This is a genomic window from Streptomyces sp. NPDC057474 (assembly GCF_042802555.1).
Lineage (GTDB): Bacteria > Actinomycetota > Actinomycetes > Streptomycetales > Streptomycetaceae > Streptomyces.
Map to the genome: position 1 here is coordinate 1 of NZ_JBHVDX010000079.1, position 40,509 is coordinate 40,509.

Consider the following 40,509-nt stretch of genomic DNA (forward strand, 5'->3'; position numbering starts at 1 on the left):
AAGAGCCCGATCGACTACGAACACGACTACTGGGCCAGCTTCACCGAGGAGCTGGCTGCATAGGAAGGTCTCCACAGTTCGAGGGGATTGACACATGCAGGTTCCCTCGTGGGGAGATGTGAAGCCGGACTGGCGGTCGGAGAGCCTGGGCTGGTTCGACGAGAGTAACCGTCTCGTCGGCGTGGGCCTGGTTTTGCTGCGGCCGTTGCCGAAGCTGAAGCGGTACCTCGCCTACCTGCCCGAGGGGCCGGTCATCGACTGGGTTGCGCCGGATCTTCAGCGGTGGCTTGAGCCGATGCTCGCGTACTTGAAGGAGCGGGGGGCGTTCTCGGTGAAGATGGGGCCGCCTGTGGTGGCCCGCCGCTGGAGTGCCGAGGCGGTCAAGGTGGCGATCGCCGACCCGCAGGCGGGGCGGCTGCGGGATGTGGAGGCGACCGTGCACGAGCCGCGGGCCTTCGACATCGCCGACCGGCTGCGCCGGATGGGCTGGCAGCAGACCGAGCCCGGCGGCGAGGACGGCTTCGCCGCGGGCCAGCCGCGCTACGTCTTCCAAGTGCCCTTCGCCGGGCGGTCCCTGGACGAGATCCAGCGGGGCCTCAACCAGCAGTGGCGCCGCAACATCAAGAAGGCGGAGAAGGCTGGCGTCAAGGTCGTCCAGGGCGAGTACGAAGACCTGCCCGCCTTCTACGAGATCTACGTGGAGACCGCCGAGCGGGACCGGTTCATTCCCCGCCCGCTGGCCTACTTCCAGCGGATGTGGACTGCGCTGACAGCTGAGGACCCCGACCGCATGCGCCTCTACCTCGCCCACCATGAGGGCGAGGTGCTCGCGGCGGCCACGATGCTGACCGTCGGCGAGCACGTCTGGTACTCCTCCGGCGCCTCCACCAGCCGCAAGCGCGAGGTCCAGCCGAACAACGCCATCCAGTGGCGGATGATGACCGATGCCCACGCGCTCGGCACCGGTGTCTACGACTTCCGCGGCATCACCGACACCTTGGAGGAGAGCAACCACCTGCTGGGACTGCTGCGGTTCAAGTCCGGCACCGGCGGCGAGGCCGTCGAATACCTCGGCGAGTGGGACTTTCCGCTCAACAAGGCGCTGCACAAGGCCCTCCACCTCACCTGTCCCGACGCTGAGCCTGCGGCCTCCCCGTGCTGATCGTCGACACCGATCCGGTGAGCGTGGAACGCCAGCTACAGACCGGCCGGTTGACCTGCCCGGCCTGCAGTGCGGTCCTCACACCCTGGGGGCACGGGCGGCCGCGGGAAAGCCGCAGCCATGCCGGGGGGCCGACGGCGGTGCGGGCCGGGGCTCCCAGGGTGCGCCCGGCCCACCCCCAGAACTCCCCGCCCGGCTCGGTCTGGACGTCCAGGGCCTTCGCGGCGCGGGCGTGGTGGGCGCGCATGCGCTGTTCGGTACCGGGGTCAGGGGGAGGCGAGTACACCGGTGATCTCCCGCAACTTGGCGGCGGTCAGGGAGGGTTGAGCAACGGCGTCAACCGCCTGACTCCAGTGTGGCGCACCAGAGGCGGCCAGAAGGACGTCGTCACTCCTGGGCATGACGCGACGCTAAGGACGCACGCCTGTGCGGGGGTCAGGCCCGGCCGGATGAGGTCGGCGAGCTCCTGGCCGACCATGCCGGGCAGTTCGCCGCCGTGCAGCGGAGCCGAGGCCATCACCCGCAGGCCCGCGCCGGCGGCGGCCGGGAGCGGGCCCCGGCCGCGAAGGGCCTGGACGATCGGCGTCATCATCACCAGGCTGACCGGCATCTGGACCGCGACCAGGTGGTGGTACTGCTGTCCCCCGGCGACTTCACCGGCCAGGGCGAGCAGGCCCTCCACCGTGAACGCTTCCTCTTCCAGGCCCGCCCACGGGCGATGCCGTACCCGGCCACGTGCCCGGCCGCCACGGCTTCCTCCAGGACGACGAACGCGTCCCGGATTGCGCGGTGCAGAGCGTGACGGTCTCCGGGGTGGGCCCGCTCGGGGTTGTGCAGCAGGACCAGGTCCAGCCGCTCGCGACCGAGCTGCTCGCGGTTGCGGTGTATCTGCCAGCGCACGTAGTCCGGGGCGAGGCTGTGCCCGGCGACGGCCTGGTCCTCGGTGAGGACACCGTCGTTGACGGCGTCGGCGCCGGTGACCGCGGTGAAGTAGCCGGTCTTCGTCGCGATCCGCAGGGACGGGTGTGCGGCCAAGGCCGGAGCCAGCAAGTCGTGGGCGCGGCCGGTGGCGTAGTTGGGGGCGGCGGTGTCGATCCACTGCGCGCCGGAGGCGGCCGCACGGGCAGCCGCCTCCGAGATGAACAGCCGTTGCCTGGCGGCAACGTAAGTGATGGTGTCGTTCGCGTCGGAGACACCGTTCGCCGTCCAGCCGGTCCGTGGACTCCCTCCGTGCATGCCCTGCTTGCCCACCTGAACGAGGTGGGATTCAGCGCGGCGCCTCGCCCACTCGGCATTGACGATCAAGGACGTGAGGTCCTGACCTTCATGCCGGGACATGTGGTCTGGCCCGACCGGTTTTCGCTGATGGACCCCGCTCGACAACTGGCTCGCGTTGCACGCCTCATCCGCGACTTCCACGATGCCGTGCAGGACTTCACGCCCCCGTCCGACGCGCACTGGCAGACACTGATCCCTTCCGAGGGCAGCGACATCATCGCCCATAACGACCTGGCCCCCTGGAACCTCGTGGTCGCAGACGAGACGCGGTGGGCCCTCATCGACTGGGACGCAGCAGGTCCCGGCTCCGTCCTGTGGGATGTCGCATACGCCATTCACGGGTTCATCCCGCTGTCCGCACATCCAGACTGGCAGCGCCCGGACGCGGCGGAACGACTGCGAGTCTTCGCCGACGCGTACGGTCTCGATGAGTCCGAACGCCGTCGGTTGGCCCCTCTGCTGGGGCGGCGTACGCGTTCCATGCACGACTTCCTGCGAGACGAGGCAGCCCAAGGTGTCCAACCCTGGGCGGGGCTGTGGGCTGAAGGCCACGGTGACGCCTGGCGAAACGACGCCGAATACATCGAGCAACGCGAAGACCAGTGGGTGCACGCCCTGCTCGCCGGATGAGCTTGTCCTTCATGGTCTGACCTGGTCACGTTCGACGATGGTGCCGGGGCGTCTGGTCGTCTTGCCCACGTCGTAGCGGGTGGCAGGGCGCTGATGCTTCGAGCCGAGCGGGCGTCCGGGGCCGGGCCGGTTGGGTTTCGGCGCACGGGCCGGGCAGAGCGGTATCTGACGCCGAAGCCGTGGCTGGGTTCGTGAGTTGTGAAAGCGCGTTTGCAGGCACGCGATAGGTTGCCCGCCATGACTGAATTAGGGTCCGTCACCTGGCCACCTGCCCCGATCAAGACTGAGCGGCTCGTGCTTCGCGAGCCCGAAGCTTGGGACCGTGCAGCGTTCGTCGAGCTGCTGGCGTCGCCAGAGGTGCACACCTACCTCGGCGGCCCCCGGCCGCGTGACGAGCTTGAGCGCGAGATGCCCGGGGTACCCGAGCGGTGGCCCGGGAGTTTCGTCGTTGATCTCGACGGGGCGATGATCGGTCAGATCCTGCTCAGGAGAGCGACGGGGCACAGTCGCCCGGCTGCCGCGGGGAAGGCCGATCTCGGCTATCTGTTCCTGCCGCGGGCATGGGGATTCGGATACGCCGCCGAGGCGTGCACGGCGGCACTCGACTGGTTCGACGGCGTCCTTCCCGGCGAGCCGATAGTGCTCACCACCCAGACCGCCAACGTCGGCTCGATGCGCCTCGCGGCAAAGCTGGGGTTCACCGAGGTGGAGCGGTTCCATGCCTGGGATGCCGAGCAGTGGCTCGGCCTGCGGTCTCCGGTCACGCCGTCCGCTTGAGCCCGTGCCCGAAAGGGGTGGTGTGCCGGCCGTCAGTTCTCGTCGTCCTCGACGGCGTCCGTGGGCTGCCGTACGAGGCGGTAGACGGTCGATGTCGCGACCTTGAGCATGGCGGCGATGCTGGGGGCGGGGTGGCCTGCGGCGTGCATCTGGCGTGCAAGATCAGCTTGTTCAGGGGTGAGCTTGGGGGGTGACCCAACACGTTGTCCGCGAGCACGGGCAGCGGCTTGTCCCTCTGCCGTGACTTCGGCGATCCATACGGTTCGGAGTTGCAGGGTGGCGTCGACGGCCCGGATGACGAGGTCGCCGTCGGGCACGGTGGTGTCGACCGGCTCTTCCACGGAGCGCAGTCCGACGCGTGCGTCGTGGAGTTGGTGGAGCAGGTCGTGCAGGTTGCGCAGGCCGGCGGCGAACCTGGAGAGCCGCACGATGACGATGCAGTCGCCGGGACGGACGTGCCGGAAGGCCGCGTCCCGGGCAGGTCGCGGACCGGTGGTGCGGTGGGAGATGTCGAGGAAGACCGTGTGGCACCCGGCGGCGAGGAGAGCACCGGCCTCGGCGGGGCCCGGGTCGCCGCAGGGTGGAGAGGCCGTAGCCGATGAGGCGGGCGGCCATCACAGGACTCCGACGACGAGGGATTCACGGGCGGTCTCCACGACTTCGGCGGTGACGGTCGACAACTGGTTGATGTCCATCACGCGCTCGATCTGGGCGACGAGGCGGCTGGTGAGCCGGAAGTTCCCCCTGGTGATCCGGGTGATCGTGGCGACCGCTTCGGCGGTGGTGAAGTCTCCGAGGTCGTCCAGGGCGAGGTGGGGCCAGTGCCGGGCGATGACGAGATGCTGTTCGTTAGGGGAGAGCGGCCGTTAGTGGTGGACGAAGCCGACACGGCTGTAGAGCTGGGGGGTAGCGGGCGAGGCTCTTCTCGATCCCGGGCATGCCGATGAGGACCACGCCGACGCCGGTGCGGTCGTAGTGGTCCCGGATCTGTTCCAGGCTCGGGGTCTTGAGGCGGTCGGCTTCGTCGACTACGAGGAGTTCGGTGTTGCGGGCGGACCGCGTCGTGAAGCGTGCCGCCGTGTCCGGTCCGCCGAGGCCGCAGTCTGTCGCGAGCTGGACGGCGAAGTTGAGGCGGTCCTGGTAGAAGGTGATCGTCTTCTGCACACTGCGCGGGGTGTTGTAGAGCCCCGGTGTGTAGAAGACGGTCCGCGCCGTCAGCGCGCTCTCGGGAAGGAGGCGCCCGTCGATCAGGGTGAACGCGTCCAGGTAGGGGGCGACTTCGTCCCAGCCCGCGTAGTGGCGGGCGGAGAGGGTCTTGCCGACACCGGGTGGTCCGTAGCACAGGCCGATGTAGCGGTCCCGGCGTACGGCGTCGGCGAATTCGGTGAAGCGCCGGTGTTCCTTGGTGATGACGAACGGGGCCGGGACGGGGACGTCCGGCTCGGCCAGGGCGGGGACCTCTTCATCGTCGGCCTGGTGGCGCTCTGCGTCGGGGGTTGTCATGGCCTACTGCTCCCGGTAGCGGCGCAGTCTGGGCCGGGATTCCTGGGGCTCGGGCGGCGGTTCCCCAGTGAGCGGTTCGGGGGTGGTGTGGACGGCCAGGAGGCGGTCGACGACGCTGGTGCGCTGTCTGAGGGTGCCGGTCAGTTCGCGGCGGCGGGCGTTGCGGGCCGCCGCGATGTCCTTGAGGGAGACGGTGGTGCCGGCCAGTTGGGGGCAGATGGCGCGGGTGAGGTAGCGGTCCTGGTGGAAGACGCGGATCTCCGCGAGGTGGCGGGGGTCGTAGCGGATGGTCACGTCCTCGCCCACGTAGGCGGCCAGGACGGGGTCGAGGTAGCGCAGGGACTGGAAGTGGATGCCGTCGGGGTGGATCTTGCGGGGCTTGGCCACGGTGAGCAGGAGCAGGTCGAGCTGTTCGAGTGCGTCGGGCATGTGGGGCAGGAAGGCGCCCGCTTCCCAGCGGGCCTGCGGCGGGTGTCCGGTCTCGCCGTGCTCGCGTTGGTTGTAGGTGCCGACGAAGAAGGCGCCCAGGGCGTGGTCGAGTTCGGCGAGGCTGAGCCGGGCCTGCCCGGCTCGGTCCTTGGTGCCGCGGGGCGCGTATCCCGGCAGGTCGGACAGGCACAGGGTGTTGACCGTGTCCATGATGCGCTCGATCTTGCCCGCGGCCACGGGGTTGGCCGGGTAGCGAGAAGACGAGGCGGATCTTCAGTCCGGCGGCGGCCTGCCCCATGTGCGCGGAGGTGAAGTCGCTGCCGTGATCGGTGTAGAAGACGGTGGGGATGCCGCATATGTACCAGGCCGGGTCCGGCTTGCGCCAGATCGCCTGTCGCAGCGCGAGCACGGTGTTCAGCGCGGAGGGGGCACCGAGGTTGACCGCGTACCCGGCGATCGCGCGGGAGTAGTCGTCCTCGACGACGGTCAGCCAGGGCCGGGCGGGCCTGCCGCTGGGGGCGATCACCCACAGGTCGAGCCCGGTGTGGTCGGCCTGCCAGATCGCGTTGGGGCCCTCGGCCTCGCGGCGGTGGATCAAGTCGTACACCTCCCGATACCGCTTGGCCCCCTCGTGCGCGAGCATCACCAGGGAGGGGTCGAGCGCGCGGACGATGGAGTACACCGTGCTGTACGAGGGCACGGGCCAGCCCTGATCCTTGGCGACCTCGACGACCCTCCGGTGTACCCACGTCAGGTGCGGTGCCGGGCGGCGCAGGGCCAGCCCTTCGCGCCCCCGCACCTGTGTTCCGCCGGTCTCCCGGCCCCGGAGTCCAAGCCCGGACACCAGGGCACGAGTGACCCGACGGTAGTTCCGGGATCGGTTGGGTGACATGCGCCTACTAGGACTCCGTTAGGTTGCTCTGGTTCTTGGGTTTGGGCTGGTGGTGGATGTTCTGGGCAGGGGGCGGTGGCAGGTGGTGCAAATTCCGGTCCAGCAGTTCAGCAGGTCCTGGATGGTGTCGAGGATCTGGTAGAGAGGGTGAGCCCGCTGTATCGGCTTTTGGGGCCAGGCGCTGTTCGGTGAGGAACGCGTGGGCGGCGGTCACCAGGGGGACGTGGTGATGCCACCCGGTCCAGGAACGTCCCTCGAAGTGGTCCAGGCCGAGGCCGTGCTTGAGTTCCCGGTAGTCGTGCTCGATGCGCCAGCGGATCTTCGCCAGTCGGACCAGTTCGGCGAGGGAGAGCGTGTCGGGCAGGTTGGACAGCCAGTAGCCGGTGGGCGCCTCGGCGCCGGCGGGCCATTCGACCAGCAGCGTGACGTCGGGCAGGACGCCGTCCCAGCAGTTTTCGTCTGTGGCGGCGGCCTGGGCGAGGCGTCGGGACCTGACCCCGGCCGGCCGCACCAGCAGGGACAGGAAATCCGAACGCATCGGCCCGCGGGAGCCTTCCCGCCAGGTCACCTCGGTGAACGCCTGCCGCCCCTGGTCCGCCACGAGCGCGGCCACCGGGGACGGCTTGTCCCGGTAGCGGGGCTGGGGCTTGCGACCGTTGCCGGACCAGGGCGGGGCAGTGGGCACGGCATCGTGCGGGTGGGCGGTCACGTCCGAGCGGATCGCCACCACGTAGCCGATGCTCCGACGTCCAGCCCGTCGCGGAAGTCGGCGTTCTGCCCGTATCCGGCATCGGCCACCACCAACACGCGTCAATGTCATCACCGACGTGGCCACCGTCGTCTCCAGCGCGGACAGCCAGGCCCTGCCCGGCATCCACGCCCGCCTCAGGCGGCTGCGCCTGCTGCCCGGACAGCACCTGGTCGACGGCGGCTACACCTCCGTCGCCGGCATGGACGCCGCAGCACGCCATCACCGAGTCACCCTGATCGGACCGCTTCCGCCCAGCACCAGCCCGCAGCACCGGGCCCAGGACGGTTTCGGGCGGGACAACTTCATCATCGACTTCGACCAACGCGAGGTCACCTTCCCCAACGGGCAGATCAGCGGCAACTGGCAGGACTTTCCGGTGGCGGAGCCGACCTAGGTGGCGGTCCGGTTCGACGCCCGCCAGTGCGGCCGCTGCCCCGAGAAGACCTCATGCACCCCGGGCCCGTTTCGCAGCCTGTGCTTCCCGACCCGCCGCCTGCACGAACTCCAGATCAAGAACCGCGCCGACCAGCAGGACACGAACTGGCGCAGGCTCTACGGCCTGCGCTCCGGGGCCGAAGGCACCATCGAGGAGTTCGCGGACGGACATCGAGGACGTCGGTGCCGCTACCGCGGCCTGGCCAAAACGCACGTCCAACACGTCCTGACCGCACTCGCGATCAACGTTGAACGTCTCAGCGAACAAGAGCCCGTCGACTCCACCTACCGTGCCCGCCCGCACACCGCATTCCAGCAGTACCTCGACGCACGCGGCCTGCCCCGCCCCCTGTGGTGGCGGCAAGGCAAATGACCCCGAATCTCAAGATTCCCGACAGAGTCGCTCATTGACCCCGGGCCACGCCTCCGAGCGCGGCCGTGGGTGGTTCAGTTGCCGGGCTGGTAGGCGCGGGGTGTGGAGCCGGTCCAGCGCCGAAACGCACGGTGGAAGGCGCTCGGTTCGGAGAAGCCCAGGCGCTGGGACAGCTCCTCGATGGACATGGCCCCCGCCGCCAGCGCGGTGACGGCCACGTCGCGTCGCAGCTGGTCGCGGATCTGCTGGAACGACGTTCCCTCGGCAGCCAACTGTCGGCGCAGGGTCTGCGGGCTCACGGCCAGCCGCTCCGCGACCTCGGCCGGAGCCGGCATCCGGTCCGGCAGCGACTGCCCGAGCAGCCGCCGTACACGGGCGGCCGCGGTGCTGCCGTAGTCCAGCCGGGCCAGCACGTCCGCCGGTGCACGGCGCAGGAAGGCGTGGAGTCCCGCCTCGTCCTGCAGCACCGGCTGGTCCAGCACGGCGCGGTCGAAGACGAGGGCGGTGTGCGGGGCGTCGAAGCGGCAGGGGGCGCCGTAGAGCAGGTCGTACTCCAGGACGTGGTTCGGTGCGGGGTAGCCGAGTTCGACCCTGGCCAGCTCGATGCGGCGGCGGATCAGCCAGCCCGCGAAGCGGTGCACGACCACGGTCACCGACTCCGCGAGGTAGTGCTCAGGATCGTCGAAGGCCGCCAGGTCGAAGACAATCCTGACCTCGCCGTGCTCCGGGGACTCCGCGATGGTGAGCAGCGGCCCGCCGGGAAAGAGCCGGTAGAACGCGGCACAGCGTGCGAGCGCGGCACGCAGGTCGGGGGTGCAGTGGACGACGGCGTGGCACATCATTGCGAACGTGCCCACCTTCTGCGGGTTCGGTCCGAAGCCCTGGAGTTCGTCGTCCAGGACGGACCACAGTTCCTTGGTGAGCCGGGCGAACTGCTGAGGCGACACGCGGGCCAGCGGAGCATGCAACAGTTGCTGGGGGATACCGGCCTGGGCCACGAGGGCGGATGTGTCCACGCCGTGCCGCTCCGCTCCGTACAGGCAGGCCCGTACGTGGTGGATCGCCACCGAGCGGGCGGACATCCCGGCAAGGAGCGCAGACGGCGGGAGGCCCTGCGGGACGGGTGGTGCGGCCATGACCGCCGAGCGTAGGCGACGTATGAAGTCAATGGTTGTGAGCACTGCGGTCATGACGGCTCGCCCCTCGCCCGGCCTACCGTCGCCCCATGATCAGAGACGGCTACTTCGACGAGGACCACGACGCGTACCGGACCGCGTGGCGCGACTTCATCGCCCACGGGGTCCTGCCGCGCCAGGCGACGTGGGAACGGAACGGCATCGTCGGCAAGGACGTCTGGCGCCTGGCGGGCAAGCAGAACCTGCTCTGCCCGTGGGCCGACCCCGCCTACGGTGGCCTGGGCCTGAGCGATCTGCGCTACGAGCAGATCATGATCGAGGAGCTGGCCTTCGCCGCCGAGTCCGGCTTCGCGGTGCCGCTGCACTCTGGCATCGTCGCCCCCTACCTTGCCGAGTTCGGCACCGAGGAGCACAAACGCCGCCACCTGACCCGTGCGGTCACCGGGGAGGGACTGGTGGCCATCGCGATCACCGAGCCCGGCACCGGCTCCGACGTGGCCGGCATCCGCACCCACGCCAGACGCGACGGGGACGAGTGGGTGATCAACGGCGCCAAGACGTTCATCTCCAGCGGCATCAACGCCGACCTGGTCATCGTCGCCGCCCGCACCGGCGACGGGCACTCCATCGGCCTGTTCCTCGTCGAGTCCCCAACGCCCGGCTTCCGCCGCGGCCGTAAGCTCGACAAGCTCGGCCTGCGCACCTGGGACACCGCCGAGCTGTTCTTCGACGACGTCAGGATCCCCGCGGGCAACGTCCTGGGCGACCCCGACCAGGGCTTCGTACTGATGATGCGGCAGTTCGCCCTCGAACGACTCGTCGTCGCAATGGGCGCCGTCGCCGAGTGCCAGGCGGCGCTGCGCGAGACCATTGCCTACGTCAAGGAACGCACCGCTTTCGGCCGGCCGCTGACGAAGTTCCAGGACACCCGATTCCGGCTCGCCGCGATGCGCGCCCGGATCTCCTCCGCGCAGGCGTTCGTCGACACCTGCGTCCTGGCGCACAACGCCGGGCGCCTGACCGCCGACGAGGCCGCCGAGGCCAAGCTCGTGGCCACGGAACTGCAGGGGGAGGTGGTCGACGACTGCCTTCAGATGTTCGGCGGGTACGGCTACATGCGCGAATACCCCATCTGCCGACGCTACGCCGACGCCCGCATCCAGCGGATCTACGGCGGCACCTCGGAGATCATGAAGGAAATCATCAGCCGGTCCATGGACCTGTGAAACAGGACAGGAGCAACCGCCATGACCACGACCGGCCCGCTGCGCGGCGTACGAGTCCTGGAACTCGCCGGCCTCGCACCCGCACCCTTCGCCTGCACCCTCCTGTCCGACCTCGGGGCCAAAGTGCTCCGCATCGACCGCACGGACACCCCGGCCCCCGACGGCATGGCCCAGGACCCCCTGGCTCGAGGCCGTCGCTCGGCCGCGATCGACCTCAAGCATCCGGGCGAAGCCCAGGCGGTGCTGCGGCTCGTGGAACGCGCCGACGTCTTCGTCGAGGGCTTCCGCCCCGGTGTCTGCGAACGCCTAGGCATCGGCCCCGACGCCTGCCTGGAGCTCAACCCGCGCCTGGTCTACGCCCGTCTCACCGGCTACGGTCAGTCCGGACCGCTGGCAGACCGCGCCGGGCACGACATCAACTATCTCGCACTGTCAGGTGCGTTGGAGCCTCTCGGCCCGTCCGACGGGCCCCCGCTGCCGCCACTGAACTACGTCGCCGACTTCGGCGGCGGCGGACCGCTGCTGGCCGTCGGCGTCCTGGCCGCCCTGTGGGAACGGCTCAGATCGGGACGCGGCCAGGTGGTGGACGCCGCGATGACCGAGGGCGCGGCGCTGAACACGGCCATCCTGCATGGCCTGCGCGACCAGGGTCTGTGGCAGGAGCGGCGCGGCGGCAACCTCTTCGACGGCTCCGCACCCTTCTACACCACCTATGCCTGCGCCGACGGCCGGTTCGTCGCCGTCGGAGCGATCGAACCGCAGTTCTGGACACAGACCCTTACCGGCCTCGGCCTCGCAGCAGAAGACCTGCCCGCCCAGCACGGCCGCGCCGCCTGGCCCACCGTCAAGGCGCGGATGGCCTCTGTCTTAGCGACCCGCACACGGGACGAGTGGGCCTCGGTCTTCGACGGCACGGACGCCTGCGTCACCCCGGTGCTCAGCCCGTTCGAGGCGCACCTGCATCCGCACAACTTCGCCCGCGGCACCTTCACCGAGGTGGCCGGCCAGCTCCAGCCGTCGCCCGCCCCGTGCCTGTCGCGCACCCCCGCCACCATCGCCTCCCCCTCGCCCCGGCCCGGCGAACACACCGACACCGCGCTCGCCGACTGGGGCCTGACCACCGACGAGATCAACGACCTGCGAAAGGAAGGCACCCTGCGATGACCGTCATCGACGTGTGGGCCCAGCACCCCACCCTGCGCTTCATCCAGCACGACATGTTCGCCTCCCTGCGCCGCTGGACCGGCGCCGAAACCCTCACCGAGGAACTTCCCGTCGACCTCACCCTCGCTGCCATGGACGCCGGCGGCGTGGACATCTCCCTGCTCAGCGCCTGGTACGGCCCTGAGGGTGCCCTCATCTCCAACGACGAGGTCGCCTCCTTCGTCGCCCACGCCCCCGACCGCCTGGCCGGCCTTGCCTCCGTGAACCTGCGCAAGCCGATGGAAGCCGTGCGGGAACTGCGCCGCTGCGTCCACGAGCTGGGCTTCATAGGGCTGCGGGTCGTGCCGTGGCTGTGGGGCTGGCCGCCGGATGACCGCCGCTACTACCCGCTGTACGCCGAGTGCGTCGAACTCGGCATCCCCTTCTGCACTCAGGTCGGCCACACCGGCCCGCTGCGCACATCCGAGACCGGCCGCCCCATTCCGTACCTGGACAACGTGGCACTCGACTTCCCCGAACTCACCATCGTCGGCGGCCACATCGGCTACCCGTGGACGGAGGAGATGATTGCCGTGACCCGCAAGCACGAGAACGTCTACATCGACACCTCCGCCTACACCAGCAAGCGCATCCCGCCCGAACTGGTGGCCTACATGCGCAGCAGCCGTCACAAGGTCCTCTTCGGCACCAACTACCCCATGATCACGGCCGACAAGGCCCTCGCCGATCTCGATCAGCTGGGACTCGACGACACCGCTGCCGATCTCTACCTTCACGGTCACGCGCAGCGGATCTTCGGACTCGGCGAGGCGAAAGCCGAGTGACGCCCGTCCGCTACACGCTGGAGACCGCTGAGCAGGCCCTCACCTCGCAGCCATTCAGCCGGCTCATGGGTGCGCGACTCACCGGCTACACGGAATCCGAGGTCAAGGCTGCTCATCCTCACCGCTTCATCAAAGACCGGGACTGTAAAACGTTCGGTGTAACTCCTGATCAAGGAAGATGCACCGATGACCAGCAGCGGACTCCCGGTGGGAACTTCCGCCCGGACAGTCGTGGCTGGCAGATCGGTGGCCGTTTGCTTTAACGCCGGGCGCAGCAGCCATGCGTCTTTACGCTGAGTGCATCTTTGACGACTGCTGGATCTGGTCGATCAGGTGGTGCTGCCGTACGGCGTCCGCGAAGGTGGTCGCCTCGGTGGTGGCGTTGGCCTTGTCGCGGGCGAACGCGGCGTACAGGTGGGCGAGGTCCTGCACGCTCTCGTCGAGAGAGGTGTCCGGGAGGTGCCGGTACTTCTCGGGAACGGGCAGCACCGCGAGCGCGGAGCTGTTGCCGCTGTCCGCGTTGACGCCGTGGATGGTGTTGTCCTCGGTGTTCTCGAAGGCCCTGTCATTGGTGAGCCGCAGGACGCCCTCGGTGCCGGTGATGTCGATCTGCAGGCCCGTCGGGAACTTCTGAGCGCCCTCCAGCTGGACGGAGAACAGGCCGCCGTTCTCCAGGGTGCCGATGGCCATGACCTCGTCGGGCTTGGCGGAGGGCACGGTCTTGCCGGTCTCCAGGACGGTGAGCTCGGGATACTGGGTCTCGACGATCGAGGTGAGGTCCTTGGGGGGTCCGACGATCTGGAACAGCACGTCGAGGAAGTGCCCGCCGTAGATGGACAGCACGTGGGTGAAGGCGTCGACGTCGAAGGTCCAGGCGACCTTCTCCGGCATGACGGGCGGGAACGCGTCCACGCCGACCGAGATGCGGGCAGCACGCACATCCCCCACGTAGCCGCGGGCCACCAGGTCCCGTGCGTAGCGGGCGGCGGGCCCCTGGCGGCGCTGGAGTCCGACGATGTGCCGGACGCCCTTCGCCTCGGCCAGGGAGAGCAGTTCCTCCGAGTCCGAGGTGCGGGTGGTGAGCGGCCACTCGCTGTAGACGTCCTTGCCGGCCTCGATGGCGGCCTTCACGAGCGGCACGCGCTGCGAAGTCGGGGTCAGCACCGCCACCAGGTCGACGTCGGGGTCCTTGATCAACTCGAAGGCGTCGCCGTACATGCGCGGGATGCCGAACTTCTCGGCCGCCTGCTGCGCCGACTCCTTGCGGCGCGCCGACACGGCGACCACCTCGAACTCCGGCAGGGTCCGCAGCGCCGGGATGTGCCCGTAACTGGCCCAGCCGCCGGCCCCGATGATCCCGACCCGGATTGCCTGCGCACTCATGCTCTGCTCCTTCATTTGTACGGGCTTGGCGCTCAAGCCCGGTGCTGCCTGATGGACTTGTGTGTCCCCGGGCGACGTTCGTAGGCCGGTGACCGGCTCACCCGGCCGGCTCGCGGTCGCGGCGCCTGAAGGTGTTGGGAAAGCCGTGCTGGCGTGCCGCGATGGCCACGGCAAGGGCGATAAGGAGGATGGCGAGCGCTCCCAGATCAGGGACGCCGGAACCGGTACCGCTGAGGAGGATGCCGCCGAGGCTTGCGCCTGCGGCGATGCCCTCAGCATGCGCAACGTGCGCGTCATGCCCCGCAACAACACAGCTCAGGAGCCATGCTCGTCCCCCGGCTCGCCCTGCGCGTCGTGTGGGGGGCCCTCGGCAGTAGCAGATCAGCGAGATGCTCACGGACCCCACGACGCTGTGCCGGCGTCGAGAAAGGCCTCGGGTTTGGTCGTCGCGGCCCCCAGGCAGTGGGCGAAGCGCCCACTGGATGGCCTGCTACCGCGCCGAACCGCAGTCAACAAATCACCGCTGGCAGGACTGCCGCACACTCCGCCCGGTCGCCCAGGTCCCGGTCATTCGGACGGAAGGTTGCCAAGACGCTCGGCCATGTTCAACTCGAACGCCTTGTCTGTACTGAAGCCTGCGGCGTTCAGCTTCGGCATCATCACCTGCGCTTCGGGCCAGGCGTCCACCCCGGCAAGCACATGGTTCGAGACCCAGAGATCCCCTTCCGAGGGAACACCGGCGCGCGCGTTGACCAGCTTCTTGCCGACCTCCAGCGCGCGCTTCTCGAAACGGCTCACGCGCTCGGCGAAGGCGTCCACGAACGCGTCGAGTTCACTGTCGGGAACGGATCGGTTGACCCAGCCGTAGCGTTCGGCGATGTCCGCGTCGAAGTCGTCCGCGCCCAGGACGACCTCAAGGGTCCTGGAGCGTCCCACCAGGGCGGCGAGCCATTCGACGCCGCCGCCGCCCGGCACAGAAGAGCCGGCGACCTCGATCAGTGAGAACACCGCCCGTTCCCTCGATGCGAAGCGCATGTCACAGGCAAGGGCAAATTCGAACCCTTGGGCTCGGGCGCGGCCGCGCATCTTTGCGACGCTGATCACGGAAGACTGTGCGAGTCGGGTCACGAAGGTCGGCCAGTGGTCGAACGACGCACCACCGGGCTGGTCGGCCGCCCCGTGACCGCGCGCAACATCGTGGTGGTTGACGAAGAAGTCCTCGTCCCCGCTCTCGAAGACGACGATCTTGAGATCGGTGTCGTTCTCGATCTCGTCCATCAGGACGTTCAGTTCCGCGAACATCTCCGGGTCGAAAAGGTTGAACGGGGGATTGTCGATGACGATCCGCCAGTAGGCGGGCGACTGGCGGATGACACTCAGACGATTGGTGACGGCCATGATGTGTACTCCGTTCAGAGGACCATCGCGGCTGGACACCTGTGGTGCGGCCGCGAGGTCAGTCGTACGTGCGTCACCCCAGGGTCAAACATTGACACCAGTGTCAAGGTCAAACGGGAGACCGGGCATCCGCAAAGAGGCCGGTCGGACACCCCGGCGGGGTGTCGGCGTCGACACTGGACGACTTCTTCACTGGCCATCTTGATCCAATAGCGCGCTGGCCCGGCCAACGCACCGGACTTGGTGAAAAACAACGGGCTGTAGCCAGTACGCCGGCCTGCAGTGGCGCCGCATCAACCTGCGGAGGATGGGGGTGCTGAAGTTGATGACGCCCCAGCCATAAACCCGCCCTTCGCTCCGGATCCGGCGGAGAGCTCCCGCCGGGCCCGTGCAGGCATGAGCGAGATGTCCCATGCTCGGCGGTGTGCGCCGGCTTGGATCTGCGCGGCGCTGGTGGTGCTGCGTTATGTGGTCGCTTCGTCTACGGCGTTCATGTAGCCGTCGATGGCGTCGCGGTTCTGGGTGAGGCAGTGAATGCGGGCCGTCATCCGGTCACGCTCGCGTGCGAGGAGTACCAGCAGTTCCGGGTCGGCGTCTTCGACAACGATCTCGCGGGGTTTGTCGAGGCACGGCAGTATCTGCTTGATGATCCGGGTGGGGATTCCGCTGTCGATCAGTCCCCGGATCTGAATGACCCGGTCGACCAGGTAGTCGTCGTAGTCGCGGTATCCGTTGGGCAGCCGCTGCGGAACGATCAGTCCTTGCGCCTCGTAGTACCGCAGTGACCGCGCCGGCGTGTCCGTCAGCTTCTCCAGCTCTCCGATGCGCATATGACCATCCTCACTTTCGGCCTCCGGGTTGACCTTGACACTTATGTCAACCATGCATCGTAGGGCAGGCCCCGCACCTCGGGTCCCCCAGCGGTTGGAGACGTCTTCCCGGGGTCGCCCGGAGGGAGGGGGACGCGCCCGTCGACTTTCGAACGATCTTGGCTCGGTCATCCGGCCGATGTCTATCGGAGGAGCAGATGCACAGCGCACGAGCACACCCGTGGCAGGACCGGCGGCTCGCACCGGACGAACGCGCCCATCTCGTCGTCGCGGAGATGACCGAGGACGAGAAGTTCTCCTGGCTGTCCGCGCCGATCGCCCTGCCGGTCCCGGGCTGGCCGACGATCCCGGACGGTGCGCTGGGGGCGGCGGCGTACTACCCGGCGATCCCGCGTCTGGGCCTTCCGGGGATCCAGCAGGCTGACGCCGGCCTCGGCGGCGCCGGCCTCGGTGTCGTCAACCCCGGCGGCATCCGGCCCGGCGACAACGCGACCGCGCTGCCTTCGTCTCTGCTACTCGGGGCGACCTTCGACGTCGCAACCGCGCGGGAGACCGGCGCGCTCGTCGGCCGTCAGGCCCGGGCCAAGGGGTTCGCCGTTCAGCTTGCCGGCGGTGCCAACCTCGTGCGTGAGGCCACCGGAGGCCGCAACTTCGAGTACCTCAGCGAGGACCCGCTGCTCACCGGCCGCCTGGCGGGCGCCTCTGTGATGGCCGCCCAGGCCCAGGGCGTGGTGTCCACCGTGAAGCACTTCACCCTCAACGCCCAGGAGACCGGCCGCGTCATGGCCGACTCCCGCAGCCAGGAGGCGGCCCACCGCGAATCGGATCTCCTCGCCTTCCAGATCGCCATCGAGGATGGCCGTCCGGGTGCGGTCATGCCCGGCTACAACCTGGTTAAGGGCCACTACGCGTCCGAGAACGCCCACCTGCTCACCACCGTCCTCAAGGGCGAGTGGGGCTTCGACGGCTGGGTCATGGCCGACTGGGGCGCCACCCACTCCACCGAGAAGGCGGCCCTCGCCGGCCTCGACGTCCAGTCGGGCGCGAACTTCGACCCCGAGCCCTACTTCGGTGCACCGCTGCGCGATGCCGTACGCGAGGGCCGGGTCCCGCAACAGCGGATCGACGACATGGTGCACCGTCAGCTCCGTACGCTGTTCCGCCTCGGCGTGATCGACGACCCGCCCGTGCCCGGTGGTGCGGTCGACTACAGCGCCGACGATCTCATCGCGCAGCGTGCCGCGGACTGGTCCTGCTCAAGAACACCGGCGACCTGCTGCCCGCGCCGCAGGGCCTTCAGCGCATCGTGGTCATCGGGCGGTACGCGGATGTCGCGGTTCTCTCCGGCGGCGGGTCCTCCACAGTGACGCCGCACGGCAGCACGGTCGAGAAGTCCGGGCAACTCGTGCCCGCCTACCCGTTCGGCTGGGGACTGTCCTACACCACGTTCGCCTTCAGCGGCCTGACCGTCACCGCCCACGGCCCGGACGTCCGCGTTGCGGGCACCGTCACCAACACCGGCTCCCGCGCCGGAGCGTTCCTGGCCCAGGTGTATGTCAGCCGCGGCATGCCCGTCGGCGGCGACACCGACGATTTCGGCCCTCGGCTGGCCGCGTTCGAAAAGGTTCATCTGGAACCGGGCGAGAGCCTCCCAGTGGTGCTGCACCTCGAACCGCGGCTGCTCGCCCGCTGGGACGCCGATGCCGGGGCATTTGGCATCGCGGGCGGCACCTACCAGGTCCGCATCGGCGCACACCCCCACGACGAGGACGGACCCGCACAGACCACCCGCCTCCAGCCGGACCTGCTGCGCTGACACACCACCCGTCCGACCACACCCCACGGCACCATCCAGTGCCGTCCATCACCAACCACCTTGAGGGATAACACGAGATGACCACCACCCACACCGCCCGCCCCGCAAAGGCTTCCGGCACCTTCCGACTCGGCGGCGACCTCGAGATCAACCGCCTCGGCTACGGCACGATGCAGCTGACCGGCAAGGGCGTCTGGGGCGAGCCGAAGGACCACGCTGAGGCCATCCGCGTACTCAAGCGCGCCGTCGAGCTCGGCGTGAACTTCTTCGACACCGCCGACAGCTACGGCCCCGACGTCACCGAGCCCCTCCTGCGCGAGGCCCTGCACCCCTACGGCGACGACATCGTCATCGCGACGAAGGCCGGCCTCACCCGCCAGGGCCCCGACCTCTGGGCGCCCGTTGGCCGCCCCGCCTACCTCCGCCAGCAGGCCGAGATGAGCCTGCGGCGCCTCGGCGTCGACCGCATCGACCTGTTCCAGCTCCACCGCATCGACCCCGACACCCCGCTCGAAGACCAGATCGGCGAACTGAAGAAGCTCCAGGACGAGGGCAAGATCCGGCACATCGGCCTCAGCGAGGTCACCGTGACAGAGGTGAAGGCGGCGCAGGAGATCGCGCCGATCGTCTCCGTGCAGAACCTCTACAACCTCACCAACCGCTCCGCGGAAGAGCTGCTCGAGTGGTCGACCGAGCAGGGCATCGGCTTCATCCCCTGGTTCCCGCTCGCCACCGGACAGCTCACCGGCGAAGGCAGCCCGCTCACCGAACTCGCCAAGCAGCACAACGCCTCACCGTCGCAACTCGCCCTCGCCTGGCTCCTCAAGCGCTCCCCGGTCATGCTCCCCATCCCAGGCACCTCACGCGTCGCCCACCTGGAGGACAACCTCACCGGCGCGACCATCGAACTCACCGACGACGAGTTCGAAGCACTGTCGAAGGCGACCGCCTGACCCACGCCACCCGCTCCTCGCTCTGTCCCTTGCAGCGGGCGGCCACCCGGACAGGTGGCCGCCCACGCGCGCTGTCACAAGCTGAGGTAGAAGCGCACGGTCGTGCCGTCGTCGCCGGTGTGCACGCGCACCAGGTCGGCCACGTAGTGGACCAGCATCAGGCCCCGGCCGCCCAGCTGGTCGCGCTCCGGCGGGCGGCGGCCGGCCAGCGGATCGGTCAGCCGGCCCGCATCGCGGACCTCACACACCAGCTGCCCCTGCTCGGCCCAGATGGCGAGTGTCCCGCGGCCTCCGCCGTGGACCACGCTGTTGGTCGTCAGCTCCGCGACCGCCAGCTCCACATCCATCAGCCGCTCCCCCACCAGGCCCAGCCGCATCGCCTGAGCGAGAGCGAACTGACGGACCGCCGGAAGGTCCTCACCACCGTAGGAGAAGGCCGCGGCGTCCGGTGCAGGCGCAAGCGCCTGGTTGTACCGATCGACGACCGCCTGCCAGTCGTAGACGTCGCTGACCGACTCACGTCCATCCCCGCTGATGACGGTCGGGTGGGTGACCTTCGCATCAGCGAGAACCTCCGGCTCCAGCCGCACCTCGTCGTAGGGGCACAGGATCGTCACCGCCCGGCCATCGAACGCCGCGTTGATCAGCGCCTCGTGCTGCGCGCACGCCGGGTACTCCACCGCGCTGCGCCCGGCCCAGATCGGCTCGCCGATGATCCGCACACGCCCCTTCGGGTGGGCGTCGGCGAATCCACGCAGCACCTTGGGGATGATCCGCCCCGGGTTGCGGCCGGCCTCGGTCATGTCCAGGAACAGGATGCCCTTGGCGTCCCCGCCCAGACCTGCCTTGATCAGCTCCAGGTTGGGGCCGGGCACCGCCACGGCCATCGGCTCGCCGTTGGTCAGGCCCTCGCGCAGGAAGGCCACCGTCTGCCGCGTGTACTCCTGCTCGGTGCGGTAGAAGAGGGCAGGGTGCACGAACGCCTCGTGGGTGGTCACCGTGCTCATCACAGAGCCACCTCGATCCGGTCCAGGCCCGGCCAGAACATCTCCAAAACCCGCGGCAGCTGCGGCGGGGGATTCTCGACCACAACCCTCCCGTCGGGCAGGTTCATGGCGGTGACCGCCAGCGCGGTTACCCCGGCCACGTCGACGAACGCCACATCCGACAGCTCCACGTACGACACGCCCGCGTGCCGCCGGACCAGCTCGGACAGGGCCTGCTCCCAAGACGGGCGAGTGAGGGCACTGATCTCACCGCGGGCACGTATCCCGGAACGACCGGGCAACGGGCTCACCTCCAACGCGGCCCTCCCGGGCACCGCCGGGGGCCCGCCCACCGCATGTGGGGCATCCACGCTCGGACTCCTTCACATCAAGCCGCCTGCCGACCGTCCCGGCACGGGCAGAGCAAAAGCTCCTCCCAACGGGGCAGTGTATCCAGGCGGCAGACACGCCTGGTTCTGTAAGTGGGAGCGAGCAACGTCTATCGACGGTTTCGGATAGCGCTCTGGGAGCCCGAACTGGGGGTGGTCTGCGTCGTCTACAGGGGTCGGCGTCCGGCGATGGCGCCGCCGGGGTCGTCCAGGAGGGCGATGCGAGCGGTGATGTGCTTGCCGACTGCCTCCCGCTGCACTTCGAAGCCCGGGCGACGGCCATGACGATCTCCAGACCGTGCTGGCCCACCCGTCCCGCGTCGGCGGCCCGGGCCACCGGCAGTACCGGATCGCAGTCCCACACCACCACCTCGACCGCGTCGCCGACGATGCGCAGGTCCATCAGCACCGGGCCCGGCGCGTACTTGCGGGCATTGGTGACCAGCTGGCTGACCACCAACTGGGTGAGACCCACGGCACGCTGCGAGACCGGCAGCCCATGCTCGGCCTGGACGCGCGTGAGGAAGCCGGCGGCGAGGTGGCGGGCCTGCGCGATACACGCACCGTCGCCCTCCAGGGCCACCGTGGTCTGTATGGCCTGCTCATCCGGTACCGCGCTGTCCTCACCCACCGGGGCTGGTTCCATCGCGGCTCGCTTCTCCTACCCCGTTCACATCCCCGCGCGTCACGCATGCTTGGTACACGCTTTACGCCCTGCTTGCAAGGGCATCACCCGCTTCTATGGCGGGCAGCACTGCAGGTGAAGGTCCTGGTGTGCCAGTATCACCGGCATGGCCGAGGGAGAGATGGCGGACACCGGACAAGCCGCGTAGTCAGGCCAGTTGTCGGTCGTCTCCGCCGCCGCCGACGGCATCCGTGTGCTGACCCTGGCGGGATAGATCAACCGCGACACCGGCCAGACGCTCCGCCAGGCCCTGGACGTCTCCGGAACTCCCCGCCCTCGCATCGTGGTCGATCTGAGCCGGGTCACCTTCATGGACTCCACCGGCATCAACACTTCCATCGCCGCCCACCGCGCCCTCACCGAGGTCGGCGGCTGGATCCGCCTGGCCGCACCGACCGAAGCCGTGATGCGCCCCCTGCAGATCGTCGGCGTCGACTGCCGCGAAACCCTCCGTCAAGCTCTCAGTAACTGACCTATCCCCCGTTCCGGCCGTGCGCGGCCCGACCGGCTCAGTGCTGATGGTGATCGCGCTTGGAGAGGTAGAGGGGACTGAGCTGGCGCCAGTAGCCGTGCATGAGGTCTTCGGCCTCCTGCACCGCCCGCTGAGCGCATGGCGCGTCCGTCGGCAGGTGTCGCTCGGCTTGAGCCGCGGTGGAACCCGTGCGCCGGACCTCCCTCAGCGCCGTCCAGCGCGAAGCACGGCCGGATACGACAGCGGTGCGCGGCCTGCCACTTCGGCCTGTCAGGCGCCATCGCGCGAGCAGTATCGCGGCCACCACCGACATTGCGCTGGCGGCATAGACCTCATGACCGGCCACTGGCTCCTCCTGCCGGACACCCGCATGGATCGTGCTGGGTTCGTGTGCCCCGGTATCGCATCGTCAACGTCACCGCTGGGCTAAGAAACCCTCACATGCCATCGCCAGGTGATGGGGGTCGGCACCCAGGCGGCGGGCGGCACGCTCGTCGGCCTGCTCGACCCGGCCGGCGTGGCCATCATGGACAGGCTGGTCATTCTGCACCGGGTGGGGCAGCCCGCGGAAACGCTGGACGTCACGCGGGTGGAAGTCGGCGTCGATGTCGCCCGCGACGCCTCCGGCCGGTGGCGCCACCCCGCACGCTGGCACCGCTCCCGCCCCGACCTCTCCCCCACCGACGCTCCCCGCCTGACGGCACCTCCGCACTGACGGCGGCGCGGCGCGGCGGCCTGGCCGACGCGCAACCCGGCCGAGCGCCCCGATCCCCGGCCGCGTCCGCGCCGCCCATCCCGCCCTCCCACTCCTCAACTCCAGCCAGGGACATAGGCAAAGCGGCCGCAACGGGGATGTCAGCACCCCGACCACGCCCGTACGCCCGAAGTGACCTGGGCAAACGCCAGGACGCTGCGAAGGCTCGCGCAACACCTACCGCAACACTGGCAACACCCGGCGCAACCCCATGGCGCAACACCTACCGCAGCCTGACGCGGTTCCGCACTCCTGGGCACCCGGGCGTTCCTCACGCAGCCCGCGCTGCTCCCCAGGCGCGGGCCATCTGCCGCAACTCAGCACGCGCCGCCGACACCGAGGGAACCCTCTTCCAGTACGGGTGCCACGTCAGGCGTACGGACAGGAGCAGCAAGTGGCGGCGCAGGGCCGTGGTGTCACGGGACCGGGGCGCGGCGAGCGCTTCGTAGGCGGCGTTCCAGGCGTGCTGCATCTGGACCAGGTCGTCGGGGACGTCGGTGGAGTCCATACCGGCATTAGATCGTGTGCTCGAATTCCTCGTCGCGCGGGACATGCTCCGGGCGCGCTGACCAGTTGTGGTCGGGGGTGGGCGTGGCACGGCCGGGCCCATGGTCGGCCTCATGGTCGGGGTCGCGGTCGCCCCAATACATCAGCGGCTGAACGGGCGGCGCGGCGGTTCGTGCGAACCGGACCCGAGAGGTGGCGGCGGCGCGATGTCGGCCCGCTCGGGTGAATTTCTGCCTCGCGTACGCGGCACGGATCTAACCGAATGATCGCATCTTGCAGCAGGTGGGCCAGATCGTTCATTGGTGAGTCTCCTTGCCCGACGATGGGTCAGGATCAGTGCCGGGGGTGCCTGGCACCTGGGCCTGCCGGACCAGCGTCAGGTGCCCGCCTTGTGCCGCTTCCCCCTTCTGCGCGGATGTATGGCTCACTCCGGTCCGCACGGACGCGCTGGTCGCCCGTTGATCCGCATTTAGCGGGTAGACGGGTCGGCATGGCTGAAGTGGTAGAGGCTGGACTGTGGGGGTTGGTGGCGGGTTCGGCGCTGCTGCTCGGTGCTGCGCTGGGGTACGGGCTGCGGGTGCCGCAGAAGGTGATCGCGACCGTGATGGCCTTCGGGGCCGGGGTGCTGATCTCAGCGGTGTCCTTCGAACTGGTCGGGGAGGCGTACGACCAGGCGGGACTTGCTCCTGCGGCCGTCGGCACCCTGATCGGCGCCTTGGCCTACACCGGGGGCAACGTGTGGCTGGCCCGCCGGGGCGCCCGGCACCGCAAGCGCTCTGGTCACGGGCGGGCGGAGGCGCAGCCCTCGGAGGCCGAGCAGGGCGGGTCCGGGACAGCGCTCGCGCTCGGCGCTCTGCTCGACGGCGTGCCGGAGTCCGCGGTCATCGGCGTCAGCCTGCTCGACGGCGGCGCGGTCAGTCTGGTGACCGTGGCCGCAGTGTTCATCAGCAACGTTCCCGAAGGACTGTCCAGTTCGGCGGGGATGAAGAAGGCCGGACGCGGCCGGGGGTACGTCTTCGGCGTCTGGGCGGCGATCGCCGCGGCCAGCACGGTGTCGGCCGTTCTCGGTTACACGGTGGTCGGTTCCTTCTCCCCCGCCGTGATCGCCGCGGTGACCGCGGTGGCGGCCGGGGCGATCCTCGCCATGATCGCCGACACGATGATCCCTGAAGCCTTCGACGACGCCCACCTGGCCATCGGACTGATCACCGTCAGCGGCTTCCTCGTCTCCTTCACCCTCTCCCACACCTGACCGCTGATGTTAGGAGCGGGGAACCATGCCATGGCGCTGTGTGTGGCAGGTAGTGCACGAGTCCGTCCGAGGCCGCCGACCGCGGATGCCCGCGGGGCCCCGGGACTGTGCCATGACAACACCGGGGCCCCTAACGAGGCCGGGGGGCGTTGTGGTAACGACCCGGCGGGAAGACGGTAACGGCGCCGCGATACTGCCGAGGTTCGCGCGGTGACCCGCTGTTGACAGTGTTCAGGACTTCGATCCGCCCCATAGCCCACGTCTGGACCGAGACGGCATGTGAGGCGGAGCCGCCGTGTGCGTCCGGTGCCGTTTGCCCACGTCGATGCCGTGAAGGTGCCCACAGGGGCGCATCTGCCGTCCCTGGTGTGGCACTTGCTGTGCCATGAAGTGGACGGGTTGGGCAACAGGGGCGGTTCGGCGTCATGGCCGGGCTGCTGCGCGGGCGGTGCGCGGAGGCGTGGTCGGAACCGGGCCGTGAACGCAACCTGATGGTGCAGGCCTGGCACGGCGGCGCTGGCTGCCTGTGTGGCGTGGGCGGTTGGCTGGGTGGTGGCTGCAGGCGCCGACAGCGTTCGTCGCTCCGTGGGTGGCGGTCGTGCTGGTGGAGTCGACGGTGTACCGGTCGCTCGCGCACGGTCTGCAGCAAGTGGCGGCGATCGCGGTGGGCACGGTGGTGGCGACGGTCGTCGCGTTGGTACTGGACAGCACGATGGTCGCGATGTGGTGCTTCCGGCGGTGTTGCTGCTGGCACAGTGGCAGCGCCTGGCAGCCAGGGTATCTATGCCGCCACCGGCGTGCTGTTCGTCCTGACCAACGGGCAAGTCTCCCTGGCGACGTCGGGCGCGCGCATCGCGGAGGCGGTCTTCGGAGCAGTGGTCGGCATCGCGGTCAACGCGCTGATCCGGCCGCCGGTGTATCTGCGTGACACCTGCGCCGCCCTTGAGGACGCCGCCCGCGAGGCGCAGGAGATCCTGGAAGCGGTGGCCGAGGGGTTGGCCGACGGCGAGGGGGGCACTCACGCGGCTGGGGAGCGGCACGAGCGCGCGCTTGCGTCTGGGCCGCCTGATCGACCAGGCCCGCTCCGCGATCGGCTGGAGCCGCGAAAGCATGCCGGGGCAATCACCGCGGGCGCCGTACGCGTGCCGTCGCCCGGCAAGGCGTACGACGATGCGCTGACCGTACTGAACCATGTCGCCGTTCACACCGCAGGCGTGACCCGCACCGTGCTGGAGACCGCGAACCACAGCGGGAAGGCAGCCCGTCCCGGCCCGCAGATCACCGGCCCTTACGCCGACTTCCTGCGCCACACCGCGCGCGCTGTCGGCCTCTACGGCCAATCCCGGTTCGCCGGAAGCGATTCCCACGGCTGCGACTCGCAGGCGCTGCGTGAGGTGGTCGCGGGGCTTCGCCGCACGCTCGACGAACTGCAGCGGCGGCTGCCGGACGCCATACGGGACGACCCGGCGCGCCGGCGACGCACGGCACGCTCCTGGCCCAGGAGCGCCGCCTGGCCGATCAGCTCCTCCCGGACTGAGGTCGCCGCGCCGTGAGTCCTGGCTTCCTAATGCTGTTGTCAAGCCGTCGGAATACGGCTTATGCACCCAGGTGAGTACGAGGTCATGTGCTCACCTGGCGTCCTCGTCTCCGGCCATGTCGTACTCGTCGACGTTGAGCTCGGCGCCGGTGGCGATGAGGAAGTCCAGGACCTTGCGGTCCAGGTGCCAACCGAAGAGGTTGGGGGCATCCGCAGCCCCCGGCCGGGCTTGGTCGGTGTCGTTGAAGTAGCGCACGACTTGAAGCACTGCGCCCCCGTCGGCGCCGGCCAGATGCCTGGTGAGGTCGCAGATGCGGTCCGTGCGGGGCTGGAGCCTGTCGAGAATGTGGGTTATCTGTTCGTCGACGCGCAGGCCCGGTTCCCGGCAGACAACCATCCACGAGTGGTCGACCGGAACCACCGCCGGCTTGGTGATTCTGCTGCCGCGAACAGTCACCTCGTCAGGAGTGATACCCAGCCGGGAGGTCATGTCGTCTGCCGAGGTGTGCTGGCTGAACAGTGCGAAGTAGGCGTACTGGTGAAGTGGCATCCCGTGGAGGATAGCCGCGCGGGAAATGGGCCGACCGTGATTATGCGTGCCCCGACAGTCAGGCAGCCGCGGTGACCGGAGGTGCGACCTGGTAGCACCATCGGTCACGGATCAGGGCCCAGTGACGTTGACGCGTCGGCGGGCGAGGGCGAACACGGCCTGGACGTGTTTCTTCCCCTCGGCTCGTTTGCGGTCGGAGAACTTCCGCTAGTTCGGGTCGTAGCGGAGGCTGACCAGCGCGGACGTATAGAAGACGCGCTGGAGCCTTCGGTGGTAGACCAGCGCCGGTGAAGGTTGACGCTGACCTTGCCCGAGTCACGCGGTGCGGGAGCGACGCCGGCGAGGCCCGCCAGGGCATCCGGGGAGTCGAAGCCGTCCAGGCCGCCGCCGACGGCGGCGAGGAACTCCGCGCCCAACACAGTGCCTATGCCGGGGACGCTCAGGACGATGTCGGCGAGCTCGTGTTCGCTCCGCAGCGGCGGATCGCGGTCGGGGTCTGGTAGCCCGTCAGCAGCATGAGCGGCCCGGTGTTCGTCACCTCCAAGGCCCGTTCCAGGGCCGGGAACATGCTCAGCAGGGTGCCGCGCAGGCGGTTGACGACACCGGTGCGGTCCCCCCTTTCGACCAAGTCCGCCCGGCGCCCGGTCAGCAGTTTGAGCTCGATGGCGGCTTCGTCGCCGGGGCAGGTCGCGGCGCATTCTGGCCTGGTCGGCGATCACGTAGGCGTCGCGGGCGTCGGTCTTACCCTCGCCGCGGTATCCGTCGGACTCCATTGCCGGCTCAGGTGGTCCTCGGCTTCCCGCAGCACGCACTCGGCGCTGGGGAGCGAGGTCTGGTGGCCCTGACGTTGTTCAGCGGTCCCACCATGTTGGCCTCAGTCGGCCCCGATTCGTGAAGATCGGCCCCGCCGCGGACGGCTTGACTTGACCCCACCCCTCCGCGACGCGTTGCTCGGCGGCGGGGTCAACTGGAACCGCCCGTACCGTTACCGCTGCTTTCACAGGTGGTACCGCCGCAAGCCGCCACGATGGGGCCGCTGGTAGACGTCACAACCAGCCATCTGCCTCCTGAGCACTCCAGTTGGCCAGTGGCACTGGAGTGCTCAGTCACAGTTGATGACATTCAGTCGAGCCAGCGGGCCTTGTCCCCGATACGGACATGGCCGGGTTTCTCGACCGCCGCGTACACGCCGAGGGCGTTGCCGAGCTCGCGGGCGACCCAGCGCAGCACGGCGCGGTCATGCGGGACAGTCGGAGTCTCCTTGGTGATCATCACGCAGCGGTCGCACCCCTCGGTGAAGCGCAACCGCAGCGTGCCGATGACCATCCGGCGGCCGATCCAATCGTGTTCGGGGTACCCGGTCGCGTGGTCGCCGGGCACGTCGTCGAGCACCAGGTTGGGCCGGAACCGGCTGGCGTCCATCGCACTGTCCGGCAGCGTCGAGCCGAGGCTGCGTAGCGCCGTCGTTGTCAATACATGGAGCGCGGCGTCAGGCCGGTGCGGCTGGTGCTCGACCAGCGTGACCTTGGCCTGTACAGCCGCACTGAGCCGACTGGCAGCGTCAGGCGCATCGGAGCGGAACCGCCGGCCGTCCGGCAGGACCAGTTCGGCCACGCCCGGCCCGAGGGTGACCGCCCGCAATCGCATGAGCGCCGGAACAGCGCCGGCCCAGGTGACCTCTTCCCGCTCGTCGTGGATGGCGATGCCCCGGTCACCCTCGATTCCGAGCACACCGACCGTGGCCGCGGTCAGTCGCTCACCACCCACCGACTTCACCGGATACCGCCACAGTTGGTCGACCCGCATCCATCGCCCCCTTCATCCCAGCGGTCCGGCGACCGTAGTCGACGGCTGCCCGGGCAAGCACAGCGACGATCACCGTACGGGGGGGGTCATGCCGTCGTTCCACCGCCGCCTGGTTGTGACGTCTACCAGCGGCCTCATCGTGGCGGCTTGCGGCGGTACCACCTGTGAAAGCAGCGGTAACGGTACGGGCGGTTCCAGTTGACCCCGCCGCCGAGCAACGCGTCGCGGAGGGGTGGGGCCAAGTCAAGCCGTCCGCGGCGGGGCCGATCTTCACGAATCGGGGCCGACTGAGGCCAACATGGTGGGACCGCTGAACAACGTCAGGGCCAGTCTGGCATGTTCGGGTGCGCCGTTGAACCGGGCGGCGGGCTGAGACGGGTCGGGGGGCGGGGCGATGCCACGGCAGGAGGAGTGAGCGGCTGCGGTGGCGCTCCCGCGTGCGGGAAGTCGCCCACCAGCGCGCGAGCAGAACGAGAGCGGTAACGGCCGCCGCGGCGGAGGCAAGAGGGGGATGCGCGGTCACAGGTGTGCCCTTTCTTCCCAAAACCAACCGTCCGTCGACGTCCGCCCAGGTCGAGGTGGGGCGGCGGGCCTCGACGGGAGGAGTCAGCCGGGCCAGGTGCCGGTCAGGCGGCGGGTCGCGGCGGCGCCGCCGCGGTCGACTGCGACTTTGACCCCGGCGAAGATCGCGCCCTGCAGGACGGCCGCCAGCATCGTCTCGCGCCAGGTGCGGTCCTCGTCGGTGGCGTCGGGAGCGTCCTCGTCATGGCCGCCGCCGACCACTGTGGCATCCGGCCGCACCACCACCCTCGCCCAGGCGGCAGGTGCGACCTGCTCGCTCCGGGACGGCGCGGGCATCCGTGGACAAGCTGGTCGTTCTCCGCCGGGTGGAGCAGCCAGGAAAAACTGGTCGTCACGCTGGTGGAACCCGAGCTGGTGGTGGAAGTCGGCGTCGATGTCGCCCGCGACGCCTCCGGCCGATGGCGCCACCCCGCACGCTGGCACCGCGCACGCCCCGACCTCTCCCCCGCCGACGTCCCCCACATGAAGTCACCGCCGCACTGACAGCCATGCTGATGGTTGACCTGTATGTACCTCTCGCTTCCATGAGCGAGGCTGCTGCCGGACCGGACAGCCGCCTAGCTCTGCATCCCTGCGCCCGGTCAGCTGCGGATGATGTTCTGGGCCTGCGGGCCCTTCTGTCCCTGGCCGATGTCGAAGGTGACGTGCTCGCCCTCGGTCAGCTCGCGGTATCCGCTGCCCTTGATTTCGGAGTAGTGCGCGAAGACGTCCGGGCCTCCGCCGTCCTGCTCGATGAAGCCGAAGCCCTTTTCGGCGTTGAACCACTTCACGGTGCCGCTGGCCATACTGGTCGATCCTTCGTTCATGCCCGAGAACAGCCCCTTCGTCGGGGCGTGCTCCGGCTCTCTGCAATCCAGGAGCCAGCAGCCGTTCTACCCCGGAACACGGCCCTCACCCGGCTGGCGACACAGGCTTCACGCATCGCAAGCTCGCCGGGCACCGGCGCTTCCACATCTGCTGGCGAACGGCGCCGGCATCCCCGCTTCTAGGCCGGAGCGGTCACGCGACTGTGGGGCCGACGAGTTCGGACAGGACGTCTTCCATGGTGACGAAGCCGATCACGGTGCCCTTCTCGCCGGTGACAGCGGCGAGGTGGGTGCCGCCTGCCCGCATCGCGGTGAGGGCGTCATCGAGCGGAGTATCGATCTGCACGCGGGTCACGGGATGCAGGGCGGTGCGGGGGAACGGCTTGTGCCGCTCGGACACGCCGATGGCGTCCTTGATGTGCAGGTAGCCCATGATCGTGCCGCCGGCGCCCAGGACGGGCATCCGGGAGTAGCCGGCGCCTGTGGCGGCCTTCTCCAGCTGGGCGGGGGTGACGCGGTGGTCGACCGTGCTCATCCGGGCCAGCGGCACCAGGACCTCGCCGACCGGACGGGTGCCGAGCTCCAGGGCGTCGCGCAGCCGTTCGCCGTCGGCGGGATCGAGCAGGCCTGCCTGGCTGGAGTCGGCGACGAGGCGGGCGAGTTCGTCGTCGGTGAAGACGGCGGCGACTTCGTCCTTGGGCTCGACTTTGAGCAGGCGCAGCAGGGTGTTGGCGAAGGCGTTGATGCCGAAGATGACGGGCTTGAGCGCGCGGGTGAGCGCGATCAGCGGCGGGCCCAGCAGCAGCGTGGTGGGTACCGGGGCGGCCAGGGCGATGTTCTTGGGCACCATCTCGCCGAAGAGCATGTGCAGGTACGTCGCGAGCGTCAGGGCGATGACGAAGGCGATCGGGTGGATCAGTCCCTCGGGCAAGCCGATGGCGTGGAAGGGCGGTTCCAGCAGGTGGGCGATGGCCGGCTCGGCCACGGCGCCCAGCACGAGGGAGGAGACCGTGATGCCGAGTTGGGCGGTGGCCATCACCCCCGACAGATGCTCCACCCCCCACAGAGCGGTCCTGGCGCGCTTGTTCCCGGCCTGGGCCTTGGGCTCGATCTGGCTGCGGCGTACCGAGATCAGGGCGAACTCGGCGCCGACGAAGAAGGCGTTGGTGAGCAGGGTCAGGGCGCCGATGAGTATCTGGATGGTGGTCATCGGGCACTCTCCTGCTCGGTACGGTCCGCCGCGGGGGCGGCGAGGGTAAGGCGGTCGGCGCGGTGGTGGTCGACGTCCAGGACGGTGATGTCCCATCCGTCGAAGTGCACGGTGTCTCCGGGCCGGGGGATGCGTTTAAGGAGGGTGGCGGTCAGGCCGGCGAGGGTTTCGTAGGGGCCGTCCGCGGCGCTCAGGCCGATCTCGGCGAGCTGGTCGGTGCGGATACTGCCCTCGGCCTGCCAGACCCGCCGGCCGTCTTCGGTTGCGGGCCTCGGGAGCAGGTCGGGGACCTCGAGGGGGTCGTGTTCGTCGCGGACCTCGCCGACGACCTCCTCGATGATGTCCTCGACGGTGGCGACACCGGCGGTGCCGCCGTATTCGTCAATGACTACGGCCATGGTGCGCTCCGTGCGCATCCGGGCCAGGAGGGTGTCGACGGGCAGGCTGTCGGGCACCAGCAGCGGCGGTGTCATCAGGTCGGTGACCGGCGTGCCGGCGCGCTGGTCCTCGTCCAGGGCGAGGACGTCGCGGATGTGGATGGTGCCGATGATCTCGTCCAGGCTGTCGCGGTAGACGGGGAAGCGGGACAGGCCGGTGGCGTGTGTGAGGTTGACCGCGTCCGCGGCGCTGGCGTGGGATTCGAGGGCCTTGACGTCCACCCGCGGGGTCATGACGTTCTCGGCCGTCAGTTCACCCAGGTGCAGGGTGCGCACGAACAGTTCGGCGGAGTCCTTCTCCAGCGCGCCCTGGGCAGCGGAGTGCCGGACCAGCGCCACCAGCTCCTCCGGGCTGCGGGCGTGGGCGAGTTCTTCGGCCGGCTCCAGGCCGAAGCGGCGCACGAAACGGTTCGCGGTGTTGTTCAGGTGCCCGATGAAGGGTCCGAAGGCGGCGGTGAAGCCGCGCTGCGGAGTGGCGACGACCTTGGCCACGGCCAGCGGCCGGGAGATCGCCCAGTTCTTCGGCACCAGCTCACCGACCACCATCAGCACCACGGTGGACACGGCGACACCGAGGATGGTGGCGATCGTGGAAGCCGCATCTGCCAGGCCGATCGCGGTCAGCGGGCCGCGCAGCAGCGCGGCCAGGGACGGCTCGGCGAGCATGCCGATCACCAGCGAGGTGACGGTGATGCCCAGCTGGGCGCCTGACAGCTGGAAGGTCAGACGGCGTACGGCCTTCAGCGCGCTGTCCGCGCCGCGCTCACCCGCCTGCACGGCACGCTCGAGATCAGCGCGCTCGACCGTGGTCAGGGAGAACTCGGCCGCGACGAACACCGCACACGCGAGAGTCAGCGCCAGAGCGAGCAGGAGCAGCAGGAACTCGGTCACCGTGCCACCCCCGATTCACAGCTCTCTGTCGGGCGGGGTATGGCACGGCTCGTACTGGGAGGTTCACCCATTGCGGGTCTGCCGCTCCTTCTTCACTCAACCACCCCCGGCAGGGGGGCGGAACGTCTTCGTCGGGAAGGGAAGTCTTCCCCCACCCAATAGTAAAGGACCGGTAAAGCAGCTTCCCGGTCCGGATAAGTGCCGGACAAGGATCGGAGTGGTGGTCGGAAGATCCCATCGCGCGCTGCTGAGCGCTCCTGTACCCGGGCCCGATCCACGGTGGAAGTCGGCGTCGCCCCCTGTAGCCCGCCGCTTCATGGCAGGCCGTCAGGCAAGACAGCGGGGCCCGGGGAGCGCTGTCTGCTACTGGGGACGGCGTCCGGTGACGTCGCCGCCCAGGTCGTCGGGCAGGGCGATGCGGGCGATGATGCGTTTACCGACCGGCTCCCGCTGGACCTCGAAACCCTGGGCGCCGGCCATGACGATCTCCAGACCGTGCTGCCCGACCCTGCCCACATCGGCGGCCCGGGCCACCGGCAGGACCGGATCGCAGTCCCACACGACCACTTCCACCAGCGAGCCGACGATGCGCAGTTCCATCAGCACCGGCCCGGGAGCGTACTTGCGGGCGTTGGTGACCAGTTCGCTGACCACCAGCTGGGTCAGGTCCATCGCGCATGCTGACACCGGCAGGCCGTGCGCAGCCTGGACGCGGGCGAGGAAGTCCACCGCGCGGTGGCGGGCCTCGGCGATGCAGGATCCGTTGCCGTCCAGGGCGATGGTGTCCTGTATCGAAGGGCGCCAGGCATCACGCTGTCCTCACCATCGGGGACCGATTCCGCCGGATTCACCCGTTCACCCGTTCACCCGCATGGCGCATACCCCGGACTCCGCCTCGCATGCCCCTTGAACTCGGCTACACAGAGGGCCGAACGAGTGTTCACCGTAATATCGGGGCAGGCTGCCAACATCGTGTCGGGGGCTTTGAGCCCCATCAGCGAGCGCAGTCGAGGAAACGGTGACAGACACCCACGGAACAGCCCGGCCCGGTCTCTCGATCGACCACACCACTATCGACGACATCCGGGTGGTGTGGTCACCCTGCGAGGCGAGACCGACCACGCCGTCACAAACGAGCTCACCGAAGCCCTGCTGTCCTATAACGGCGCGACACCGCCTCGCACCGTGGTGGACCTCAGCGGCGTGACCTTCATGGACTCCAGCGGCATCAACGTCCTCATCGCCGCCCACCAGGCTGTGTGACGCTCAGGGATGGCTGCGCATTGCCAGCGCTCAGGCATCGGTGCTATGGGCCCTTGAGCTCGTCGGCCTGAACCAGGTCATCGGCTGCCATCCCACCGTAGAACAGGCCCTGGCCCCCTGACCCACGCCATGCCTGGCCACGGCGTCCTACCCGGCTTCCGCGTCCGAGGCATTCCGCTGGCCTGAGCGCCGCTGCACGGCCGCCTCCAGCTCCTGACCCACCAGCTCCGGCAGGGGCTTCCCCAGCGCCCAGGCGATCACCGTCTCAGCCACCGTGTGCAGCTTGGTGTTGGTGTGCTGGGAGACCTCACGCAGCACGTCGAATCCTGCGGCCGGCGCAAGCCGGTGGATCGCGGCGAGAACACCGATGGCCTGATCCACCGTCGCGTGGGAAGCGACGGCGTGCCGCAGCTGCGCGTTCTCCTGCTCCAGGGCGTTCGTGGCGTCGTCACGTGTGCCGTCGGGCGAGGGCCGCGGCACGCGGGAGGTCGTCATGGGCTGGTCTCCATGCAGGGGTAGGGCTTTCTGTACGCCTGCCCCCTTACCGAAACGGCAAGACACCCTCCGTGTGACGTGAAGATCACACAGGATGAGAGGCCCCTCGCCGACCAGGGGACGGCGAAGAGCTCCAGGGCTGTTTACCCAACCCTCGTTCTGCCGGGTGGCCGCCGCGTCCGCGCTCACCCTCCCGGGCCGGACAGTCGAGTATCGGGCAGCCAAGGCGGGTGCCGCAGCCGACTCGGGTCCGCCGAGGCATGTGGGGACGTCAGCGTCTGCGCACCGTCCGGCCTCGCCGCTCCGCATGCTCCCGGGGGCGCAATGCCGGACACTCCTGTATAGGGGTCGGCGTATGTCGCGCGGGCCATGGTGAAGGTGTTCGGCATGCTTGAGGTCCCGCTCTGGCTGTGGGGGGCGTTCGCCGCGACGGTGATCGTGTCGCTGGCGGTAGACCTGCTGTCCCACCGCACCGCGCACGTCATCGGCTTCAAGGAGGCAGCCGCCTGGAGCGGCCTGTGGGTGAGCCTCGCCCTGATCTTCGGCGCGGTTGTCTTCCTCGTCCTTGGCACCACCGCCGGCACCGAGTACACGACAGCCTGGCTACTGGAGAAGAGCCTGTCGGTCGACAACCTCTTCGTCTTCGCCGTGATCTTCGCCTACTTCAAGGTACCGCGGGCCTACCAGCACCGCGTGCTGTTCTTCGGCGTCATCGGCGCCCTCGTCTTCCGCGGGATCTTCCTCTCCCTTGGCGTGGCCGTGGTCAGCCGCTTCACCGCGGTGCTGTTCGCCTTCGCGGCGGTCCTCTTCTACAGCACCTACAAGCTCCTCAAGGACGAGCAGGAGAGCTTCGACCCGGGCAAGAGCTTCGCCGTACGGATGCTCCGCAAGATCATCCCGGTCCGGGACGAGTACGCCGGAGCCCGGTTCTTCGTCAGGGAAGCCGGCAAGCGCGTGGGGACCCCGCTGCTCGCGGTGGTCGCCGCGATCGAGGCCGCCGACCTGATCTTCGCCGTCGACAGCGTGCCCGCCGTCCTCGCGGTCAGCGACGACGCGTTCATCGTCTACACCAGCAATGCGTTCGCCATCCTCGGTCTGCGGGCCCTCTACTTCATGCTCGCAGGGCTCCTGGACCGCTTCCACTACCTGAGCAAGGGACTGGCGATCATCCTCGCCTTCATCGGCGTCAAGCTCATCCTCCAGGCGTCCCACAAGATGATCAGCACGAGTATCCCGGAAATCCCCTCACCGATCAGCCTCGCGGTCATCGTCGTCGTCCTGACGGGTTCCGTGGTGCTCAGCATCAGAAGGCCCGCCCCGACAGGGGGTCTGGGACAGACCGACGAACAGAAGGGCGCCTCCGGGACCACGGAACAGCCCAGCTCACTACCTGTGGCGGATACCCCTGGGTCCCCAACCGGTTCACCAGGCCGGGACGCTGAATCCCGCCCGCGCTCAGGCCAGCGAGGAGGCAAAGCACTTCCCGACGCGCCAGCACGGGCATATCGTAAAAAAATGGTCAAAGTGAAGCGTAAGCCTGAAACGTACGTGTGTCCGACCTGCAAGCAATCCGTGCCGGCCGCTATCCACCGGCACAAGACCCTCGGCGTATTCGTCCCCGTATGGGGCCCGGGCGCATGTCAAAACCGCGACTGTGCCGACTTCCGGTTGGACCCCAGTTACAAGCAGTCCTCAGCCCGGTAACAAAATCGGCAGCGCCGACCCGTCACATCAAACGACCCACCGGATCTCTACCGGGATCGCCCCGCCACCCTGTCACCGCTGGGGAATCTCACCGTCCATGAAGTCCCGAAGGTGGTCCTGGCAGTTTGGGCGTCCCTCCAGCGGCGGCAACCCGGCGGCCTCGCCCGCATGCCACATCACCTCGACCATGATCCCTGCCGCTTCGTACCACTCCTCATCCCCGTTGAACAGGACGGCGGCCGCGCGGGCCATTGCCCGGGCGGCCTTCCTGGCGGCCACGGCGGTCGGCGTGCCGGGGCCGGTGAGGCCGGCGGCAGTGTCGTACGTGAAGGCAGCCCGCCCCCTGGAGCGGATGACGTCCGAGCACCACGTCGCGTCGTCGGCGAACATGTCGCGGGCGGCGCGGGCGAGCGGACGCCCGTCGGGCGGCGTCCCAGCCTTCGACAGGGCGAGAAAGGCCGCGTGACACGCCTCAGCGTCGGCCCCCCAGGAATCTCTGTCGGACCCGGCACGGCTCAGGGCTGCGTCAGCGGCGTCTGAGCAGGCGGCATACGTCTGCTGAACCCGCTCGTGGTCGGTGTCGTAGTAGATCCCTTCAATCGCCCCGCCCGCGGAGAACCAGGTGCTCACCCCTTTGGTCACGGCGTCGACGGCCAGGAGGCGGTCGGCGACCTCGATCAGGCCCGCCGCTCGCAGTTCGCGGGCAAGGCGGACCCAGCTGGCCTCGGAGGGCTCGCACAGCTTGAGGCATCGGGTGTACGGCAGGCCGGTCACCGCCCGGATCTGGCGGGCAAGCCGCCCTCCCGCTCACGCACTTGAGACGAAAGCACCGGACCTCCAGCGGCCGACTGCGCAGCATCAGCCTCACAAATAGATTCCCGTTGTGCAAGTTTTTCCATTGAGCAAGTTTCCAATTCTCCGCGTATGCTCACTGCCGATGACTACCGGCCTGCGTGAACGCAAGAAGGCGGCGACTCGTGAGGCGCTGCACGCCGCCGCCGTGCGCCTCGCTCTGGCCAACGGCATCGAGAACCTCACGGTCGAGGCGATCGCTGACGCCGCCTTCGTCTCCCGTCGCACCTTCTCCAACTACTTCGCCAACAAGGAGCAGGCTCTGATGCACCACGACCGGACACGCGCCGTCCGGCTGGTCGAACTCGTCTGTACCCGCCCAGAAGAAGAGGCCCCGAGGACCGCACTCATCCGCGCCGCCGAGCAGCTTCACGCGGAGTACCCCGACACACCCGAGGCGCAATACCGGGAACTGCGCCTCCACCCCGCACTGCTCTCCGAGCTGGCCGCCGCCTACACCGCCGTCGAACAAGACCTTGCCGACGCTGTCGAGCAGCGGCTGCCCGACCAACCGGACCGGGCCTTGCGCGCCCAGGTACTCGCCGCGGCCTTCCTCGTCGCCCTGCGGATCGCCGGGCAGACCTCCCTCGAACAGCCCCAGCGGAACTTCATGGACCTGACCGAGCGGGCCATCGCCTTCACCCACGAGGGCTTCCGCCAGGAGGCTTCTGATGGCGTTTCGTAGTTGGCACATCACGCGACGAGCTGTTGGCTTACCGTCTTCCGACTGACTACGTTGCTCCGCAACGGGGTTGCCGGCCGTTTGTCACACGGCCGGATCCCTTGCCGCCCTGCTCGTCCGCACAGGTGCCACCTTCTCGCCGGGGCGCCCGCGGCATCTGGCGCCTCCACGAGCACACGCATCGTCGACTTGTCGGGTGCGGCACGCCGTGGTGGCGTAGGCAGGCACCTGCTGGGACTGCGTTCCTGACCCCGAGGGCCGGGGAGAGTAGCAACGCCGTTCGAGCAGCTGGCGATCCGCGCGCCACGACCTGTCCCGTGGGACGATCGGCCCCGTGGGCGGTGTGGCTTCGAAACATGCGAGGAGAGCGCATTGCGCGTTCTGGTCGGTGTTGATCGTTTCGTTCCTGCCGGGTGCCACGTCGACACAGTGGCGACGGTGCGTGGTCCGCACTTCGGGCCGGTCCGCTGCTCGTGCGGGGGTGGCGAACGTCGATGTCGCCACCGCGACCGGTCGGTGCGCCGTGCCGGGCGACGCCCGCGAATTGGGGTGGGTGTGAGCGTTGGCACGTGAACTGGTGCTCGGCCTCGACGCGGGACACACCGTGACCAAGGCAGTCCTGTTCGACGCCACCGGCCGACCGGTGGCGCAGGCCAGCGGCACGCTGCCGCTGAGCACTCCTCACCCGTACTGGGTCGAGCGGAACATGGACGACGTCTGGCGGACGGCGCACCAGGCCATCGCCGCCTGTCTCGCCGATGCGGGCCCGGACGCGGGGCAGGCCGTCGCCGCCGTGGGGCTGACCGGGCACGGCGACGGGCTGTACGCCGTCGACGATCGCGGCCGACCGGTACGGGCCGCGATCGTGGCGATGGACACGCGCGCCGAGCCGGTGCTGGAGGAGTGGCGGAGCAGTCCGGTCTGGTCCCGCGCCCTGGAGCTGTCGGGCACGGTGCCCTTCGCGGGTTCCCCGGCCGCTCTGCTGGCCTGGCTCGCCCGCCACGAGCCGGGAGTACTGCAGCAAGCCCGTTGGCTGCTGTCCTGCAAGGACTGGCTGCGCCTGAGACTGACGGGATCGGTGGCCACCGATCCCACGGATGCCAGCGCCTCCTTCACCGACATGCGGCACGGCGGCTACTCGCCGGAACTGCTCGACCTGTACGGCCTCGGAGCGCTCGCCGGCATGCTGCCGCCGGTCCTGGCCTGCGACGCGGTGAGCGGAACCGTCGCCCCCGAGGCCGCGGCGCTCACCGGGCTCACCGCCGGTACCCCCGTCGTCTCGGGTGCCCATGACGTCGACGCCGCCGCGCTCGGAATCGGCGGCACGACGCCGGGCGAGCTCTCCATGATCGCCGGGTCGTTCAGTATCAACCAGGTGGTCTGCGAGCGCCCCGTCGTCGATCCGCGCTGGCAGGTTCGTCATTTCGTCCGCCCGGGGCAGTGGATGACCATGTCCACCTCACCGGCGTCGGTGGCGAACCTGGAGTGGTTCCTGCGGGTCACGGGCGCTCCGGCCGAGCAGCGGGACGGCGTCCACGAGGCGCTCGGCCGGGAGGTCGAGGCGCATCTGAGCGGTCCGTCGGAGGTGTTGTTCCACCCGTTCGTCTATGGCTCCCCGCACTCGCATCCCACGTCCGGGACGTTCCTCGGTCTGCGCGGCTGGCACGGCCGAGGCCATCTGCTTCGGGCTCTGATGGAGGGCGTCGTACTCAATCACCGCTGGCATGTCGACGTGCTCTGCTCGAAGCTGCCGATCACCGGGGTGCCGGCCCGGCTGACCGGCGGCGCCGCGCACAGCGAGGTGTGGAGCCAGATGTTCGCCGATGCTCTGCGGCGGCCGGTCGTGGTGACCGACGTGGCGGAGAGTGCCGCCCGAGGAGCGGCCCTGCTGGCCGCCACCGCCGTAGGTCTGCTCGACGACGTGACGGACCCGCGCGCCGGAGCCACCGTGCTCCGACGCCACGAACCCCAGGCCGACCGGGCCGCCGTACTCGACGAGGCGTACGAGGTGTACCGGGAGGCGCTGGAGGCTCTCGGACCGGTCTGGGCCCGCTTGGACGCGGACGGGACCGCCGAGTGAGAACAGGGAGTCCCTCGCACAAGGAATCAACCACCGGAGCAAGGCAGTTGGCCCCTGCCGCGGACCCTACGCCGGGGTCGGCACGCCGTCACGGCGGTACGGCGGCTGGGCGCCGGCGCGGGTGCAGGTGTCGGCCGCGATCTCCACGGCATACGACAGCAGGCGGGCGAGTTCGCCGGCGCTCAGAGCGTCGACGCCTTCGCGGCTGAGTCGGCCGGTGTGGTGCAGATGGGCGAGCACCCCGGCGGTGAAGGCGTCGCCCGCTCCCACCGTGTCGACGACCTCGACCGCCGGGGCAGGCACATGCACGTCGGCGTCGCGGCCGGCGGCCCAGGCACCCCGGGAGCCGAACGTGATCAGGACGAGTCCGACCCCGGACGCGAGCCAGCGGTCGGCCACTGTTTCGTACGGCTCGCCCGGGTGGAGCCAGGCCAGGTCCTCGTCGCTCGCCTTCACCACGTCGGCGAGCGCCACCCACTCGGCGAACCGCCGGAGGTAGGCCGCACGGTCGGTGACCAGGCCCGGCCGGACGTTCGGGTCGAGGGACACCAGCCGCCGGCCCGCCTCCCGGCGCAGCAGTCCGTCGAGTGTCGAGGCCAGGGGCTCCAGCAGCATCCCCAGCGAGCCGAGGTGCAGTGCCGTACTCAGGGGCAGGTCACCGCCGTCCGGGAGGGTGGCGAGGTGCTCGGGCCGCAGGCCGCGGTCGGCGGCGCCGCCTGCGTGGAAGGAGTAGGCGGCCGACCCGTCCTCGTGCAGGTGCACGGCGGCGAGGGTGGTGGGGTCGGAGGTCGGCAGCACGTGGGTGAGCCGGGTGCCGGATGCCGCGAGGTGCGCGCGCAGGAGATCGCCGAAGTGGTCGTCGGAGATGCGCGCGAGTAGTGCTGCGGGGACTCCGAGACGGCCGAGACCGGCGGCGACATTGAGGCAGGAGCCGCCCGGGCGCGGCTGGAGGGCTGCGGCACCGTCGGTGGTGCGGGCGGGGGTGAGGTCCACCAGCGCGTCTCCGGCGACGACGACGGCCGGGTTGTCTGCGGTTTCCGCTCTGTCTGGTCTGTTCGGAGTGGTGTTCATGCGGGATTCCTCAGGGGCGGCGGCGCGGTCGGGGCGTCTCACATCTCTCTACGAGACGGCTAGACGATAGATTCCCATAAGTTTTCTCGCAAGATGTGTTAACAACGGCGCAGCATCCTGATAATAATTCCGCCATCGATATTGCGCCCACACCCCAGGGCCGCATCCGCACCCCTCCCCAGCCGAGCTCAGTCGAGGTTCCGACGAGCGGCGCCGCCATGGGAGTCCCCTACGCCGTTTCCCGAGCCACCCGTACGAGAGGTCCCCCGTCACATGCGATCGACCAGATACGCCCTCATAGCCGGCGCCGCCGCCACCGCCCTGCTCGCCACCGCCTGTTCCGGGGCCGGAGCCGGCGGGTCCTCGGACGGCGGCAAGAGCATCAACGTCCTGATGGTCGGCAACCCGCAGATGGAGGACATCGCGAAGCTGACCAAGGACACCTTCACCAAGGACACCGGGATCAAGGTCAACTTCACGATCCTTCCCGAGAACGAGCTGCGCGACAAAGTCACCCAGGACATCGCCACCCAGGCCG

Annotated in this window: 40 protein-coding genes and 10 pseudogenes; 22 read left to right on the top strand and 28 right to left on the bottom strand. The window is 69.2% G+C overall.

The features are described from left to right. Positions 1–91 precede the first annotated feature (91 nt). Positions 92–1,162, top strand: a pseudogene (locus ACFU53_RS22505) (lipid II:glycine glycyltransferase FemX); the annotation flags it as partial. A 313-nt stretch (positions 1,163–1,475) separates the two neighbouring features. Here ACFU53_RS22505 and ACFU53_RS22510 read toward each other — a convergent pair. Together ACFU53_RS22510 and ACFU53_RS22515 are read right to left on the bottom strand one after the other, a co-directional pair. Further along, positions 1,476–1,844 carry a hypothetical protein gene (locus ACFU53_RS22510; RefSeq protein ID WP_383995243.1) on the bottom strand — a complete coding sequence of 123 codons (369 nt, stop codon included), beginning with the start codon at positions 1,842–1,844 and terminating at the stop codon, positions 1,476–1,478. Next, a complete protein-coding gene (locus ACFU53_RS22515; RefSeq protein ID WP_383995133.1) occupies positions 1,754–2,467 on the bottom strand; it encodes an aldo/keto reductase in 714 nt (237 codons plus the stop codon). The genes ACFU53_RS22510 and ACFU53_RS22515 overlap by 91 nt, the downstream gene beginning before the upstream one ends. Here ACFU53_RS22515 and ACFU53_RS22520 point away from each other — a divergent pair. Continuing rightward, complete coding sequence (locus ACFU53_RS22520) at positions 2,393–3,070, top strand: phosphotransferase enzyme family protein (RefSeq protein WP_383995136.1); 678 nt, start codon at positions 2,393–2,395, stop codon at positions 3,068–3,070. The two genes, ACFU53_RS22515 and ACFU53_RS22520, sit on opposite strands and share 75 nt — an antisense overlap. Positions 3,071–3,079: 9 nt before the next feature. On the opposite strand, the pseudogene ACFU53_RS22525 reads toward ACFU53_RS22520, so the two are convergent. After that, positions 3,080–3,226 (bottom strand): annotated as a pseudogene (locus tag ACFU53_RS22525) (transposase); the annotation flags it as partial. An 81-nt stretch (positions 3,227–3,307) separates the two neighbouring features. Here ACFU53_RS22525 and ACFU53_RS22530 point away from each other — a divergent pair. Next, positions 3,308–3,847 carry a GNAT family N-acetyltransferase gene (locus tag ACFU53_RS22530; RefSeq protein ID WP_383995139.1) on the top strand — a complete coding sequence of 180 codons (540 nt, stop codon included), beginning with the start codon at positions 3,308–3,310 and terminating at the stop codon, positions 3,845–3,847. Between the two features lie 32 nt (positions 3,848–3,879). Here ACFU53_RS22530 and ACFU53_RS22535 read toward each other — a convergent pair. From ACFU53_RS22535 to ACFU53_RS22555, 5 genes and pseudogenes are all read right to left on the bottom strand, one after another. Next, positions 3,880–4,374 (bottom strand): annotated as a pseudogene (locus ACFU53_RS22535) (recombinase family protein); the annotation flags it as partial. A 322-nt stretch (positions 4,375–4,696) separates the two neighbouring features. Next, positions 4,697–5,350 carry an AAA family ATPase gene (locus tag ACFU53_RS22540; RefSeq protein ID WP_383995142.1) on the bottom strand — a complete coding sequence of 218 codons (654 nt, stop codon included), beginning with the start codon at positions 5,348–5,350 and terminating at the stop codon, positions 4,697–4,699. A 3-nt stretch (positions 5,351–5,353) separates the two neighbouring features. Further along, positions 5,354–6,016 (bottom strand): Mu transposase C-terminal domain-containing protein, encoded by a 663-nt coding sequence (locus tag ACFU53_RS22545; protein WP_383995146.1) that lies wholly within the window; start codon positions 6,014–6,016, stop codon positions 5,354–5,356. Between the two features lie 13 nt (positions 6,017–6,029). Continuing rightward, a pseudogene (locus ACFU53_RS22550) lies at positions 6,030–6,671 on the bottom strand (DDE-type integrase/transposase/recombinase); the annotation flags it as partial. 107 nt (positions 6,672–6,778) lie between these two features. Continuing rightward, positions 6,779–7,475: pseudogene (locus ACFU53_RS22555) on the bottom strand (IS701 family transposase); the annotation flags it as partial. Between the two features lie 23 nt (positions 7,476–7,498). On the opposite strand from ACFU53_RS22555, the gene ACFU53_RS22560 reads away from it, so the two are divergent. Both ACFU53_RS22560 and ACFU53_RS22565 read left to right on the top strand, forming a co-directional pair. Beyond that, on the top strand, positions 7,499–7,816 hold the full coding sequence (locus ACFU53_RS22560; RefSeq protein WP_383995149.1) for a hypothetical protein: 318 nt from the start codon (positions 7,499–7,501) through the stop codon (positions 7,814–7,816). Further along, on the top strand, positions 7,817–8,230 hold the full coding sequence (locus tag ACFU53_RS22565; RefSeq protein ID WP_383995152.1) for a transposase: 414 nt from the start codon (positions 7,817–7,819) through the stop codon (positions 8,228–8,230). A 74-nt stretch (positions 8,231–8,304) separates the two neighbouring features. On the opposite strand, the gene ACFU53_RS22570 is transcribed toward ACFU53_RS22565, so the two are convergent. Beyond that, on the bottom strand, positions 8,305–9,366 hold the full coding sequence (locus ACFU53_RS22570) for an AraC family transcriptional regulator (protein ID WP_383995155.1): 1,062 nt from the start codon (positions 9,364–9,366) through the stop codon (positions 8,305–8,307). 92 nt (positions 9,367–9,458) lie between these two features. Here ACFU53_RS22570 and ACFU53_RS22575 point away from each other — a divergent pair, with 92 nt between their 5' ends. The 3 genes from ACFU53_RS22575 to ACFU53_RS22585 are packed head-to-tail and all read left to right on the top strand — an operon-like array spanning position 9,459 to position 12,580. Beyond that, positions 9,459–10,592, top strand: a complete 1,134-nt coding sequence (locus ACFU53_RS22575) for an acyl-CoA dehydrogenase family protein (RefSeq protein WP_383995238.1) — start codon at positions 9,459–9,461, stop codon at positions 10,590–10,592. A 21-nt stretch (positions 10,593–10,613) separates the two neighbouring features. Beyond that, a complete protein-coding gene (locus ACFU53_RS22580) occupies positions 10,614–11,756 on the top strand; it encodes a CaiB/BaiF CoA transferase family protein (protein ID WP_383995158.1) in 1,143 nt (380 codons plus the stop codon). Continuing rightward, positions 11,753–12,580: an amidohydrolase family protein gene (locus ACFU53_RS22585; protein WP_383995161.1), complete on the top strand. Its 828-nt coding sequence runs from the start codon at positions 11,753–11,755 to the stop codon at positions 12,578–12,580. The genes ACFU53_RS22580 and ACFU53_RS22585 overlap by 4 nt, the downstream gene beginning before the upstream one ends. A gap of 288 nt (positions 12,581–12,868) precedes the next feature. Here ACFU53_RS22585 and ACFU53_RS22590 read toward each other — a convergent pair whose 3' ends face one another. The 3 genes from ACFU53_RS22590 to ACFU53_RS22600 form a co-directional block, all read right to left on the bottom strand. Continuing rightward, complete coding sequence (locus ACFU53_RS22590; RefSeq protein ID WP_383995164.1) at positions 12,869–13,963, bottom strand: Gfo/Idh/MocA family protein; 1,095 nt, start codon at positions 13,961–13,963, stop codon at positions 12,869–12,871. Between the two features lie 567 nt (positions 13,964–14,530). After that, complete coding sequence (locus tag ACFU53_RS22595) at positions 14,531–15,361, bottom strand: enoyl-CoA hydratase/isomerase family protein (protein WP_383995167.1); 831 nt, start codon at positions 15,359–15,361, stop codon at positions 14,531–14,533. A gap of 464 nt (positions 15,362–15,825) precedes the next feature. Then, entirely contained in the window at positions 15,826–16,191 is a 366-nt protein-coding gene (locus ACFU53_RS22600) for a MerR family transcriptional regulator (protein WP_362434046.1), read from the bottom strand. A gap of 197 nt (positions 16,192–16,388) precedes the next feature. On the opposite strand from ACFU53_RS22600, the gene ACFU53_RS22605 reads away from it, so the two are divergent. From ACFU53_RS22605 to ACFU53_RS22615, 3 genes are all read left to right on the top strand, one after another. Continuing rightward, complete coding sequence (locus tag ACFU53_RS22605; RefSeq protein ID WP_383995171.1) at positions 16,389–17,558, top strand: glycoside hydrolase family 3 protein; 1,170 nt, start codon at positions 16,389–16,391, stop codon at positions 17,556–17,558. Then, positions 17,555–18,007 carry a fibronectin type III-like domain-contianing protein gene (locus ACFU53_RS22610; protein ID WP_383995174.1) on the top strand — a complete coding sequence of 151 codons (453 nt, stop codon included), beginning with the start codon at positions 17,555–17,557 and terminating at the stop codon, positions 18,005–18,007. Before ACFU53_RS22605 ends, ACFU53_RS22610 begins: the two co-directional genes overlap by 4 nt. Before the next feature lie 77 nt (positions 18,008–18,084). Beyond that, positions 18,085–18,960: an aldo/keto reductase gene (locus ACFU53_RS22615; RefSeq protein ID WP_383995177.1), complete on the top strand. Its 876-nt coding sequence runs from the start codon at positions 18,085–18,087 to the stop codon at positions 18,958–18,960. A 74-nt stretch (positions 18,961–19,034) separates the two neighbouring features. Here ACFU53_RS22615 and ACFU53_RS22620 read toward each other — a convergent pair whose 3' ends face one another. From ACFU53_RS22620 to ACFU53_RS22630, 3 genes and pseudogenes are all read right to left on the bottom strand, one after another. Continuing rightward, complete coding sequence (locus ACFU53_RS22620) at positions 19,035–19,967, bottom strand: anti-sigma factor RsbA family regulatory protein (RefSeq protein ID WP_383995180.1); 933 nt, start codon at positions 19,965–19,967, stop codon at positions 19,035–19,037. Further along, a complete protein-coding gene (locus ACFU53_RS22625; protein WP_383995182.1) occupies positions 19,967–20,317 on the bottom strand; it encodes an STAS domain-containing protein in 351 nt (116 codons plus the stop codon). The genes ACFU53_RS22620 and ACFU53_RS22625 overlap by 1 nt, the downstream gene beginning before the upstream one ends. Positions 20,318–20,502: 185 nt before the next feature. Then, a pseudogene (locus ACFU53_RS22630) lies at positions 20,503–20,981 on the bottom strand (ATP-binding protein). 253 nt (positions 20,982–21,234) lie between these two features. On the opposite strand from ACFU53_RS22630, the gene ACFU53_RS22635 reads away from it, so the two are divergent. Then, positions 21,235–21,492, top strand: a complete 258-nt coding sequence (locus ACFU53_RS22635; RefSeq protein WP_383995240.1) for an STAS domain-containing protein — start codon at positions 21,235–21,237, stop codon at positions 21,490–21,492. 37 nt (positions 21,493–21,529) lie between these two features. Here ACFU53_RS22635 and ACFU53_RS22640 read toward each other — a convergent pair whose 3' ends face one another. After that, positions 21,530–21,838 carry a hypothetical protein gene (locus ACFU53_RS22640; RefSeq protein WP_383995185.1) on the bottom strand — a complete coding sequence of 103 codons (309 nt, stop codon included), beginning with the start codon at positions 21,836–21,838 and terminating at the stop codon, positions 21,530–21,532. Positions 21,839–21,949: 111 nt separating this feature from the next. On the opposite strand from ACFU53_RS22640, the gene ACFU53_RS22645 reads away from it, so the two are divergent. After that, complete coding sequence (locus ACFU53_RS22645) at positions 21,950–22,207, top strand: hypothetical protein (RefSeq protein WP_383995188.1); 258 nt, start codon at positions 21,950–21,952, stop codon at positions 22,205–22,207. A gap of 310 nt (positions 22,208–22,517) precedes the next feature. On the opposite strand, the gene ACFU53_RS22650 is transcribed toward ACFU53_RS22645, so the two are convergent. After that, positions 22,518–22,754: a hypothetical protein gene (locus ACFU53_RS22650; RefSeq protein WP_383995191.1), complete on the bottom strand. Its 237-nt coding sequence runs from the start codon at positions 22,752–22,754 to the stop codon at positions 22,518–22,520. Between the two features lie 489 nt (positions 22,755–23,243). On the opposite strand from ACFU53_RS22650, the gene ACFU53_RS22655 reads away from it, so the two are divergent. The 3 genes and pseudogenes from ACFU53_RS22655 (at position 23,244) to ACFU53_RS22665 (ending at position 25,558) form a co-directional block, all read left to right on the top strand. Continuing rightward, positions 23,244–24,005 carry a ZIP family metal transporter gene (locus ACFU53_RS22655; protein ID WP_383995194.1) on the top strand — a complete coding sequence of 254 codons (762 nt, stop codon included), beginning with the start codon at positions 23,244–23,246 and terminating at the stop codon, positions 24,003–24,005. A 604-nt stretch (positions 24,006–24,609) separates the two neighbouring features. Further along, positions 24,610–24,663: pseudogene (locus tag ACFU53_RS22660) on the top strand (hypothetical protein); the annotation flags it as partial. 97 nt (positions 24,664–24,760) lie between these two features. Next, complete coding sequence (locus ACFU53_RS22665; protein ID WP_383995246.1) at positions 24,761–25,558, top strand: hypothetical protein; 798 nt, start codon at positions 24,761–24,763, stop codon at positions 25,556–25,558. Between the two features lie 75 nt (positions 25,559–25,633). Here ACFU53_RS22665 and ACFU53_RS22670 read toward each other — a convergent pair whose 3' ends face one another. The 4 genes and pseudogenes from ACFU53_RS22670 to ACFU53_RS22685 form a co-directional block, all read right to left on the bottom strand. Further along, on the bottom strand, positions 25,634–26,092 hold the full coding sequence (locus ACFU53_RS22670; protein ID WP_383995197.1) for a DUF4279 domain-containing protein: 459 nt from the start codon (positions 26,090–26,092) through the stop codon (positions 25,634–25,636). Positions 26,093–26,150: 58 nt separating this feature from the next. Continuing rightward, a pseudogene (locus ACFU53_RS22675) lies at positions 26,151–26,859 on the bottom strand (transposase); the annotation flags it as partial. 355 nt (positions 26,860–27,214) lie between these two features. Then, positions 27,215–27,898 (bottom strand): MOSC domain-containing protein, encoded by a 684-nt coding sequence (locus tag ACFU53_RS22680; protein ID WP_383995200.1) that lies wholly within the window; start codon positions 27,896–27,898, stop codon positions 27,215–27,217. Positions 27,899–28,504: 606 nt separating this feature from the next. Continuing rightward, complete coding sequence (locus ACFU53_RS22685) at positions 28,505–28,756, bottom strand: DUF4235 domain-containing protein (RefSeq protein ID WP_383995203.1); 252 nt, start codon at positions 28,754–28,756, stop codon at positions 28,505–28,507. Positions 28,757–28,819: 63 nt separating this feature from the next. Here ACFU53_RS22685 and ACFU53_RS22690 point away from each other — a divergent pair, with 63 nt between their 5' ends. Beyond that, positions 28,820–28,963, top strand: a complete 144-nt coding sequence (locus ACFU53_RS22690; RefSeq protein WP_383995206.1) for an ATP-dependent DNA ligase — start codon at positions 28,820–28,822, stop codon at positions 28,961–28,963. 98 nt (positions 28,964–29,061) lie between these two features. On the opposite strand, the gene ACFU53_RS22695 is transcribed toward ACFU53_RS22690, so the two are convergent. From ACFU53_RS22695 to ACFU53_RS22710, 4 genes are all read right to left on the bottom strand, one after another. Next, a complete protein-coding gene (locus tag ACFU53_RS22695) occupies positions 29,062–29,265 on the bottom strand; it encodes a cold-shock protein (protein WP_383995209.1) in 204 nt (67 codons plus the stop codon). A 214-nt stretch (positions 29,266–29,479) separates the two neighbouring features. Then, positions 29,480–30,496 carry a hemolysin family protein gene (locus ACFU53_RS22700; protein ID WP_383995212.1) on the bottom strand — a complete coding sequence of 339 codons (1,017 nt, stop codon included), beginning with the start codon at positions 30,494–30,496 and terminating at the stop codon, positions 29,480–29,482. Beyond that, positions 30,493–31,824 (bottom strand): hemolysin family protein, encoded by a 1,332-nt coding sequence (locus ACFU53_RS22705; protein ID WP_383995215.1) that lies wholly within the window; start codon positions 31,822–31,824, stop codon positions 30,493–30,495. The genes ACFU53_RS22700 and ACFU53_RS22705 overlap by 4 nt, the downstream gene beginning before the upstream one ends. Before the next feature lie 363 nt (positions 31,825–32,187). Beyond that, complete coding sequence (locus ACFU53_RS22710) at positions 32,188–32,496, bottom strand: ATP-binding protein (RefSeq protein WP_383995218.1); 309 nt, start codon at positions 32,494–32,496, stop codon at positions 32,188–32,190. Between the two features lie 420 nt (positions 32,497–32,916). On the opposite strand from ACFU53_RS22710, the gene ACFU53_RS22715 reads away from it, so the two are divergent. After that, entirely contained in the window at positions 32,917–33,087 is a 171-nt protein-coding gene (locus tag ACFU53_RS22715; RefSeq protein WP_383995220.1) for an STAS domain-containing protein, read from the top strand. A gap of 147 nt (positions 33,088–33,234) precedes the next feature. On the opposite strand, the gene ACFU53_RS22720 is transcribed toward ACFU53_RS22715, so the two are convergent. Further along, positions 33,235–33,582, bottom strand: a complete 348-nt coding sequence (locus ACFU53_RS22720) for an ANTAR domain-containing protein (RefSeq protein WP_383995223.1) — start codon at positions 33,580–33,582, stop codon at positions 33,235–33,237. A gap of 387 nt (positions 33,583–33,969) precedes the next feature. Here ACFU53_RS22720 and ACFU53_RS22725 point away from each other — a divergent pair. Then, positions 33,970–34,920: pseudogene (locus tag ACFU53_RS22725) on the top strand (TerC family protein); the annotation flags it as partial. Between the two features lie 438 nt (positions 34,921–35,358). Here ACFU53_RS22725 and ACFU53_RS22730 read toward each other — a convergent pair. Further along, a complete protein-coding gene (locus tag ACFU53_RS22730) occupies positions 35,359–36,060 on the bottom strand; it encodes a hypothetical protein (protein WP_383995226.1) in 702 nt (233 codons plus the stop codon). 163 nt (positions 36,061–36,223) lie between these two features. Between ACFU53_RS22730 and ACFU53_RS22735 the strand changes: the two genes are divergently transcribed. Together ACFU53_RS22735 and ACFU53_RS22740 are read left to right on the top strand one after the other, a co-directional pair. Continuing rightward, positions 36,224–36,823 (top strand): TetR/AcrR family transcriptional regulator, encoded by a 600-nt coding sequence (locus ACFU53_RS22735; protein WP_383995229.1) that lies wholly within the window; start codon positions 36,224–36,226, stop codon positions 36,821–36,823. Positions 36,824–37,382: 559 nt separating this feature from the next. Further along, positions 37,383–38,900 carry an FGGY-family carbohydrate kinase gene (locus ACFU53_RS22740; RefSeq protein WP_383995232.1) on the top strand — a complete coding sequence of 506 codons (1,518 nt, stop codon included), beginning with the start codon at positions 37,383–37,385 and terminating at the stop codon, positions 38,898–38,900. 66 nt (positions 38,901–38,966) lie between these two features. Here the strand turns inward: ACFU53_RS22740 and ACFU53_RS22745 are convergent, their stop codons facing one another. Beyond that, positions 38,967–39,971, bottom strand: coding sequence for a carbohydrate kinase (locus tag ACFU53_RS22745; RefSeq protein ID WP_383995235.1), 1,005 nt, complete (start codon positions 39,969–39,971; stop codon positions 38,967–38,969). A gap of 273 nt (positions 39,972–40,244) precedes the next feature. Between ACFU53_RS22745 and ACFU53_RS22750 the strand changes: the two are divergent. Further along, positions 40,245–40,509, top strand: a pseudogene (locus ACFU53_RS22750) (sugar ABC transporter substrate-binding protein); the annotation flags it as partial.

Excerpts from the sequence above, each read along its gene's own strand:
- ACFU53_RS22530 (WP_383995139.1), top strand. The coding sequence starts at position 3,308 with ATGACTGAATTAGGGTCCGTCACCTGGCCACCTGCCCCGATCAAGACT.
- ACFU53_RS22540 (WP_383995142.1), bottom strand. The coding sequence starts at position 5,350 with ATGACAACCCCCGACGCAGAGCGCCACCAGGCCGACGATGAAGAGGTC.
- ACFU53_RS22570 (WP_383995155.1), bottom strand. The coding sequence starts at position 9,366 with ATGGCCGCACCACCCGTCCCGCAGGGCCTCCCGCCGTCTGCGCTCCTT.
- ACFU53_RS22580 (WP_383995158.1), top strand. The coding sequence starts at position 10,614 with ATGACCACGACCGGCCCGCTGCGCGGCGTACGAGTCCTGGAACTCGCC.
- ACFU53_RS22585 (WP_383995161.1), top strand. The coding sequence starts at position 11,753 with ATGACCGTCATCGACGTGTGGGCCCAGCACCCCACCCTGCGCTTCATC.
- ACFU53_RS22590 (WP_383995164.1), bottom strand. The coding sequence starts at position 13,963 with ATGAGTGCGCAGGCAATCCGGGTCGGGATCATCGGGGCCGGCGGCTGG.
- ACFU53_RS22595 (WP_383995167.1), bottom strand. The coding sequence starts at position 15,361 with ATGGCCGTCACCAATCGTCTGAGTGTCATCCGCCAGTCGCCCGCCTAC.
- ACFU53_RS22600 (WP_362434046.1), bottom strand. The coding sequence starts at position 16,191 with ATGCGCATCGGAGAGCTGGAGAAGCTGACGGACACGCCGGCGCGGTCA.
- ACFU53_RS22605 (WP_383995171.1), top strand. The coding sequence starts at position 16,389 with ATGCACAGCGCACGAGCACACCCGTGGCAGGACCGGCGGCTCGCACCG.
- ACFU53_RS22615 (WP_383995177.1), top strand. The coding sequence starts at position 18,085 with ATGACCACCACCCACACCGCCCGCCCCGCAAAGGCTTCCGGCACCTTC.
- ACFU53_RS22620 (WP_383995180.1), bottom strand. The coding sequence starts at position 19,967 with ATGAGCACGGTGACCACCCACGAGGCGTTCGTGCACCCTGCCCTCTTC.
- ACFU53_RS22645 (WP_383995188.1), top strand. The coding sequence starts at position 21,950 with ATGGGGGTCGGCACCCAGGCGGCGGGCGGCACGCTCGTCGGCCTGCTC.
- ACFU53_RS22650 (WP_383995191.1), bottom strand. The coding sequence starts at position 22,754 with ATGGACTCCACCGACGTCCCCGACGACCTGGTCCAGATGCAGCACGCC.
- ACFU53_RS22655 (WP_383995194.1), top strand. The coding sequence starts at position 23,244 with ATGGCTGAAGTGGTAGAGGCTGGACTGTGGGGGTTGGTGGCGGGTTCG.
- ACFU53_RS22670 (WP_383995197.1), bottom strand. The coding sequence starts at position 26,092 with ATGCCACTTCACCAGTACGCCTACTTCGCACTGTTCAGCCAGCACACC.
- ACFU53_RS22680 (WP_383995200.1), bottom strand. The coding sequence starts at position 27,898 with ATGCGGGTCGACCAACTGTGGCGGTATCCGGTGAAGTCGGTGGGTGGT.
- ACFU53_RS22685 (WP_383995203.1), bottom strand. The coding sequence starts at position 28,756 with ATGCCCGCGCCGTCCCGGAGCGAGCAGGTCGCACCTGCCGCCTGGGCG.
- ACFU53_RS22695 (WP_383995209.1), bottom strand. The coding sequence starts at position 29,265 with ATGGCCAGCGGCACCGTGAAGTGGTTCAACGCCGAAAAGGGCTTCGGC.
- ACFU53_RS22700 (WP_383995212.1), bottom strand. The coding sequence starts at position 30,496 with ATGACCACCATCCAGATACTCATCGGCGCCCTGACCCTGCTCACCAAC.
- ACFU53_RS22710 (WP_383995218.1), bottom strand. The coding sequence starts at position 32,496 with ATGGACCTGACCCAGCTGGTGGTCAGCGAACTGGTCACCAACGCCCGC.
- ACFU53_RS22720 (WP_383995223.1), bottom strand. The coding sequence starts at position 33,582 with ATGACGACCTCCCGCGTGCCGCGGCCCTCGCCCGACGGCACACGTGAC.
- ACFU53_RS22735 (WP_383995229.1), top strand. The coding sequence starts at position 36,224 with ATGACTACCGGCCTGCGTGAACGCAAGAAGGCGGCGACTCGTGAGGCG.
- ACFU53_RS22745 (WP_383995235.1), bottom strand. The coding sequence starts at position 39,971 with ATGAACACCACTCCGAACAGACCAGACAGAGCGGAAACCGCAGACAAC.